The following is a 56,886-nucleotide window of genomic DNA, read 5'->3' as shown; positions in this document are numbered from 1 at the left end:
ACCACGGATACAACGCCCTGCAGGTCGCGAAGCCTGCGGGGCGTTGTCGCTTGGGGCGGTTCACCAGCGCGCCTGCGCAGAGCCCAGGGCCAGCGCAGGGCGGTCCCAGTGCATGGCTGCGCCCTGCACCTGCAGCGGCGGCAGCACCCGCCGGGCCGGGCCCCAGGACGTGGGCTCCAGCGCGTCATTCCAATCATCTTGCTGCTCGGGCGCCAGAGGCTCCACGGGGCCTCTCTCGGCGGGCACCAACCAGTGCGCTGTGCGCGCCAGGGACAGCCGCGCCGTGCAGCCCGCGCCGGTGGCCCTGCGGCGCACCAGCCCGCGCACGGCAGCCGCCGTCATCAGGTAGCCCGTGGCGTGGTCGATGCCCTGCACTGGTAGCGGCACGGGCCGGTCCTGGCCCGAGAGACGCATGCCCGCCTCGGCGATGCCCGTGCTCATCTGCACCAGGCTGTCGAAGCCGCGCCGGCCCTGCCAGGGGCCGCTCCACCCGTAGGCGGTGAGCGACACGTCCACCAGGCCCGGATTGAGTTCGCGCCGCCTTTGCTCGCCCAGCCCCAGCCGCTCCAGCGCGCCGGGCCGCAGGCCATGCACCAGCACATCGGCCTGGCGCAACAAGCCTTCGAATACCAACAAGTCAGAGGCGACCCGCAGGTCCAGCCGCGCACAGCGCTTGCCCAGCACCACCTCGGGCACGGTGACGGGCTCATCCCAACCGGGCGGGTCGATGCGCAGCACATCCGCGCCGAAGCCCGCCATGAAACGCGTGGCCGTGGGGCCAGCAAGGATGCGCGTGAGATCGAGCACCCGCACACCGCGCAGGGGCCGCGCGGGATCGATGCGCCAGTCGGGCTTGGCCACCGGGTTTCCAATACTCCAATGCACCAGGGGTTCGGCCTGCACCGCCAGGCCTTGTGGGTGGGCATTCCAGTCCGCCACGCTGCGTATGGCGGCTGCGCAACCGCCCCGCTCCACCACTGCGGCCTCCAGTGCGTCGGCATCCCAGTCGGCCACGGCGCGCGCAACGACCTCCCTGTCGGCCTCCACACCCAGCACGGCCAAGGCCGCATCGCGGTGGTGCGGCGCATTCGTGTGCAGCCGCACCCAGCCATCGGCCGCGCGGTAGTCCCCGGCCACGGCATCCCATACCGGCGGCAGGGACCAGCCCTGCGGGCGCAGCGACATCCCGAACCAGAAGGAGGCCAGGCGCCGGTCCACCTGTACGGCGGGCCCATCGCTGGCAGCCTGTGCGATGAACTCGGCCACGGCAAGCCCCGCCACACCCACCGAGGCGGTGGCCAGGTCCGTGACCGGAAACACCGAGGGCAGATCGCCCCGGCCTGCGATGGACAGGTGGTTCAGTGACGCTGCCGGGCCATCCAGCGCTGCCCATGCCTCGCAAGCCAGCGCCAAGGCGCCCGTGGGGACTGAAATCGTGTGGGCAGACATAAGGAAAACCTCCTTGAAAGAGCTTCCCAGAATAGGTTGGCACCACTTATTGTCAATATTGATATATATTTTCAACATCATTTTTTTGCAATACGCCGTGTCCAGTTATCTCTCCGCCGCCGAAACCGCAGAACGCCTGGGTGTCTCGCGCGCCACGCTGTACGCCTACGTGAGCCGGGGCATGCTGCATGCCCACCCCGGCCCCGCGCCGCGCGAAAGCCGCTATGCGCTGGCCGACGTGGACATGCTGGCGGGCCAGCGCAAGCGCGGACGCAAGCCGCGCGAGGTGGCCAAGGCCACCTTGAGCTGGGGGCTGCCGGTGCTGGAATCGGCCATCACCTTGATCGAGGATGGCCGGCTGTACCTGCGCGGTGCCAGCATCGAAGGCCTGGCGCAGGCCAGCAGCGTGGAGGCCGTGGCCACCCGGCTCTGGCAGTGCGCGCAATCCGTCGCCTTTGGCCCCGTGGCACCGACCTCCCCTGCCGTGCTGGCGCCCGTGCAGGCCCACATGGCCCGCCAGCGGCCCGAAGAATCGCTGCTGCCCCTGTTCACCCTGGCCTCCGAAGACGCCCCCACCGCCCAGTGGCAGGCCACACCCGAGCGACTGGCCGAAGGCTGCGGTGCGCTGGTGCGCCTGCTGGCCGCCTGCCTGCTGGGCACGGCGCCCAACGCCGACCCCCTCCACCTGCAATGCGCCAGAGCCTGGCAGCTCGATGGCGAAGGCGCTGATCTGGTGCGCATGGCGCTGGTGCTGTGTGCCGACCACGAGCTCAATGCCTCCAGCTTCACTGCGCGCTGCGTGGCCTCCACCGGGGCCAGCCTGCGCGCGGCCGTGGTGGGCGGGCTGGCGGCACTGACCGGCGCACGCCACGGCGGAGCCACGGCCCGGGTGGAGGCCCTATGGGACGAGTTGGGCGATTCTTCGCCCGCCGCAGGCCTGCACCAGCGGCTGGCCCGCGGCGAGGCCCTGCCCGGCTTTGGCCACCACCTGTACCCCGAGGGCGACGTGCGCGCGCGGCTGCTGCTGGCGCGCATCCTGCCCCTGCGGCCCACATGGGCGCCCTGGATCAGCGAAGCCCAGGCCCTGGTGGGCCAACCCCCGTCGCTGGACTTTGCGCTGGTCGCCGTGCGCCGCCACCTGGCCCTGCCGCAGGGTGCCGCCTACGGGCTGTTTGCCCTGGGCCGATCCCTGGGCTGGATCGCGCACGCGCTGGAGCAGCGCAGCGGCGACGGCCTGATACGCCCTCGCGCTGCCTACACGGGCCCACGGCCCTGAGTTTGGAAGTTGGGGCACTCGGGTTATAATGGAGGGCTTTTTCTGCGGAAAGTACGCTGGATGCTCCACGGCGCAAAGGTTGCTCCGGGTCCAGCACGGCTCCCGCACTTGACAAGGATTGATCATGAAAGAAGGCATTCACCCCAACTACCGCGAAGTTCTGTTCGTGGACCTGTCCAACGGTTTCAAGTTCGTCACCCGCTCGTGCGTGAACACCAAGGAAATGGGCAAGACTGAAGACGGCCGTGAACTGCCGCTGTTCAAGCTCGACACCTCCAGCGAATCGCACCCCTTCTACACGGGCACGCAAAAGTCCGTGGACAACATGGGTGGCCGCGTGGAACGTTTCCGCAACCGTTTCGGCAAGACCACTTCGACGAGCGCTGCGCCTGCTGCTGCCGACAAGTAATCTGCACGCAATGCGCCAAGAGGCAGCCCGGGCAACCGTGCTGCCTTTTTTCTTGGGCGCGACGTGCACTGTGACGGGGGTTACCAGATTTACCCTGACCACCAAAGCCTGCTGACGGAACCCGGGCGCTTATCCCTTATTCTTGGCGGCTCCCCAAAGCCACTGACCACCGCGTGAATCCACCGACCCCAGCCATCGTTACCCAGAATGCCGTGCGGCCGCTGCCGCGCTGGGCCCTGATGCTGCTGTGCATTGCCTACGTGGTCCCCGGCTTCGTGGGGCGCGCACCCTGGAAGAGCGCCGACATCACTGCCTATGGCTACATGCTGGAGCTGGCGCAAGGGCGCACCAGCTGGCTCAACCCGCTGCTGGGCGGCATGGCGCCCGAAACCGAAGGCCTGCTGCCCTACTGGCTCGGGGCGCTGGCCATCCAGTGGGCGCCTTCCTGGCTGTCGCCCGAGATGGCGGTGCGCCTTCCGTTTGCCGCCCTGCTGGCGCTCACGCTCATGGCTACCTGGTATGGCGTGTACTACCTGGCGCGCAGCCCGGGTGCCCAGCCCGTGGCCTTTGCCTTCGGCGGCGAGGCCACCCCGCTCGACTACGCGCGTGCCATTGCCGATGGCGCCCTGCTGGCGCTGATCGCCTGCCTGGGCCTTGCCCAGCTCTCGCACGAGGTGACCAGCTACCTGGTGCAGCTCAGTTGCACCTCCTTCCTGTTCTTCGCCTTTGCTGCGCTTCCCTACCACGCCGGCAAGGCGCTGGGCGCCATGCTGGTGGGCGCCTTCGGCCTCACGCTGGCCGGGGCGCCTGCGCTCACGGTGCTGCTGGGTGCCAGCGGCGTGCTGCTGGCCTTGCGCCTGCCCGACAAGGACGAGCGCCAGTGCAAGTCCTGGGCGGTGGCCACGGCGCTGGTCATCGTGGCCGCCGCCGCGCTGGCCTGGCAGCTCGACCTGTGGCGCTGGCGCATCGTGGGCACGGAGGGGGGCGGCAAGGAATGGGCCAGCCTGGCACGCCTCCTGGTCTGGTTCGGCTGGCCCGCCTGGCCCCTGGCACTGTGGACGCTGTGGCGCTGGCGCAAGCAGATCGCCAGCCGCCAGTGGCACCGCCACCTGCTGCTGCCGCTGTGGTTCACGGCCATCTCCATAGGCGCCACCGTCACCACCCAGCCGGCCGACCGCGCGCTGCTGCTGGGCCTGCCCGCGCTGGCAGCGCTGGCGGCGTTTGCCCTGCCCACCCTCAGCCGCAGCATGGGCGCGCTGATCGACTGGTTCACGCTGATCTTCTTCAGCGTCTCGGCGCTGGCCATCTGGGTGATCTGGATCGCCATGCAGACCGGCGTGCCCGCCAAGCCGGCGGCCAACGTGGCCAAGCTGGCGCCCGGTTTCGTGCCCGAGTTTTCGCTGCTGGCCCTGGTGGTGGCGCTGGCGGCCTCGGTGGGCTGGTGCGCGCTGGTGTGGTGGCGCGCCTCGCGCAACCGCGCCCCGATCTGGAAGAGCCTGGTACTGCCCGCCAGCGGCGCCGCGCTGAGCTGGCTGCTGCTCATGAGCCTGTGGCTACCGCTGCTGGACTTCGCGCGCAGCTACGTGCCGCAGATGCGAGCCATCAACGCCGTCGTGGGCGAGAACCCGGGCTGCGTGCAGACTGTGGGCCTGAGCCGCGCCCAGGTGGCCGCCCTGCAGTACCACGCCGGCTTCACGCTGCACCCGGCCAGCCTCGCGGTGACCGGTTGCGCGTGGCTGGTCTCGGACATCGCTTCCTGGCCCGCACCCGCATCCGCGGTGGACGGGCTGCAATGGGAGCGCGTAGCCACCCTGGCACGCCCCACGGACAAGACCGATTTTCTGCTCGTGTTCCGGCGCATCGAAACCGAAACCAACAACTGATGCGCGAGCTGTCGACCATTTCCCGCCACGCCGTGACGGTGCTGGCCGGGCAACTGGCCGTCATGGCCTTCGGCGTCGCCGACACCATCGTCGCGGGCCGCTACAGCGAGGCCTCGCTGGCCGCGCTGTCGGTGGGCTCGGCCATCTTCATCAGCGTCTACGTGGCGCTGATCGGGGTGCTCAGCGCCCTGCTGCCGGTATGGGCCGAGCAGCGCGGCGCAGGGCACCGGCAACAGCTGGGCGCCTCGCTGCGCCAGTCGCTGTACCTGTGTGCCGTGGCCAGCGCCCTGGGCATGGCGGTGCTGCTCTCGCCCGGCGCCGTGCTGCGCTGGACCGAGGTGCCCGATGCGCTGCGCAACGAGGTCGAAAATTACCTGGCCGTGCTCGCGCTGGCACTGCCGCCAGCCCTGCTGTTTCGCATCTACAGCACGCTCAACCAGGCCCTCGGGCGCCCGCAGCTGGTCACCTGGCTGCAGGTGGGCTCGCTGTTCATCAAGGTGCCGCTGTCCATCTGGTTCACCTTTGGCGGCGCGGGCCTGCCCGCGCAGGGCGCCGTGGGCTGCGCCTGGGCCACGCTGGTGGTCAACTGCAGCATGCTCGCGCTGGCGGTCTGGCTGCTGCGCACCCAGTCGCTGTACCAGCCGCTGGCCCTTTGGAAGCCGCTGGAGCGCCCGCACTGGCCCACCATCGCCGGCTTTGCACGCCTGGGCGTGCCGGCGGGCCTGGCGGTGATGGTGGAGGTGACCTCGTTCACGCTGATGGCCCTGTTCATCGCGCGCCAGGGCACGGTGGCCTCGGCCGCGCACCAGATCGCGTCCAACCTCGCAGCCGTGCTGTACATGGTGCCGCTGTCGCTGTCCATTGCCACCAGTGCGCGCGTGAGCTACTGGCTGGGCGCAGGCGAGCCGCAGCGCGCACGCCAGGTGGCACTGCTGGGCGTGCGCCTGGCCTGCGCCATCGGCCTGGGCCTGGCTGCCCTGATGTTCCTGGCGCGCAACCACCTGGGTGCGCTGTACTCATCAAACGCGCAGGTGGTGGCGGTGACGGGCGGGCTGCTGGCCTGGGTGGCCGCCTACCATGTGGCCGACGCGCTGCAGACCCTGTGCGTGTTCGTGCTGCGCTGCTACCGTATCACGGTGGCGCCGCTGGTGGTGTACTGCACGCTGCTGTGGGGCGCCGGCCTGGGCGGCGGCTACCTGCTGGCCTACCAGGGCCTGGGGCCCTGGAGCGCGGTGGCCACGCCGGCCACCTTCTGGGCCGCCAGCGCCGCAGCCCTGGCCGTGACGGCCGCCCTGTTCGCCGCCATGCTCTGGCGCGCGATCAGGCGGCCAGCGCCTGCGGCACTGGCGCGCGCAGCCGGCTGACCGGAAAGGTGACGCAGAAGGTCGAGCCCTTGCCCAGGGCACTCTGGATGCTCAGCGTAGCGCCATGGCGCTGCAGCACATGCTTGACGATGGCCAGGCCCAGGCCCGTGCCACCGGTTTCGCGCGAGCGGCTGCGGTCCACCCGGTAAAAGCGCTCGGTCAGCCGCGGAATGTGCTCGGGCGCGATGCCCGGGCCCGTGTCCTTGACCGAGAACGCGGCCGAGCCATCGTCCTTGCGCACCCAGCTCACCGTGATCGTGCCGCCTGCAGGCGTGTAGCGCACGGCGTTGTTGATGATGTTGGACAGCGCGCTCTGCAGTTCCGCCGGCACACCGGCGATATCTCCCTGGGCCCGCAGCTCCTGCGCCGATGGGAAGATGAGCGTGTGGTGGCGCTGCTGGGTCTGCGTGAGCAGGGCCGACAGGGCACGGCTTTCCTCTTCGCAGCGCTGCACCAGGCCCTGCACGGGCATCCACTCGGCCATGCCGGGCGGCGGGCTGCCCTCCAGCCGGGACAGCGTGAGCAGGTCCTGCACCACGCTCTGCATGCGTGCGGCCTGCTGGGACATCATGCCCAGGTAGCGGGCGCGCTCGTCCTGCGCCAGCGGCAGGGTCTGCAGCGTCTCGACAAAACCCATGAGCACCGTGAGCGGCGTGCGGATCTCGTGCGAAACGTTGGCCACGAAGTCACGGCGCATGGCCTCGGCCTGCTCCAGCGCCGTCACATCGCGCGACAGCAGCAGCGTGCGGCCGTCGCCATAGGGGTGCAGCTGCACCGAGATGCGCACCGGGCGCGACGAGGTGCTGAAGCGCCCTTCCAGCACCACATCGTGCGTGAAATCCTGGGTGGTGTAGTAGGCGGTGAAATCGGGATCGCGCACCAGGTTGCCGATCGACTGCATGACATCGCGCTGCGCGTCGAAGCCGAACTGGCTGGCCGCCATCTGGTTGCACCACTCGATGTGGCCCTGCGCATCCAGCAGCACCACACCGTTGGGCGTGGCCTGCAGCGCGGCCAGTATCTCCTGCAGGCGGTTCTGGCTGCTCTGCACCTCCTGGGCCTGCAGGCGCAGCAGGCGCCGCGACCGGTCGGCTGCCTCGCCCCACATGCCGCGCATGACCGGCGCGTTCGACAGGTCGCCCGTGCGCAGCCAGTGCAGCACGCGCGCGCCGCGCAGCAGGTCCCACACGAACCAGGCCCAGGCCGCTATCGCTGCTCCCAGGGCCGCCCCCCAGGGACCACCCTGCCACCAACCGAGTCCGCCACCGGCGATTTGCCAGAGCAGAAAATACGTGAATCGCCAGAGCATGCGGATTGCAAAGCCTTCTCAGAAAACCGAGGGCGCCACCGTGGCGCCCTGTGACCCGTCAGGCTTGCAGCTGCTGCACCTGGGGTTGCGATTGCGCCGTGAGCCGGTAGCCGGCACCGCGCACCGTTTCCACCATCACCGATGCGGCGCCCAGCGCTTCGCGCAGGCGCTTGACGTGCACGTCCACTGTACGCTCTTCGATGAAGACATGGTCGCCCCAGACCTTGTCCAGCAGCTGCGAGCGGCTGTGAACGCGCTCGGCATGCTTCATGAGGTAATGCAGCAACTTGAACTCGGTGGGGCCGACCTTGAGCTGTTGGCCCTGAAACGTTACCCGGTAGGTGCCCGCATCCAGCGCCAATTCGCCGATGGTCACGCTGTCGCTGACCTGCTCGGGCGCGCGGCGGCGCAGCACGGCACGGATGCGCGCCAGCAGTTCCTGCGTGGAGAACGGCTTGGTGATGTAGTCGTCGGCACCGGCGTCCAGGCCCGCCACCTTGTCCGGCTCGTCGCCGCGGGCCGTGAGCATGAGGATGGGGATGGGCTTGGTGCGCGCATCGGCACGCCACTTGCGCGCCAGCGACAGGCCACTCTGGCCAGGCAGCATCCAGTCGAGCAGGATGACGTCGGGCAGCACGGCATCGAGCTCGCGCTGGGCCGACTCGCCATCTTCGGCCCAGAAGGGCTGGAATCCGTTGTGCCGCAGGTTGACCGCGATCAGCTCGGCGATCGCAGGTTCGTCTTCGACGATCAGAACACGGGGTAGCTTTCTCATACAGCGTTCATGGGCCTACAGTACGGCCGATTCGATCTCATCGAGGGCCGTGTGGCGCACGTCCTTGCCCTTGACCAAGTAGATGATGAGTTCGGCCACATTCTTCGAATGGTCGCCGATGCGCTCGATGGCCTTGGCCAGGAACAAAAGGTCCAGGCTCGGGGAGATGGTGCGGGGGTCTTCCATCATGTAGGTGACCAGCTTGCGCACGAAGCCATCGAACTCCTTGTCGATCAGATCATCCTCCTTGAGGATATCGACAGCCATCTTGGTGTCCAGACGGGCAAACGCATCCAGCGCCTTGCGCAGCAGGCCCGAGGCCAGCTCGGCCGCCACACGCAGGTCGCTCGACGGCAGCGAGCGCGCGGCGCCGCTCTCGATGATGGAGCGCACCATGCGCGCCATCTTGTTGGCCTCATCGCCCATGCGTTCGAGGTTGGCCGTAGCCTTGGAAAACGCGATCAACAGGCGCAGGTCGCGCGCCGTCGGCTGACGGCGCGCGATGATGGAGGACAGCTCCTGATCGATCTCCACCTCCATGGAGTTCACGCGCACTTCGATGGCGGCGACCTGTTCCACGGCCTCCAGGCTGAACTGCGACAGGGCGTACACGGCCTGGCGGATCTGCGACTCCACGAGACCGCCCATTTCCATGACGCGGGCGGAGACGCTGTTGAGTTCGGAGTCGAACTGCGACGAAAGGTGCTTGTCGGGCATTGCTGTCTCCTTAGCCGAAACGGCCGGTAATGTAGTCTTCGGTTTCCTTGCGCTGCGGCTTGAAGAACATCTGTTCCGTCTCGCCGAACTCGACCAGGTCGCCCAGGTACATGTAGGCGGTGTAGTCGCTGCAGCGCGCGGCCTGCTGCATGTTGTGGGTCACGATGACCACGGTGTAGTCGTTCTTGAGCTCGGCGATCAGCTCTTCCACCTTGGCCGTGGAGATCGGGTCCAGTGCCGAGCAGGGCTCGTCCAGCAGCAGCACTTCGGGCTTGATGGCAATGCCGCGGGCAATGCACAGGCGCTGCTGCTGCCCGCCCGAGAGGCTGGAACCGCTCTGGTTGAGCTTGTCCTTGACCTCGTTCCACAGCGCGGCCTTGCGCAGCGCCCATTCCACACGGTCGTCCATGTCGGTGGCGTTCAGGCTCTCGAAGAGCTTCACGCCGAAGGCGATGTTGTCGTAGATCGACATCGGGAACGGCGTGGGCTTCTGGAACACCATACCGACCTTGGCGCGCACCAGGGCCACGTCCTGCTTGCTCTTGAGCAGGTTCTCGCCGTCCAGCACGATCTGGCCTTCAGCGCGCTGCTCGGGGTACAGCTCGAACATGCGGTTGAAGGTGCGCAGCAGCGTGGATTTGCCACAGCCCGAGGGGCCGATGAAGGCCGTGACCTTATGCTCAGGGATGTCGAGGTTGATAGCCTTCAGGGCATGGAACTTGCCGTAGTAGAAGTTCAGGTCGCGCACCGTGATCTTGGACTTGTTGGGCGCGTCGTTCTTGAGAATAGCGGACATGAGGGTGTCTTTCTTGCTGCTGGGGCTTACTTTTGGCGGGTCAGGACCCGCGCCAGGATGTTCAGGCCGAGAACTGCGACGGTGATCAGGAAGACGCCGGCCCAGGCCAGTTGCTGCCAGTTCTCGTAGGGGCTCATGGCGAACTTGAAGATGGTCACCGGCAGGCTGGCCATGGGCTTGGCCAGGTCGCCGTTCCAGAACTGGTTGTTCAGCGCGGTGAACAGCAGCGGGGCGGTTTCACCGGCGATGCGGGCCACGGCCAGCAGCACACCGGTGATCACACCGGCGCGGGCAGCGCGCAGCGTCACCATCAGGATCACCTTCCACTTGGGCGTGCCCAGGGCGTAGGCGGCCTCGCGCAGGCTGGCAGGCACCAGGATGAGCATGTTCTCGGTGGTGCGGATGACCACCGGGATCACGATCAGCGCCAGCGCCAGGATGCCGGCGTAGGCCGAGAAGCTCTTGAAGCGCGCCACCACCACGGCATACACGAACAGGCCGATGACGATGCTGGGTGCCGACAGCAGGATGTCGTTGACGAAGCGCGTGACCGAAGCCAGCAGGCTCTTGGTCTCGTACTCGGCCAGGTAGATTCCGGCCATGATGCCGATGGGCGTGCCCACGAAAGTGGCCAGCACCACCATCACGAACGAGCCGTAGATGGCATTGGAAATGCCGCCCGCTTCGTTCGGCGGTGGCGTCATCTGGGTGAACAGGGCGATGTTCAGGCCCCCCACGCCCAGGCGCACGGTTTCCCACAAAATCCAGACCAGCCAGAACACGCCGAACGCCATGGCGGCGAGCGACAGGACGAGGGCGATCTGGTTGACGCGCTTACGGCTGTTGTAGCGCGCCTGGCGCTGCTGGTCGAGCTCGGCCGCCGAGATCAGGCGCTGCGAGGTGCTTGTGCTGGTGCTCATGTGCGAGCTCCTTCGTTCTTTTGCAGGCGTGACAGCAGGATCTTGGACAGCGTCAGCACCACAAAGGTGATGAAGAACAGGACCAGGCCCAGGTAGATCAGCGAAGCCTGGTGCAGGCCCTCGCCGGCTTCGGCGAACTCGTTGGCCAGCGCCGAAGTGATGCTGTTGGCCGCCTCGAACATCGACAGCGAGGACAGCTGGTTCATGTTGCCAATGACGAAGGTCACGGCCATGGTTTCACCCAGCGCCCGGCCCAGGCCCAGCATGATGCCGCCGAGCACGCCGGTCTTGGTGTAAGGCAGAACGACCTTCCACATCACTTCCCAGGTCGTGGAGCCCAGGCCGTAGGCCGACTCCTTGAGCAGGGCGGGCGTGACTTCGAACACGTCGCGCATCACCGAGGCGATGAACGGAATGATCATGATGGCCAGGATGATGCCGGCCGACAGGATGCCGATGCCCACCGGGGGGCCCGACACGAAGGCACCCAGGTAGGGCACGCCCGCGAACAGCGCCTGAAGCGGCTGCTGCACGTAGGTCGAGAGGATGGGGCCGAACACCATCAGGCCCCACATGCCGTAGACGATGGAGGGCACTGCCGCCAGCAGCTCGATGGCGGTGCCCAGGGGGCGCTTGAGCCATGCTGGCGACAGCTCGGTCAGGAACAGTGCGATGCCGAAGCTGACGGGCACCGCAATGACCAGGGCGATGATGGACGTGGTCACCGTGCCATAGATCATGACCAGGCCGCCGTACTCGTCCTGAACCGGATCCCATACGCTGCTGGTGAGGAAACTCAGGCCGTACTTGGCAATGGAAGGCCAGGCGCCTACGACCAGGGAGCCCAGGATACCGACCAGCAGCAGCAGGGTCAGGATGGCGGCGCCGCGCGCCAGCCAGCCGAACAGCCGGTCGGCCAGCATGCCGGAAATCAGGGGGCGGGAGGGAGGTGGAGGCATGTTTTTGGTGCGCAGAGGGGCCGTCTCAAGGGACGGATTGTCGCGGACCGGCATCGTAGTGGACACGTTGGTAGCCTTGGATTCAGTGAAGTGAAATCGAAAGGCCGGCGTGTCGCCGGCCCCGTGAGATTACTTGAAAGCTACCGCCTTGCCAGAGGTGTCCTTGATGTCACCCCACGACTTGAGGATGATGGCCTTCACGCTGTCGGGCATGGGCACATAGTCCAGGTCTGCAGCGGTCTTGTCGCCCTGGGCATAGGCCCAGTCGAAAAACTTGAGTGCCGTGGTGGCCTGGGCAGGCTTGTCCTGCGATTTCTGCATCAGCACGAAGGTCGCGCCGGTGATGGGCCACGAATCCTTGCCAGGCTGGTTGGTCAGGATCTGGTAGAAGCTCTTGGCCCATTCGGCGCCGGCAGCAGCGGCCTTGAAGGCCGTGTCATCAGGAGAGACGTAGGCGCCATCGGCGTTCTGCATCTGCACATAGGTCATCTTGTTCTGCTTGACGTACGCGTACTCCACGTAACCGATGGAGTTGGGCAGGCGGCCCACAAAAGCGGCCACGCCTTCGTTGCCCTTGCCGCCGGCACCCGTAGGCCAGTTCACGGCCGTGCCTTCACCGACCTTGGACTTCCACTCGGCATTCACCTTGCTCAGGTAGTTCGTGAAGATGAAGCTGGTGCCCGAGCCATCGGCGCGGCGCACGGGGGCAATGGCAGCATCTGGCAGGGCCAGACTGGGGTTCAGCGCCTTGATTGCGGCGTCGTTCCACTTGGTGATCTTGCCCAGGTAGATGTCACCCAGCACTTGGCCACTCAGGCGGATCTGACCGGGAGCGATACCCTTGATGTTGACCACCGGCACCACACCACCGATCACGGTGGGGAACTGCACCAGGCCCTTTTTGGCCAGGTCTTCGTCCTTCAGGGGCGCATCCGAGGCACCGAAGTCGACCGTCTTGGCTTCGATCTGGCGCAGACCGGCACCCGAACCCACCGACTGGTAGTTGATCTTGATGTTGGTGGCCTTGTTGTAGTCAGCCGCCCACTTGGAATACAGAGGCGCCGGAAAGCTGGCACCTGCACCGGTGGCTTCCTGCTGCGCCATGGCTTGAGAGAACGCACCAGCAGCGACGACACCAGCAACAAGGACCCGAATCGCGGACATTTTCATGAAGACACCTCTTGGATGAGTGAGTAGGGATGAGGCGACTCTAGGGTCCGTATATGACATTGTCGTGACACGCAGGCCGGTTGTCACACATCTCTTCTCCATGGAGGACCACCCTCTTGTGTCATCCAGTTGTCACGGGAGCTGCTTAGTCTCCCGCCACCGAGATGAATCGGCTATCTACCTGGAGAATCACATGTTCCGCCGTTACGCACTGCAATCCGCTCTCGCCCTTGCTGCCGCCGCCACCCTGGCCGGCTGCTCCAGCATGGGCTCTGCCCCCGCAACCCTCGACGGCACGATTGCAAAGACGCCTTCGCTGAGCACCTTCAACAAGCTGGCCGTGCAGGCCGGCCTGACCGACACGCTCAAGGCCGCCGGCCCCTACACCGTGTTCGCCCCGTCGGACGACGCCTTCAAGGCCGTGCCCGCCAAGACCCTGGCAGAACTGCAGGCCAATCCCGCCCAGCTCAAGGCCGTGCTCAACCACCACATCGTGGCAGGCCGCGTGACCGCCGCCGAGGCCAAGGCCGGCAATGCCAAGACCCTGAATGGATCGAACGTGGCACTGGCCCGTGCTGGCGCTTTCGTCACCGTGGACGAAGCCATGGTGACCCAGGCCGACGTGATCGCCACCAACGGTGTCGTACACGTGGTCGACACCGTGCTGATGCCCCCCAAGAAGTAACCGGCCAGCCGCACGACATGACCCGCACACCCCGCCCTGGCCAGACCGGCGTTCTGCGCCGCCACTGGCTGCAAGGGGTGGCGGCCATGGGCCTGACAGGCACCGCCGGAGCCCAAGGGACGGAACCATCCGCCAAAAAAGCGGATGCCGACCGCCCCCATGTGGTGGCGCAGGTGGCGGACCTGTCTGCGGACCAGCAGGATGTGAGCCGCGACTTCCTCGTCGGCTCGCGCACCGCATGGCAGGAGATCAACGCCAGGGGCGGCGTGCAGGGCCGCCCCGTGCAGCACCAGACGCTGGAGACCGATGGCACCCCCGCGAGCCTGCAGTCCGCCTGGCAGAGCGCGCAGCGCCAGGCCAGTTGCATCGCCCTGTCGGGCTGCGTGGGCAACACGGCGGCCAGCGGGCTCATCGCCCTGCAGGCCAAGTCGCCCGGCGATGCCGCCCTGCCCTTCGTGGCGCCCTGGCTGCATGACACGGCAGGCATTTCCACGGCCAACGGCGCCAGCGACACCGTGTTCGACGTGTTCGCCGGGCACGAGGCCCAGATCACCCACGCCATCAAGAACCTGGCCAGCATGGGCGTACAGACGGTGGGCGTGGCCTATGCCAGCGCGGCCGTGCGGCGCCAGTCCGAGGCCATGGTGGCCCATGCGGCCCAATCGATGTCGCTCAAGGTGCAGGCCATTTCGCCACCAGGCGGCGCCGCAAAGGCCGGCACGGGAGCGCGCGTGGACCAGACCATCATCCTGTTCATCGGCGGCACGCCCGAGCTTTTTTCGTTCCTGGACCAGCTCGCGCTGCCCCAGGGCCGCCAGTGCTATGTCGTGGCGCTGGCCGACGTGAACCTGCAGGTGCTGGCCCAGATGGGCCCCACGGCCGCCAAGGCCTCGGTCATCGTCACCCAGGCCGTGCCCATGGTGAACGCCAGCCTGCCCGTGGTGCGCAGCTACCGCGACGCCCTGGCGCGCTTCTACGACGAACCCCCCTCCCCCCTGGGCCTGGCCGGCTACATCGCCGCGCGCTACACCGCCGAGGTGATGGGCGGCATCTCCGGCCCGGTCACCCGCGCCAGCATGCTGGCCGCCCTGCAAAAGCGTGCCGCCGTGAACATCGGCGGCTATGCGATCGGCTACCAGGGGCGCCAGCGCACCAATGCCTACGTGACGCAGAGCATGCTCACCACGAACGGGCGCATCATTGGCTGAACTCACTCTTGCGCGCCGGCCCGGGTGCTATGCTGGGCCGAAAGGAAAAACGCGCACCCCGCGCACCACCATGCACAACGGAACACTGCTCGCAGCTGTGGATCTGGGATCCAACAGCTTTCGCCTTGAAATCGGCCGCTACGAGCACGGCCATGTCCAGCGCGTCGAATACCTCAAGGAAACCGTGCGCCAGGGCAACGGCCTCGACGAGAACCGCAACCTCACCCCCGAGGCCATGCAGCGCGGCTGGGATTGCCTGGCCCGCTTCGGCGAGCGCCTGGCGGGCTTTTCGCGCACGCAGGTGCGCGCCGTGGCCACCCAGACGCTGCGCGAGGCACGCAACCGCGAAGAATTCATCGTGCGCGGCAGCCAGGTGCTGGGCTACCCGATCGACGTGGTCTCCGGACCCGAGGAAGCACGGCTGATCTACCAGGGTGTGGCACGCCTGCTGCCCCAGTCCGACGAGCGGCGTCTGGTGGTGGACATCGGCGGGCGCTCCACCGAACTGATCCTGGGCCAGCAGTTCACGCCGCACGCCGTGGCCTCCTTTCGCGTGGGCAGCGTGGCCTGGTCCTCGCGCTATTTTGCCGATGGCCTGTTCACACCCCAGGCTTTCATGGCCGCCGAGATTGCCGCCAAGGCCGTGCTGGACGAAGCCCTGACCAGCTTCCGGCCAGACGGCTGGGACGTGGCTTATGGATCCTCCGGCACTGCCGGTGCCGTCGGAGACATGCTGGCGGCAGCAGGCGGACCCGAAGGCCTAATCACCCGCGAGGGCCTCGATTGGCTGCACGAGCGACTGTTGCGCGCCCAGAGCGCGGACCGCGTGCGCATCGACGGCCTCAAGGACGAGCGCCGCGCCGTGATCGGCGGCGGCATCAGCGTGCTGCGCGCCGTGTTCGACCTGCTGCACATCGAGCAGATGCAGGTGGCCCAGGGCGCGCTGCGCCAGGGCGCGCTGTACGACCTGCTCGACCGCGAGCAGCCCGGCACCGACCTGCGCAGCACCACGGTCAACGGCCTCATGCAGCGCTTTGGCGTGGACATGGAACATGCCGAGCGCGTGGCCCGCATCGCCTGCCAGCTGTTCGACCAGGCGGCCCCTACCGGCAGCGAGCGGGCCTCGCGCAAGCTCGACTGGGCGGCGCGCCTGCACGAGATCGGCTGCCGCATCTCGCACAGCGACTACCACCGCCACGGCGCCTATATCCTGGACAACACCGACGCTGCCGGCTTTGCCATGCCCGAGCTGCACCGCCTGGGCATCCTGGTGCTGGGCCAGCGCGGCAAGGTGCGCAAGCTGGTGGAGGTGGACCTCACCGACGCGGGCTTTGCCCTGCAGCTGCTGTGCCTGCGGCTGGCCGTGGCCCTGTGCCATGCGCGCCGCGACCCGGACACCGAAGGCCTGCAGCTGCAGGTCAAGGGCAACCGCTTTGTGCTGGCGGCGCGCCGCGGCTGGGCAGCCGGCTACCCGCAATCGGCCCACCTGCTGCGCGAGGAAATGCTGGCCTGGCAGAAGACCCCATGGGAGCTGGTGGCAGAGCTGCCGTGACGTGAAAAGAAAAACGGTATAAACTGTTTATACCGTTTTATTTTTTGAAGTCATGACCACCACTGCACCAGCAACCACCCCCATCGTCCCCACCGCAGCAGCCACCCCGGCCGTGGCCTCCGCTGCCAAGGCACCCGCCGCCGTGAAAAGCACCGCCGCTTCCAAGCCCGCCAAGGTAGCCAAGGCACCGAAGAAAGCTGCGGCCACCAAGCCTGCCGCCGCCCCGAAGGCAGCCGCCAAGGCTTCAACAGCCAAGCCTGCAGCCAGCGCAAAGCCGGCAGCCAAGGCAGCCGCCAAGCCCAAGGCTGCAGCGCCCGCCGTGAGCAAGCCTGCAACCAAGCCCGCAGCAGCCGTGGTACCCGCCAAGGAAGTTAAGGCCAAGAAGCCCAAACTCGTGCGCGACAGCTTCACCATCCCCAAGGACGAGTACGCCGTGGTCGAAACGCTCAAGCAGCGCGCCGCCGCCCTGGCCCAGCCCGCCAAGAAGAGCGAACTGCTGCGCGCCGGCCTGAAGCTGCTGACCACCTTGTCGGACACCGCCCTGCGCAGCGCGCTGCAGGCCGTGCCTTCGATCAAGACCGGCCGCCCGAAGGCCGAGGCTCCTGCCGCCAAGAACGGCCGCAAGTAAGAAAGCGGCCCGAGGGCCGCTGCGTGGTAGTAGCTGAAGGTGCCGCCGTCAGTGTCAGACGAACTCCGGCGACTGCACGGCCATCAGCACCGTCTGGCTTTCGTCCATGCGCTGGCGCTGGCGAAGCCACCACACGGCGCCCTTGCGCACCGCGCATTCGGAAGCCTGCATGCCTAGCAACTGCGCAATGGTCTGGCCCAGCACGGGCTGGTGGCCCACGATCAGCACGGCACCGCGCGCCCGCGGCCACTGCGCCAGCTCCAGGAGCTCTTCAGTAGTGCCGCCGGGCAGCAGCTCGGCACGCATCTTGAACTTGCGGCCCAGCGCGTCGGCTGTCTGCTCGGTGCGCCGGGACGGGCTGGCCAGCACGCGCAGGCCTTCGGGCAACTGGCGGTCCAGCCAGGCCGCCATGCGGGCCGCCTGCTTTTCGCCCCGTGGCGTGAGCGCGCGGGTCAGGTCGTCCGAGCCGTCCTGGGCCTCTTCGGCCTCGGCATGGCGCCACAGGATGAGATCCATCATCACGTTCCTTGCTACTCCACCCGCGCCACCGACGCAGGCGGTCCGTAGCGCACCATGAGCGCCGCCTGCGCGCCCTGCCCGTCTTCGGGATGGGGCGCCCGCGCATAGGTGCCGTCGGGGTTGAGCGTCCATGCATCGCGGTCATCGTGCAGGTAGGCCACCAGGCATTCGTCGACGATCTGGCGGCGCAGGCGCGGCTCGGTCACGGGCCAGGCCAGCTCCACGCGGCGCATCATGTTGCGGTTCATCCAGTCGGCACTCGACAGGTACAGGTCTTCCTCAGCGCCAGCGCGGAAGTAGAAGACCCGCGTGTGCTCCAGAAAGCGCCCAATCACCGAGCGCACGCGGATGTTGTCGGTCACGCCAGGCACCTGGGCCGCGAGCATGCAGGCGCCGCGCACGATCAGGTCGATGCTGGCACCGCGCTGGCCCGCCAGGATCAGGGCACGGATCAGCGCCTCGTCCGTCAGCGCGTTCATCTTGGCGACGATGCGCGCATCCTCACCCCGGCTGGCGGCCAGGCCCACCTGCTCGATCTTCTCGATCATGCGGCGCTGCAGGTGAAAAGGCGCAAGCAGCAGCTTGCGCAGCTTGGGAGGTCGGTTCTGGCTGGCCAGGTGGTTGAACACGCCGTCCATGTCGGCCGTGGTGTCCTCGTCGGCCGTGAGATAGCTCAGGTCGGTGTACAGACGCGCCGTGCGCACGTTGTAGTTGCCGGTCGACAGGTGGCCGTAGCGGCGCAACTGGCGCCCCTCGCGGCGCGTCACCAGCAGCATCTTGGCGTGGGTCTTGAGGCCCACCACGCCGTACACCACCTGCGCGCCGATGGACTCGAGCGCCTCGGCCCAGTTGATGTTGGCCTCTTCGTCGAAGCGTGCCTTGAGCTCTACCACCGCCATGACCTCCTTGCCGCGGCGCACGGCCTCGGTGAGCAGGTCCATGAGCTCGGAGTCGGCTCCCGTGCGGTAGATGGTCTGCTTGATGACCAGCACCTGGGGGTCGTTCACCGCCTCGCGCAGAAAGGCCAGCAGCCCGTCGAAGCTCTCGAACGGCTGGTGCATGAGCACGTCGCGCTTTTGCAACTGCTCCATGATCGAGACCCCCGGCACCAATTGGCGTGGCCAGGCCGAGCGCCAGGCGGGGAACAGCAGCGCGGGGTCGTTCACCAGGTCCACCAGCTGCGTCAGCCGCACCAGGTTCACGGGGCCGTGCACGCGGTACAGCGCGGGCTCGGGCAGGTCGAACTGTTCGAGCAGAAAGCGCGAGAGGAACTGCGAGCACCCGGCCGAGACCTCCAGCCGCACGGCCTGGCCGTAGTGGCGGTGCTGCAGGCCCTGGCGCAGGGCGGTGCGCAGGTTGCGCACGTCTTCCTCGTCGAGCGCCAGATCGGAGTGGCGGGTCACGCGGAACTGCGAGAACTCCGTGACCTCGCGCCCGGGAAAAAGGTCCGCCAGGTGCGCCCGGATGATGCTCGACAGGCTCACGAACAGCGATTCGCCCTTGGCGGCCAGGCGCGGCGGCATGCGCACCAGGCGCGGCAGCGCGCGCGGAACCTTGACGATGGCCACCTCGTTCTTGCGGCCAAAGGCATCGTGCCCGTGCAGCCGCACGATGAAGTTGAGCGACTTGTTGGCCACCTGTGGGAACGGGTGGGCGGGATCGAGCCCCACGGGAATCAACAGCGGGCGCACCTCGCGCATGAAGTATTCGTGCACCCAGGTCCGTTGCGCGGACGAGCGGTCCCCGTGCGAGACGATGCGGATGCCGTGCCGCGCGAACTCCGGCACCAGGGAGTCGTTGTACAGCGAGTACTGGCGCGCAACCAGGTCATGGGCCTTGGACGCCAGTGCCACGAAAGAGGCCGCCGTATAGACCCCCTTGCCCTCGCCGCTCTTGGCAGCGGTCAGGTGCGCGGCGGCGCGCACCTCGAAGAACTCATCGAGGTTGGACGAGACGATGCACAGGTAGCGCAGGCGCTCCAGCAGCGGAACGTCGGTGCGCACCGCCCAGTCGAAGACACGCTCATTGAAACCCAGAATGCTGTGGTCCCGGTCCAGGAACATGGGAGCCCCGGGCACGGCAGCAGACACCACCGCTGCGGGCGGGGGCGCGGGCTCGGCTGCCGCAGCGGGGGCGGCATCCTGCCGGTCATCGGGGCTGTCACATTGCGGAATCACGGGTTTTCTGGAGGAGAAGGATGGCATGGACACTCTAAAGCCACGGGAGGCAAGTGCATGCAGTATTTAACGACCAGATGACAGTGATGTGACAGTTTTTGTGACAGAAACCGCATCGTCATCTCCACGGGGGCGGGCTGGCACCAGAAATTGCTGGAAAAGGCGGGCTGCATGCGCCCAGGTGAACTCCAGTGCCCGGTTGCGCGCCTCGTGGCGCGGCACGGCAAGCGCGTTCTGGGCGGCGACCATCAGATCGGTGTCCAGCACGCCGCCGCGTGCCTGCCCACCGGCATGGGCGCCCAGCACCTCCATCGGGCCGTCCTCGAAGTAGGCGGCCACGGGCGTGCCGCAGGCCATGGCCTCCAGCATCACCAGGCCAAAGGTCTCCGAGCGGCTGGGAAACACGAACACGTCGGCCGCCGCGTACACGCCCGCCAGGGTGGCGCGGTCCAGAATGCCCAGCCAGCGCGCCTGCGGGTAGCGCGCCTTGAGCCGCTCTTCCAGCGGGCCCACGCCGCAGATCACCTTGCTGCCCGGCATGTCCAGCTGCAGGAAGGCCTCGATGTTCTTCTCGTACGAGACGCGCCCCACGTACAGGGCCACCGGGTGGGCCAGCGCGCCCACCAGCGGGTGCGGCGTGGCCTCGCCCTGGTAGGGGAAGGCCGTGGTGTCCACCCCGTGCGTCCATTGCCTGAGGTTGCGAAAGCCTCGCCGTTCAAGCATCTTCAAAACCCCCACCGTGGGCACCATCACACCCGACGAGGGGCGGTGAAAATGCCGGAACAGCGCATAGCCCAGCGAGAGCGGAATCCGCAAAGCCGCTTGCAAGATCTCGGGAAAGCGGGTGTGGAAGGCGGTGGTGAAGGCCAGCTTCCTGCGCAGGCAGTAGCGACGCCCGGCCCAGCCGATGGGGCCTTCGGTCGCCAGGTGGATGGCATCGGGCTGCAGTTCGTCCAGGATGCGCCCTATCTCGCGCCCGGGCCGTATGGCCAGGTCGATCCCCGGGTAGCCTGGGCAGGGGCGCGTCTTGAACATGCCCGGCTGGATCACGTGCACCTGGTGCCCGGCACTCTCCATATGGCGCACCAGCTCCACCAGCGTTGTGACCACGCCATTGATCTGCGGGGCCCAGGCATCGGACAACAAGGCGATTTTCATACGGCCATCTCGCTGCTGTGGGTTTGCGTGCTAGTCTGGTGGCCGGGCACGGTATGCCACTGCACCAGCTCCAGGCGGCCATCCATGTGCTCGACCAGCGCGGTGTGGCTTTCCACCCAGTCGCCATCGTTGCAGTACAGGGTGCCGTCGATCTCGCGCATCTCGGCGCGGTGGATATGGCCGCACACCACACCGTCGTGGCCACGGCGGCGGGCCTCGGCGGCCACGGCCACCTCGAAGTCCGTCACGTAGTTCAGCGCCGTCTTGACCTTGCCCTTGAGGTAGGCCGAGAGCGACCAGTACGGCAGCCCCATGCGTGCGCGCAGGGTGTTCAGGTGCCGGTTGAGCTTGAGCGTGAACTCATACAGGTTGTCGCCCACGTAAGCCAGCCACTTGGCACACTGGATCACGCCATCGAAGTAGTCGCCATGCGTCACCCACAGGGTGCGGCCATCGGCCGTGGTGTGCACAGTGTCCTCGGCCACCTCGATGCCGCCGAACGAATGGCCGACGAAGGCGCGGGCGAATTCGTCGTGGTTGCCGGGCACGAACACCACGCGGCAGCCCTTGCGCGCCCGGCGCAGCAGCTTTTGCACCACGTCGTTGTGGGCCTGGGGCCAGAACCAGCGGCGGCGCAGCTGCCAGCCGTCCACGATGTCGCCCACCAGGTACAGGTGGTCGCTCGGGTGGTGCTTGAGAAAGTCGAGCAGGCCTTCGGCCTGGCAGCCGGGCGTGCCCAGGTGCAGGTCGGAGATGAACACCGCGCGCAGGTGGCGGTGGCCCGGTGGATGCGCGTCGTCGGCGTCGGCAGCAGTGTCCTGCCCACCTCCCACGTGCGCAGTCCAGTCGCCGAGCGCGTCGAACGCGGCGCGCATCAGGCCCCCAGGAAATGCTTGCGGTAGCGGGGATGCAGGTCCGCCAGGCGCATCAGCATGGGCAGGTCTGCGGTGTTGAAGTCCGGGTCCCACGCAGGGGCGCCCAGCACCCGCGCACCCAGGCGCAGGTAGCCCTTTATCAGGGCCGGCGGCTCCACGAAGACCGAGCCATCAAGCTTCTCGATGGGCAGCGGCAGGCGCGGCAGCACGTGGTATTCGATGGGGGCCAGGTGCGTCTGGCGCACCTGGTTCCAGATGCTGGCGGCCGCATCGCCGCTGATCACGCCGTTGTGCAGCATGGGGATGCTGGCGCAGCCGATCATGGTGTCGAGCTGGTTGCGCACCATGAAGTCGGCCAGCGCGCTCCACAGCGCCATGATCACGCCGCCATGGCGGTGCTCGGGGTGCACGCAGCTGCGGCCCAGTTCCACCATGCGCGGGCGCAGGGTGCGCAGGCGGGTCAGGTCGAATTCGGTGTCGCTGTAGGTGCTGCCCACGCGGCGTGCCTGGGCGGGGGTCAGAACCCGGTAGGTGCCAATCACCTGCTGGGTGGCCGTGTCCCGCACCAGCAGGTGCTCACAGTAGTCGTCGAACAGGTCCACGTCGTGGCCGTGAACGGGGGTCGTCAATCGAGCGCCCATCTCCTCGGCAAACACGTCGTACCTGAGTTTCTGCGCCTGGCGGACCTCGTCGAGGTGCCGTGCCCACGAGACCTCCACTGCGCCACGCACCGGGGTGCCAGCCACTGCGACGACCGCACCCACTGCAGCGCCAGGGCGGTGGATTGCCCCTCTGGACGGTGCAGCAGGGAGCAGCGGCAGGGCGGGGTTGTGCAAATCGCTCATGGATCAACTCCTTCGTACAGGGCGGCCCCATGGCCGCTGGTGCCCCGGATCACCGGGTGGTGTGCTTCAATGCGATGGAGTTTGAAAGCCGCGGGTGACGCCTGCATGTCCGTGCGATGTCAACGCCGTGACAGAGGGGCGCGGCATGCCGGTGGGTGCCCGAAGCCCCCCTTGCGGCACAGTCAGGGGCCGGTTACCAGGCTGTTACCGCTGTAAGCCTGGGCTGCTACACTTTGGAACATTTTTTTTGGGGCATCGCGCCTCTCCCTCCGGGTCCGGCCGCCATGTCCTTGCTGTCCATTGCCCCAGAACGCCTGCCGTCTGGGGACTCTTCCGACGCGTCTTTGGAGCGCACGCTGCGCGAGCAGCAGATGCTGCTCGAGAGCGCGGGCGTGGGCATCGTGTTCATCCGCCAGCGCGTGGTGGTGCGCTGCAACCAGCGCTATGCCGAGATCTTCGGCTACGAATCGGCGCAGCGCCTGGCGGGCCTGAGCAGCGAGGCCTTCTACCCCGACCGCGATGCCTTCCGTGCACTGGGGCGCGAAGCTTACCCCGCTCTTGCCAAGGGCCAGGCCTACCGCGTGGAGCGCCAGATGCGCCGGCGCAACGGGCGGCTGTTCTGGGGCAGCCTCACGGGCCGGCTGATCAACCCGGCCGACACGAGCGAGGGGTCGATCTGGATTCTCGACGATATCGACGAGCACAAACAGGCCCAGGCCCTGCTGAGCGCTGCCGTGCGCGAAAAGCAGGTGCTGTTCGACCAGGCCATGGTGGGCATCGTGTTCCTGCGCGACCGGCACCTGACCCGCTGCAACCGCCACTTCGAGCACATGCTGGGCTACGGCCCCGGCGAGCTGGCGGGCAGCCCGTCGCGCCGCTGGTATGCCAGCGACGAGGACTGGGAGGAAGTCGGCCACCGCTGCTACCCGGTGCTCGCGGCCGGCCAGTCGTACGAGGGCGAGGTGGTCATGCGCCGCAGGGACGGCACACCGCTCACCTGCGAGGTGCGCGCCAAGTTCATCGACCCCGACGATCCGGACCAGGGATCGATCTGGATCACCATGGACATCTCCGAGCGCAAGCAGGCCCAGGAAGCCCTGGCACGCGTGCACGGGGAACTGGAGCAGCAGGTCCAGGACCGCACGCGCGAACTGCGCGACACGGTGGACAACCTGCACCGCGAGATCAGCGACCGCAAGGCCGACCAGGACCGCATCTACTGGCTGGCCCACTACGACCCGCTGACCGGCCTGCCCAACCGTGCCCTGCTGTCCGAGCGGGCCCAGGAGGCTATCCGCGTGGCGCAGGAGGGCCGTACGCCGCTGGCGCTGATCTTCCTGGACCTGGACCATTTCAAGCACGTCAACGACTCGCTGGGCCACCGCGTGGGCGACGCCCTGCTGGTGGAGATCGCCAAGCGCCTGCGCGCCGTGGTGCGCGACAAGGACACCGTCTCGCGACTGGGCGGCGACGAGTTCATCCTGCTGCTGCCGGGCGCCAACGCCCATGGGGCCGCGCGCGTGGCCGGCAAGCTGCAGGAGGCCTCGCGCCAGCACTACCAGATCGACCACCACGAACTGACCATGGCGCCGTCCATGGGCATCGCCCTGTTCCCGCAGGACGGCAGCGACTTCGACACGCTGACCCAGTCTGCCGACGTGGCCATGTACCGCGCCAAGCTCGACGGGCGCAACACCTTCCGCTTCTTCACACCCGAGATGCAGGCCCAGTCGGTGCGCGCCCTGCAGATCGAGAACGCCCTGCGCCGAGCCCTCGAGCGTGGGCAGCTGCACCTGCACTACCAGCCCCAGATCCACCTGGCCACGGGCAAGGTGCACAGTGTGGAGGCCCTGCTGCGCTGGGACCACCCGCAGATGGGCAGCATCACGCCCACCGAGTTCATCCCCATCGCCGAAGACAGCGGCCAGATCCTGCAGATCGGCGAGTGGGTGCTGCGCACCGCGCTCACGCAACTCAAGGACTGGCACGAGAACGGCTTTCCCGCGCTGACCATGGCGGTCAACCTGTCGGCCATCCAGTTCCGCCAGCCGCAGCTGCCTGAACTGGTGAGCCGCATCCTGACCATCTTCGAGCTGCCCCCCGACTGCCTGGAGCTGGAGCTGACCGAAGGCGTGGCCGTGGACGACCCGCATTCGGCCGTGGCCACCATGGACAGCCTGCACTCGCGCGGGGTGCGCATGTCCATGGACGACTTCGGCACCGGCTATTCGTCACTGAGCCAGCTCAAGCGCTTTCAGATCTTCAAGCTCAAGATCGACCAGTCGTTCGTACGCGACCTGGGCGACGACGGCAACGACCGCGCCATCGTCAGCGCCATCATCCGCATGGCCCAGGCCCTGGGCATGCGCACCACGGCCGAGGGTGTGGAGACACCGGAACAACTGGCCTTCCTGCGCGAGCAGGGCTGCGACGAGGCCCAGGGCTACCTGTTCAGCCGGCCGCTGCCGGCCGACGTGCTGGAACTGTTCCTGCGTCAGTACATGCCCGCGTGAGACGCCCCCTGCGTCGCTTTGCGGCAGGTCAGAATGAAGGGCGCAGACTCCTGGCCGGGTGCAGGTAAGTCCGCATCAACCGCCACGCCGCCACTGCGCGGGCGGCACCCCCATGGCGTGCTGAAAAACGCGCGCAAAGTGCGATGCATCGGAAAAACCGCAGCGCCGCCCGATCTCGGCCACCGCCACATGCGCCAGTTGGGGCCGGCGCAGCAGCTGCGCCGCGCGCACCAGGCGCAACTGGCGCAGCGTGCCCGCAAAGGTGCTGCCCTGCGCCGCAAACGCGCGGTGCAGCGTGCGCAGGGAGACGCCAGCCTCCTGCGCAAGGGCCTGGGCCGAGACACCGGGCTGGTCGATGCGCCCCTGCAGCAGTGCGCACAGGTGGGCATGCAGGCCCTGGCCCGCTGGGGCCGCCGGCGCCGCAGGCGGCTCCAGCGCAGCACACAGCAAGGCACCCAGGTGGTCCGACAGCAGCGCGGGCGGCAAGGCCTGGGCCGAGGCCGGGTCGCGCGCAAGCTGCACGGCCAGGGCTCCGAGACTCTGGCCCCAGCCCTGGTCGCGCCAGGCAACGCGGGGCCCGCGCACCTCGGCCTGCGCCAGCCACTGCCCCACCCAGGCGCGCGGCAGCTGCAGCGAGACGCAGTTCACCCCTTCGGAAAAGTGCAGCTCGTAAGGCCGTGCCGAGTCCACCAGCGCCACGTCGCCCGGGCGCAGGTGGGCCACCTGCCCGTCCTGGCGCACATGCCACGCGCTCTCGGCCTGGGCGATCAGGTAGAACGGCAGGTTACGGCTGCGTGCAATGCCCGCTGGCGTGCGGTACACGTCCTGCGTGGAGGCGCGCACCTGGTTGACCGACAGGGCCTGCACCGCCAGGCTCTGCAGGACCCCGCCAAACACAGGGGCCTCGCGCGAGCTGCAGTCCATCTCCAGAAAGGCTTCGCAGATGGCGCCCACCCAGTAGTCCAGGCGCGCTGCGGGCGCGACCACATCGGTCGTCCACTGGCGCAATGGCAACGGGGCGGAAGCATGGACTGCGGGCATGGCGCCAATCTAACGGCAAGCGCCACGGGCAGGCAACAGGGCTTGCCCGCCCCCGCTACGCCATGAAAAAAGCCCCGGGAGGCAGCCAGGGCTGCGCTCCACGGGGCCTTGGGGCCGTTGCCGGCGCCGGATCAGGCGGCAGCCAACTGCGCGTGCAGCTCCTGCACCGAGTACACGTCCAGGTTGTCCAGGTACTTCATGCCTTCCACGGCCGCTTCGGCGCCGAAGATGGTGGTGAAGGTGGTCACGCGGGCCAGCAGCGACGAGGTGCGGATCGCACGCGAATCGGCGATCGCGTTGCGGCGCTCTTCCACGGTGTTGATGACCATCACGATCTCGTTGTTCTTGATCATGTCCACGATGTGCGGGCGGCCTTCGGTCACCTTGTTGACCACCTTGACCGGCACGCCGGCCGCTTCGATGGCCGCTGCTGTGCCCTTGGTGGCCACGAGCTCGAAGCCCAGGGCCACGAGCTGGCGCGCGATGTCGACGGCGCGCGGCTTGTCGGCATTCTTCACGGTGAGGAACACCTTGCCCGAGGTCGGCAGCTTGGTGCCCGCGCCGAGCTGGCTCTTCACGAAGGCTTCGCCGAAGGTCTTGCCCACGCCCATGACTTCGCCGGTGGACTTCATCTCGGGGCCTAGGATGGTGTCCACGCCGGGGAATTTCACGAAGGGGAACACGGCCTCCTTCACGCTGAAGTACGGCGGCGTCACTTCCTTGGTGATGCCCTGCGAGGCCAGCGTCTGGCCGGCCATGCAGCGCGCGGCCACCTTGGCCAGCTGGATGCCCGTGGCCTTGCTCACGAAGGGCACCGTACGCGAGGCGCGCGGGTTCACTTCGAGCACGTAGATCACGTCCTTGCCATCGACTTCCTGGATGGCGAACTGCACGTTCATCAGGCCCACCACGCTCAGGCCTTCGGCCATGGCGGCGGTCTGGCGCTTGATCTCGTCGATGGTGGGCTGCGACAGGTAGTACGGGGGCAGCGAGCAGGCGGAGTCGCCGCTGTGCACGCCAGCCTGCTCGATGTGCTCCATCACGCCGCCGATGAAGGTGACGCCTGCGGAGTCGCGCACGCAGTCGACATCGCACTCGATGGCGTTGCTCAGGAAGCGGTCCAGCAGCACGGGCGAGTCGTTGCTCACCTTGACGGCTTCGCGCATGTAGCGCTCCAGGTCGCGCTGCTCGTGCACGATTTCCATCGCACGGCCACCCAGCACGTAGCTGGGGCGCACCACCAGGGGGTAGCCCAGGGCAGCGGCCTTTTCCAGGGCTTCGGGTTCGGTCCGCGCCGTGGCGTTGGGCGGCTGGCGCAGGCCCAGTTGACCCAGCAGCTTCTGGAAGCGCTCACGGTCTTCGGCCGCATCGATCATGTCGGGGCTGGTGCCGATGATCGGCACGCCTTCGGCTTCCAGGCCCAGGGCCAGCTTCAGGGGCGTCTGGCCGCCGTACTGCACGATCACGCCGACCGGCTTTTCCTTGTCCACGATCTCCAGCACGTCTTCGAGCGTCACGGGCTCGAAGTACAGGCGGTCGGAGGTGTCGTAGTCGGTGGAGACGGTCTCGGGATTGCAGTTGACCATGATGGTCTCGTAGCCGTCCTCGCGCATCGCCAGAGCCGCGTGCACGCAGCAGTAGTCGAACTCGATGCCCTGGCCGATGCGGTTGGGGCCACCGCCGAGCACCATGATCTTCTTGTTGTTCGTCGGCTCGGCTTCGCACTCGTCCTCGTACGTGGAGTACAGGTAGGCGGTGTTGGTGGCGAACTCGGCGGCGCAGGTGTCCACGCGCTTGTACACGGGGCGCACATTGAGCGCGCGGCGCGCTTCGCGCACGGCCTTCTCGGTGGTCTTGAGCAGCTTGGCCAGGCGGCGGTCGGAGAAGCCCTTTTGCTTGAGCGTGCGCAGCGTGGGCGCGTCCAGCGCCGCCAGGGCGCCCTCGCCCTTTTCAGCAGCCAGCTTGTCGATGTCCAGTTCGATCTTCACGATCTGCTCGATCTGCACCAAGAACCAGCGGTCGATCTTGGTCAGCTCGAACACTTCGTCGACCGACAGGCCCATGGCGAAGGCGTCGCCCACGTACCAGATGCGCTCGGGGCCAGGCTCGCCCAGCTCCTTTTCGAGCACTTCACGGTCCTGGGTCTTCTCGTTCATGCCGTCCACGCCCACTTCCAGGCCGCGCAGGGCCTTCTGGAAGGACTCCTGGAAGGTGCGGCCCATGGCCATGACCTCCCCCACGGATTTCATCTGCGTGGTCAGGCGGCTGTCGGCGGTCGGGAACTTCTCGAACGCGAAACGCGGGATCTTGGTGACCACGTAGTCGATGGACGGTTCGAACGAGGCCGGCGTGACGCCGCCCGTGATCTCGTTGCGCAGCTCGTCGAGCGTGTAGCCCACGGCCAGCTTGGCAGCGACCTTGGCGATGGGGAAACCCGTGGCCTTGGAGGCCAGTGCCGAGGAGCGCGAAACGCGCGGGTTCATCTCGATCACGACCATGCGGCCGTCCTGGGGGTTGATCGAGAACTGCACGTTGGAGCCGCCCGTGTCCACACCGATCTCGCGCAGCACCGCCAGCGAGGCGTTGCGCATGATCTGGTATTCCTTGTCGGTCAGCGTCTGCGCGGGGGCCACGGTGATGGAGTCGCCGGTGTGCACGCCCATCGGGTCCAGGTTCTCGATGGAGCAGATGATGATGCAGTTGTCCGCCTTGTCGCGCACCACTTCCATCTCGTACTCCTTCCAGCCGAGCAGCGACTCTTCGATCAGCAGCTCGTTGGTGGGCGAGGCTTCCAGGCCGCGCTTGCAGATGGTCTCGAACTCTTCGGGGTTGTAGGCGATGCCGCCACCCGTGCCGCCCAGCGTGAAGCTGGGGCGGATCACGGTGGGGAAACCCACCTGCTTTTGCACGCCCCAGGCCTCTTCCATGCTGTGGGCGATGCCAGAGCGCGCCGAGCCCAGGCCGATCTTGGTCATCGCGTCCTTGAACTTCAGGCGGTCTTCGGCCTTGTCGATGGCCTCGGGCGTGGCGCCGATGAGCTCGACCTTGTACTTGTCGAGCACGCCGTGGTGCCACAGGTCCAGGGCGCAGTTGAGCGCCGTCTGGCCACCCATGGTCGGCAGGATGGCGTCGGGGCGCTCCTTGGCGATGATCTTCTCGACCGTCTGCCAGGTGATGGGCTCGATGTAGGTCACGTCGGCCGTGGCCGGGTCGGTCATGATCGTCGCGGGGTTGCTGTTGATCAGGATGACCTTGTAGCCCTCTTCGCGCAGGGCCTTGCAGGCCTGCACGCCGGAGTAGTCGAACTCGCAGGCCTGGCCGATGATGATCGGGCCAGCGCCGATGATGAGGATGCTTTTGATGTCTGTACGTTTTGGCATGTTGCGTCGATCAGTCGATCGTGGGTTCGGCTGCCTGGGGGCTGGTGGGCGCAGTGGCGGGGGCTGCGGCGTCGCGCCGCACCTTCAGCCTGGCGATGAGCGCCTGCGCGCGCTCGGGCGGCAGGTTCTTCTGCATCAGCTGCAGCAGGCCATCGCCCTGCACCAGGGGAAGCAGCACTTCGGTCTCTGCGTCATAAAACGTCACGTCCCACTCGGCCATGGCTTCGGCAAAGGTTTCGTCGTCCCAGGTCTTGCCCTTGGCCACCAGCGTGACCAGCGGCATCGCCTTGTTCTCGACGAAGGCCTTCTTGTAGGGCTTTTGCGACCAGCGTTCGGTAAACCATTCGCGGTGCGGCGACGGCAGGGTCAGCACACGCTTGTGGATGGCTTTTTCGAGCGAGGCGGCGGGGAAGCTGAAGAGTTTCATGGCGCGATTCCTTCGTTGTGCTTACTGGGTGCGCGCGCTGCGCATCGCGTCGGTGAAGCGGTCGAACAGGTAGGCGATGTCGTGCGGGCCGGGCGATGCCTCAGGGTGGCCCTGGAAGCAGAACGCAGGCTTGTCCTTGTGCACCAGGCCCTGCAGCGTGCCGTCGAACAGGCTCACGTGCGTGGCGCGCAGGTTGGCGGGCAGCGAATCCATCTCCACCGCAAAACCGTGGTTCTGGCTGGTGATGCTCACGCGGCCCGTATCCAGGTCCTTCACCGGGTGGTTGGCACCGTGGTGGCTGTGCGTCATCTTGAAGGTCTTGGCGCCAGCGGCCAGGGCCATGATCTGGTGGCCCAGGCAGATGCCGAAGGTGGGCAGACCGCTCTCGACGATGGTGCGCGTGGCCTCGATGGCGTAGTCGCACGGCTGCGGGTCGCCAGGGCCGTTGGAGAGGAACACGCCATCGGGCTTCATGGCCAGCACGTCGGCCGCGGGCGTCTGCGCCGGCACCACGGTGACCTTGCAGCCGCGCTGCGCGAGCATGCGCAGGATGTTCTTCTTCACGCCGTAGTCGTAGGCCACCACATGGAACCGCGGTGCCTCGAGCGTGCCATAGCCCTTGCCCAGCACCCACTCGGTCTCGGTCCACTCGTAGGCAACCTGGGTCGACACCACCTTGGCCAGGTCCAGCCCGGCCATGTTGGGGGCGGCCTTGGCAGCGGCCAGGGCCTGGTCGATCAGCGCCTGCGTCACTTCCTGGCCTTCGGCCAGGCCGACGATGGCGCCGTTCTGGGCGCCCTTTTCGCGCAGCAGGCGGGTGAGCTTGCGGGTGTCGATGTTGGAGATGGCCACGGTGCGCTCACGCACGAGGTACTGGGACAGCGTCTCGGTGGAGCGGAAGTTGCTGGCAATGAGCGGCAGATCCTTGATGATCAGGCCTGCGGCATGGACCTTGTCGGCTTCGATATCCTCGGGGCTGACGCCGTAGTTGCCGATGTGCGGATACGTCAGGGTGACGATCTGCTGGCAGTAGCTCGGGTCGGTAAGGATTTCCTGGTAGCCGGTGATGGAGGTGTTGAACACCACTTCGCCGACGGTGGTGCCGGTGGCACCGATCGAATTGCCGATAAAGACCGTGCCGTCTGCGAGCGCCAGGATGGCGGGCGGGAAGGTTCCCTTGAGAGACAAAAGCACTGGGTTCTCCGAATGGTTACGGTCGCCCGGAGTCGCAGGAAGTGATCCTGGGACTGCTGTTTGTGGGAGGTTTGCTTTGAGTGCGGCCGGGCGACGTGTTTGCGGGAAAGCCTCCAATTGTAGCCTGAGAGGCCCATCTTTCAGTGTCAACCCGGTACATTCCCCTCCACTGCCGCTGCTGAAGTGGTCTGCGGCCACGGCGGCACGATGGCGTGCCCTTTCTCGTTCGCTATTGTTTGTATAGCAATTTGATTGTAACAAGCAGCGACGACTCCCGTGCCTTGTGACGGAGCAGAACCCGCCTTGGAAGGCCACCACCCCACGACAGCGGCGCAACCGAGAAGCTTTTCACGAACCGACACAACTTCTCGCCGCTGCAGGCCGGGCCGGCCAGGGCCCTCCGATAGACTTTGCCGCACCGTAGACACCACAAAGAGAGATGGGATGACCAAGAAGACTTCGATTGCATGGGCATGCGCCCTGTTGTCCACCCTGGCCAGCGCGCAGGACCTGGCGGCCTACCCCCAGGTTTTCTCCGGCCCACAGGGGCTGGAGGTAGTGCTGGCACCGACCACGGACGGCAAGGCCGCGCTGATGCGCGTGAGCGGCTTCAACAGCCCCATCGACAAGGTGATCTTCCTGGGCAAGCAGGAGCAGCGCGGTAGCGGCACTGAGGCCTATGTGACCACGCTCGATGGCCGGGAGTGGGGCTTGGTGCAGAAGCAGACCAACCGCTACGGCAGTGGCGAGCGCTATGTCACCTACCTGCCGGGCCGCCAGGGCGCGGTGGACCTGTCGTTCGACGAGAAGAAGAGCAAGGCCTTGAACGTAGCCGAGCTCAAGAGCGCCTATGCGCGCCAGCAAAAGGACGGCGTGCAGGAAAAACTGGCCCGCTTCGACCGCGACAAGCACCTGGCGTCGGCACAGACGGACCTGGCCAGCACCGACACCTCGGCCAGCTCCGCCTGCGGCAGCCCAGTAAAGACGGCGGTGGACTGGAAGTCCATCGACGACGACAAGCTCAAGAAGCTCAGCATCGCCAGTTTCTGCGGTGAGGTAGCTTCGCAGATGGACAGCATGTGCAAGAGCAATGCGAGCTTCAAGGCCAAGGCCGCTTCGCTGGGCCAGATCCAGTGCCAGTTCGGCGCCGAGATGAAGTTGCGCGTGGAAGGTCAGAAGCTGGTGTTCACCACTCACCAGGATGCTTCCAACCAGGGTGACTTCATCCAGCAGTTTCTGCGGAACCAGTAATACGGCCTTCGCCTTGCGAGGCGGTGGTTCAGCGCCCCGCCTGCAGCGCACGCTGCGCTGCACTCGCATGCAGGCAGATGGCGGCGGCCGCGCCCACATTGAGCGACTCCTCCCCGCCCGGCTGGGCGATGCGGATGTGCTGGCTGGCGCGCTCCTGCAGCACCGCGCTCACGCCCTGCCCTTCGTGCCCCATGACCCAGGCGCAGGGCCAGGGCAGATCGGCGCGGTGCAGGTAGTCGCCCTGGTGCGAGCTGGTGACCAGCATCGGCAGATCCAGATCGGCAAGGTCCTCGGGCGCCAGGCCCTCGACCAGGTCGAGCGCAAAATGTGCGCCCATGCCCGCGCGCAGTACCTTGGGCGACCACAGCGCAGCACTGCCCTTGAGCGCCAGTACCTGCCGAAATCCGAAGGCCGAGGCGCTGCGCAAAATGGAGCCGACGTTGCCCGCATCCTGCACGCGGTCGAGCACCACGGCGGCCACGCCGGGCCGAGGTTCCCGGCCCTCGGGCAGGTCGAGCACGAAGCCCATCTTTGCCGGCGACTCCAGCCCGCTGATGTCGGCAAACAGGGCGTCGGCCAGCACCACGACCTTGGGCGCGGCCTTGCCCCATTCGGGCTGGGCCGTGGGCCACAGCGATTCGGCGAACACCGCCACGGCCGGCGCCACGCCGCGCTCCAGCGCCGCACGGCACAGGTGGTCGCCTTCGAGCCAGACGCGGCCCTGCTTGCGGTAGGCGCCATTGTCCTGCGCCAGGCGGCGCAGGTCCTTGACCCAGGCGTTGTCGCGCGAATGGATGGCAGTGACGGAAGAAGAGGTCATGGAACGGCAGTGCCGCAGCGCGTCACGCGCCGATGCCCTGGGAAACGGAGAGGGATGAGGAGGACTGCACCAGCACCTGGGCCACCGGGGCAAACGAGCGCCGGTGGTGGATGCAGGCGCCATGGGCACGCAGGGCTTCCATGTGCACCACGGTGCCATAGCCCTTGTGGGCCGAAAAGCCGTAGTGCGGAAAATGCTCGTGCACCTCGTTGCACCAGCGGTCGCGGTGGACCTTGGCAAGGATGGAGGCGGCCGAGATGGATTTCACCAGCGCGTCGCCCTTGACGATGGCCTCGGACGGCACATCGAGCCGGGGCAACTGGTTGCCGTCCACCAGCACGCGCACGGGCTTGAGGCGCAGGCCCATCACGGCACGGCGCATGGCCAGCAGCGTGGCCTGCAGGATGTTCAGCTGGTCTATCTCTTCCACGCTGGCCTCGGCAATGGCAAAGCACAGCGCCTTGGCACGGATCTCGTCGAACAGGGCCTCGCGGCGCAGCGCGGTGAGCTTCTTGGAATCGTCCAGCCCGGCAATGGGGCGCAGGTCATCGAGGATGACGGCGGCAGCCACCACAGGCCCGGCCAGCGGGCCGCGGCCGGCCTCGTCCACGCCGGCCACCAGACCGGGCGGATGCCAGTCCAGGCTCACCTGTTCAAACAGCAGCGGTGGTGGCAAGGATTTTCTCGATCGCATCGGCAGCCAGTTGGGAAGTGTCGCGCCGCAGGCTCGCGTGCAGCGCGGAAAAACGCTGTTCCAAAGCCGTGATGGTAGCGGGATGCCGCACTTTTGCATCAAACCATTGCAAGGTGGCGTCGCACAGCGCCTGCGGCGTGGCCGCGCCCTGGATCAGCTCGGGCACCACGAATTCGCCGCACAGGATGTTGGGCAGCCCCACCCAGGGCTGCAGCTGCTTGCGCTTCATGAGCCACCAGCTCAAGGGGTGCATGTGGTAGCCGATGACCATGGGGCGCTTGAACAGCGCTGCCTCCAGCGTGGCCGTGCCGCTGGCGATCAGCGTCACGTCGCAGGCCGCCAGCACGGTGTGCGACTGGCCCGTGACGATCTGCAGCGCATCGGCCAGGCCGTGTGCGCGCGCAGCCTCTTCGATGCGCGGTTGCAGCGCGGGCACGGCAGGCACCACCATGCGCAGGTTCGGGCGCGCCTTGCGCAGCAAGGCGGCCGCCGCGAAGAACGCGGGCGCGATGTACTGCACCTCGGCCGAACGGCTGCCGGGCAGGATGGCCAGCACCTCGTCGGCATCCGACAGGCCCAGGCGAGCGCGCGCAGCACTGCGGTCGGGCACCTCGGGGATCACGCTGGCCAGGGGGTGGCCGACGTAGGTGGCGGCAATGCCGTTCTTGGCCAGCAACTCAGGCTCGAACGGGAAGATGCACAGCACATGGCCCGCACTTCTGCGGATCTTCTCGATGCGGTCGGCACGCCAGGCCCAGATGGAGGGGCACACGAAGTGCACGGTGGGAATACCGGCAGCCCGCAGGTCCGCCTCCAGCCCCAGGTTGAAATCGGGCGCATCCACGCCGATGAAGATGTCGGGCCGGTCGGCCAGCAGGCGGGTGCGCAGCGCTTTGCGGATGCCCAGCAGCTCGCGCAGGCGGCGCAGCACCTCCATGCTGTAGCCGTGCACGGCCAGCTTGTCGCTGGGCCACCAGGCCGCAAAGCCGCGTTTGGCCATCTGCGGCCCGCCGATGCCGTGCGCCGTGGCGGCAGGCCAGCGGGCCTGCACACCGTCGAGCAGCAGGCCGGCCAGCAGGTCGCCCGAGGCCTCGCCTGCGACCATCGCCACGCGGGGCGCCTTGTCCTTCATTCAGCAGTCTCTTGGTGGGGGATCAGCGCGCGATGCCGTGGGCGGCGCTGTCGAGGAAAGCATCCATCAGCGCCACGTCGCCGGCCGCCTCGGGCATGTCACCAGGCAGGGCAAGGATGTGTTTGCGTGCCTCGTCCAGGGTCAGCCCCTGGCGGTACAGCAGCTTGTGCATTTCGCGGATGGCGGCAATGCGCTGGGCCGAAAAATCGCGCCGGCGCAGGCCCACCAGGTTCACGCCGCGCACGGCCAGGGGGTTGCCGTCCACCACCATGTAGGGTGGCACGTCCTTGCTGACGTGGCTGGAGAAACCGACCATGGTGTGCGCGCCGATGCGCATGCGCTGCAGCACGCCCGTGAGGCCGCCCACGGTGGCCCAGTCGCCCACCTCCACGTGGCCGGCCAGCGTGGTGTTGTTGGCCAGGGTGGTCTGGTGGCCGATGGTGCAGTCGTGCGCCACGTGCACGTAGGCCATGATCCAGTTGTCGTCGCCCACCGTGGTCTCGCCGCAGTCCTGCACCGTGCCGGTGTTCAGCGTGCAGAACTCGCGGATGGTGTTGCGGTCGCCGATCACCAGGCGCGTGGCTTCGCCTGCGTACTTCTTGTCCTGCGGGGCCGCGCCCAGCGAGGCGAACTGGAAGATGCGGTTGTCTTGCCCGATGGCGGTGTGGCCCTCGATGACGCAGTGCGCACCCACCGTGGTGCCGGCACCGATCACCACGTTCGGACCGACCACGGCATAGGGCCCCACCTGCACCGAAGGGGCCAGGCGGGCGCCGTCGGCGACGACGGCGGTGGGATGGATATTGCTCACGTTCGACAACCGGCGGAAAAAGGTCAGTTGACGCTGCGCATGGTGCACATGAGTTCAGCCTCGCAGGCCACTTCGTCGCCCACGCTGGCCACGCCCTTGAACTTCCAGATGCCGCCGCGCACGCGGTCGATGGTGATCGACAGGATGAGCTGGTCGCCAGGCTCCACGGGGCGCTTGAAGCGCGCGCCATCGATGCCCACGAAGTAGTAGATGTTGTTCTCGTCAGGCACCTTGCCCATGGCGTCGAACGCCAGCAGCCCGGCGGCCTGGGCCAGGGCTTCGAGGATCAGCACGCCGGGCATCACGGGACGCCCCGGGAAGTGCCCCATGAAGTATGGCTCGTTGAAGGTGACGTTCTTGATCGCCTTGATGCGGGTGTTGCTCTCCAGCTCCAGCACCTTGTCCACCAGCAGGAACGGGTAGCGGTGCGGCAGTTGCTTGAGAATCGCGTGAATATCCATCATCGAGTTGTTCTTCCGTTCATGCTGCCTTGAGAGCCTGCTCGAGCGCCTTGATGCGATCGCGCAAGCTGTGCAGTTGTTTGAGTGTTGCAGCGTTTTTTTCCCACCGCGCATTGTCGTCGATGGGGAACATGCCGGTGTACTGGCCCGGTTGCGTCAGCGAGCGGGTGACCACGGTGGCCGCTGATATGTGCACATTGTCCGCCAGCGTGAGGTGGCCCAGGACAATGGCACCCCCACCCACGGTGCAGTGCGCGCCGATGGTCGCGCTGCCGGCCACGCCGACGCAGCCGGCCATGGCCGAGTGCTTGCCGATGCGCACGTTGTGGCCGATCTGGATCAGATTGTCGAGCTTGACCCCGTCCTCGATGACGGTATCGTCCAGCGCCCCGCGATCAATGCAGGTGTTGGCCCCGATCTCCACATCGTCACCGATGCGCACCGCGCCCAGTTGCTCGATCTTGACCCACTGCCCCTTCTCGGGCGCAAAGCCGAAGCCGTCGGCACCGATCACCACACCCGCGTGGACGATGCAGCGCTCGCCGATGCGGCAGCCTTCACCGACCGTGACGCGGGACTTGAGTACGGTGCCTGCGCCGATGTGCGCACCCCGCTCGACCACGCACAGCGGGCCGATGGTGGCACTGGGATGCACCTGCGCCGACGCATCGACCACAGCGCTGGCATGCACGCCGCCCTGCCCTGCGGGCGCCGTGTGCTGGCGCCACAGCTGCGTGGCGCGGGCGAAGTAGACATAGGGGTTGTCCACCACGATGCAGGCGCCGCGTGCCACGGCGGCATCGCGCATGGCAGGCGCCACAATGACACAGGCCGCCCGGGAGGCGGCCAGTTGCTGCTGGTAGCGGGGGTTGCTCAGGAAGCTGAGGTCGCCCGGCCCCGCAACCTCCAGGGGCGCGATGCGGGAGATGGGGGTGTCACCAGTCCCTCCCTCCAGCGAGCCACCCAGCGCATCGACGATGTGCCTGAGAAGCAAGCTCACGCGCCACCTGCCGGATTGCGCTGCCGGTGCTTACTTGGCGGCAGGCGCGGCATTGAGCGCCTTGATCACCTTGTCGGTGATGTCGTGCTTGGGGTTGATGTACGCGGCTTCCTGCAGGATCACGTCGTACTTCTCGGCCTCGGCCACCTGCTTGACGACCTTGTTGGCACGGTCCACGACGGCGGCAAGTTCTTCGTTGCGGCGGGCGCTCAGGTCTTCCTGGAACTCCCGGCGCTTGCGCTGGAAGTCACGGTCCTGGTCCACCAGCTGGCGCTGGCGGGTATTGCGCTGGCTTTCGGCCAGGGTCGGGGCTTCGCGCTCGAACTTCTCGGAGGCGGTCTTCAGGGAGTTGCCCATGTCCACCAGCTCTTTTTCGCGGCGAGCGAACTCCTGCTCGAGCTTGGCCTGGGACGCCTTGGAGGTGTTGGCTTCGCGGAAGATGCGGTCGATGTTGACCAGGCCAGCCTTGAACGATTCTTGCGCCTGTACGGGCGCGGCCATGGCAAACGTGCCGAACAGCAGGGCCAAGGCGAAATGGCGGGAAAGGGATTTCATTAGAAAGACGTTCCAATCTGGAATTGCAGTTTCTGGATTCTATCGCCAGCAAACTTGCGTACCGGTTGTGCAAAGGCCAGGCGCAGGGGGCCCAGCGGGGAAATCCAGCTCAGGCCCAGCCCCACGGAGGCTCGCATGTCGCTGGCGGTTACTTTTTCATGCTCGCCATACACATTGCCTACATCCATGAAGGTGAAGACGCGCAGCGTACGGTCGTTGCCCGCACCCGGGAAGGGTGCGATCAGCTCGGCATTGAGGGTGACCTTCTTCGGGCCGCCCAGGGAGGAGCCCGTCACGTCGCGCGGGCCCAGGGTGCCCTGGTCGAAACCACGCACCGAACCGAGGCCGCCCGAGTAGAAGTTCTTGAACACCGGGAACGGCCGGCCGTTCATGCCCTTGCCGATGCCCAGTTCGCCATTGAAGGCCAGCGTGAAGCGCTTGTTGAGCGGCACATACTGCTGGTACTGGTAGTTGGCGCGCACGTAGCGGGCATCGCCCGCCACCGACCACTCGGAGTTCACTCGCTGGTAGCGGCCCGAGTTGGGCGCCAGCGCGCTGTCGCGGTCATCGCGCGACCAGCCGATGGTCAGCGGGATCGAGGTGCTCTTGTAGCCGAAGTTGTCGGCATAGGCCAGGTAGGTGGCCGGGATGTTGGTGCCGGGCTTGATGGTGGTCTGCTCCAGGCCGCCACCGAAGAACACCGTGTCCGTTTCGCTGAAGGGCACGCCAAAGCGCATCGAGCCGCCGGTGGTCACCAGCTGGTAGTTGCCGCCCTGGTCCTCGTACGGCTTGTCGGTGCGGTAGTACAGGTCTACGGTGCGCGAGATGCCTTCATCGGTAAAGTACGGGTTGGTGGTGCTGAACACCAGGGTGCGGCGGTACTTGCTGGTATTGACGTCCACACCCAGGTAGTTGCCCGAGCCGAAGAAGTTCTCCTGCTTGATGCCGAAGGACAGGGCCACCTTCTCGGCGCTGGAGAAGCCCACGCCCATCTGCAGCGAGCCCGTGGGCTTTTCGGCCACATTGATCACCAGGTCCACCTGGTCGGGCGAGCCGGGCACTTCCTGCGTCTCGACGTTGACTTCGGTGAAGAAGCCCAGGCGGTCCACGCGGTCGCGCGACAGGCGGATGCGTTCGCCGTCGTACCAGGAGGCTTCGTACTGGCGAAACTCGCGGCGGATCACTTCGTCACGGGTGCGGTTGTTGCCGCTCACGTTGATGCGGCGCACATAGGCGCGGCGCGAGGGCTCGACCTGCAGCACCAGGGCCACACGGTTGTTCTCGCGGTCGATCTCGGGCACGGCCTCCACGCGCGCAAAGGCAAAGCCGAAGCGGCCGAAGTATTCGGAGAAGGCCTTGGTCGTCTCGGTCACCTGGTCAGCGTTGTAGGGCTCGCCCGCACGGATGGTGATCAGCGACTTGAATTCGTCCTCGCGCTCCAGGTAGTTGCCTTCGAGCTTGACGCCCGAGACCACGTAGCGCTCGCCCTCGAACACGTTCACGGTGATCGAGATGCCCTGCTTGTCCGGCGAGATCGCGACCTGGGTCGACTCCACACGGAACTCCAGGTAGCCGCGCTGCAGGTAGTAGGTGCGCAGGGTTTCCAGGTCGGCGTTGAGCTTGGCGCGCGAGTAGCGGTCGGACTTGGTGTACCAGCTGAGCCAGCCGCCCGTGTCCTGGTCGAACAGGCCCTTGAGCGTGGATTCGCTGAAGGCCTTGTTGCCCACCAGGCGCACCTCGTTGATGCGCGCGGGCTCGCCCTCGACCACCGAGAACGTGAGGTTCACGCGGTTGCGCTCGATGGGCGTCACCGTGGTCACCACTTCGGCGCCGTACAGGCTCTTGTTGATGTACTGGCGCTTGAGCTCCTGCTCGGCGCGGTCGGTCAGCGCCTTGTCGTAGGGGCGGCCTTCGGTCAGACCCACTTCGCGCATGCTCTTCTTGAGCGCATCCTTGTCGAACTCGCGGGTGCCCGCGAAATCCACGTCGGCAATGGTGGGACGCTCTTCGACCACCACCACCAGCACGTTGCCCGAGGCTTCCAGGCGCACGTCCTTGAACAGGCCCAGGCCGAACAGCGCGCGGATGGCCGCAGCGCCCTTCTCGTCGTTGTAGTCATCGCCCACACGCAGGGGCATGGATGCGAAGATGGTGCCGGGTTCCACGCGCTGCAGGCCCTCCACGCGGATGTCCTGCACCTTGAAGGGCTCCAGTGCCCACGCCGCGTTGGCGACAAAGACCATGGCTGCAATGGCCGATGCGGTACGCACGCCCAGGCGATTGATTGGATTTTTCATGAATGAAGCTGGAGCCGCTCTTGCAAGGCAAGGGCGGAAAAATGGTTAGCCAAAAAGCCGGGTGATATCGTTGAACAGGGCAATGGACATCATGAGGAGCAGCACTGCGACACCACCGTGCTGCAAGCGCTCCAGCCATGCGTCCGACACTTGCTTGCCCGTTACGCCCTCCCAAAGATAATACATCAGGTGCCCACCGTCCAAAACAGGCAGCGGCAGCAGGTTCAGCACACCCAGGCTCACGCTGATCAGCGCCAGGAACACCAGGTACTGCGTGAGGCCCAGGCTGGCCGAACGGCCGGCATAGTCCGCAATGGTCAAGGGCCCGCTGAGGTTCTTGAGGGACGCCTCGCCGATCACCATGCGGCCCATCATCTTCAGGGTGAGCAGCGAAACGTCCCAGGTCTTGACCACACCGGTCCAGAAACCCTCGATCACGCCGTATTCAACGGTTACAAATTCGGGCGCCGCGCCCACGTAGGCGCCGATGCGGCCCACCGTGGCGCCGAGCTCGGGCTGGGCATCGGGCAGCACCTCCAGCGTGAGCGAATTGCCAGAACGGTTGATCAGCCAGGGCTGCGACAGCGGCTCCGTGCCGCGCATGGACTGGCGGATCAGCTCGCGCAGTTGCTGGCCGTCGACCACCTCGGCAGCGCCGATCTTGAGCACCACGTCGCCTTGCTGCAGGCCAGCGCGTTCTGCCGCGCCCTTGGCCATCACCTCGCCCAGCACCGGGCGGGTCCAGGGGCCGAGGATGCCAATCTTGCGAAACAGCTGGGCATCGGCCTCACGCGAGTCGATTTTCGACATGTCCAGCACCAGCTCGCGGTGCGCGCCGTTCTGTGGCTGCACGTCCAGGCGCACGGATTCGCCCTCCAGCGCGCCACGGGTCAGCAGCCAGCGCAGGTCTTCGAACGAGCGCACGGGCTCCAGCTCGTCCGAGCCCAGGGCGGCGCGCTGCACCAGTTCGCCGCCACGCAGGCCGGCCGCCTGTGCCACCGAGCCGGCCACGGGGCTGGCCAGCACGGCCTTGGGTTCCTCCACGCCGTTCCAGTTGACGATGGAGTACAGCAGCACCGCCAGCAGCAGGTTGGCAATCGGCCCGGCCGCCACAATGGCCGCGCGCGCGCGCAGGGGCTGGGTGTTGAATGCCAGATGCCGCTCTTCGGGCGGCACGGGCGCCTCACGCTCGTCCAGCATGCGCACATAGCCACCCAAGGGGAAGGCGCCGAGCACGAACTCGGTCGGCGAGCCTTTGGGCCGCCAGGTGAACAGCGGCTTGCCAAAGCCCACCGAAAAACGCAGCACCTTGACGCCGCAGGCCACGGCCACGCGGTAGTGGCCGTACTCGTGGACGGCAATCAGCAGTCCCAGGGCAACGACAAAGGCAACAAGGGTCAGCAACATGGAAGGCTCCGTGGGTCAACAGGGACAGCAGCGGCGGCCATCGAATGGGATCGGTCAGGCGGCCAGCAGGCCGGCGGCCTGCTCTGCCGCCCTGCGCGACTGGGCGTCCAGATCGAGCAGCGCTGCCAGCGAATCCGGCTTGGAGGGGGAAACCGCGTCCAAAGTTGCAAGATTGACGGCATGGATATGGTCGAAACGCAATCTACCCGACAGAAACCGGCCTACGGCCACCTCGTTGGCGGCATTGAGCACGGCTGTCGTGCCCTCGGCGGCCTTGAGCGCCTGCCAGGACAGATGCAGGCCGGGGAAGCGGATGGCGTCCGCATCCTCGAAGGCCAGCGCGCTCAGCGCCGAAAAATCGAGCCGGCTGGCGCCGCTGGCAATGCGCTCGGGCCAGGCCAGGCCCACGGCGATAGGCACGCGCATGTCGGGCGTGCCCAACTGGGCCAGGATGGACGAATCCTTGAACTGCACCATCGAGTGGATGATCTGCTGCGGGTGGATCACCACCTTGATCTGGTCGGGCGCCAAATCGAACAGCCAGCGCGCCTCGATCACTTCGAGGGCCTTGTTCATCATGGTGGCCGAATCGACCGAGATCTTGCGCCCCATGGAGAAATTGGGGTGGGCGCAGGCCTGGTCGGGCGTGATCTGCGAGAGCGTGGCCGGGTCGCGCTGGCGGAAAGGCCCGCCGGACGCGGTCAGCAAAATGCTGTCCACCCGGTCCGGCCAGGTGGCAGGATCTTCGGGCAGGCACTGGAAGATGGCAGAGTGCTCGCTGTCGATGGGCAGCAGGGTGGCGCCGCCCTCCTTCACGGTCTGCATGAACAGGCCGCCGCCCACCACCAGGGCCTCCTTGTTGGCCAGCAGCAGACGCTTGCCCGCGCGTGCAGCGGCCAGGCAGGGCGCCAGTCCGGCCGCACCCACGATGGCGGCCATGACCGCATCCACGTCGGGGTGCGAGGCAATGGCTTCGAGCGCATCGGCCTCGTACAGCACACGGGTGGCCAGGCCATTCTGGCGCAGCTTGTCCTCCAGCTCACGGGCATGGGGTGCGCTGGCCATCACCGCAAAGCGGGGAGTGAACTGCGCGCACTGCGCCAGCATCAGGTCAACCTGCGTGGCCGCGCTCAGTGCAAAGATCTCGAAGCGTTCAGAGTGGCGCGCCGCCACGTCCAGGGTGCTGGTCCCGATGGAGCCGGTGGAGCCGAGAACGGTAAGCCGTTGTTTCATATAGGGGTCGTCAGGCTCGTGAGCATCATGGCCAAGGGAAGGGTGGGCAGCAGCGCATCCACGCGGTCGAGCACGCCGCCGTGGCCGGGCAGCAGGCCACTGCTGTCCTTGACGCCGGCGCTGCGCTTGATGAGCGATTCCACCAGGTCGCCGGAAACGCTCATCGCCGTCATGAACAGGGCCGCCACCACCAGCAGCCACCAGCCCTGGCGGGCCATGCGGCTGTAGAAACTGAGCACTTCGGCCTGCCAGTGGGCATCGGCCGCCACCCAGGCGAACGAAAGAACCAGCACGCCCGCCAGGCCGCCCCACACGCCTTCCCAGCTCTTGCCGGGGCTGATGGCGGGGGCCAGCTTGTTCTTCGTGAAGCGCAGGCCGAAGGCGCGGCCCGCAAAATAGGCAAAGATGTCGGCCACCCAGACGAGGACCAGCACCGACAGCAGGAAGTTGATGCCCACGTGGCGCGCCTGCACCACCGCCAGCCAGGCCAGCCACAGGGCCAGAACGCCGGCAATCAGGCGCACGGCCGCCGGGATGCGTGGCCAGCCGGGCACGCCAGCGCGCAGCAGCCAGGCGGTGCCCAGCACCCACAGGGCCCCGCCCACGATCCACAGCACCGTCAGCGGCTGGGTGAGCCAGCCCAGCGCCCACGAGCCCATGCACAGCGCCACGCAGGCAGCCCCCACGGCAAGCGAGCCCGCCTGGCCAAAGCCGCACAGCCGGCCCCACTCCCACGCGCCAGCGGCCATGAGCACCAGCACCACTACGGTAAAAGGCAGGGGCGAGCCGTAGAACAGCGCTGGCAACAGGATGGCCAGAAGGACAAGGGCAGTGATGACGCGCTGTTGGAGCATGGGGCCTTTTCAGCCCGGCATCGGATCGGGATGCGCGGACAGGGTGATCTGTTCTGAGGTTTTGCCGAAGCGGCGCTCCCGCGCACTGTAAGCCGCAATGGCTTCGTCGAGTGCGGATTCGTCGAAATCCGGCCACAACCGGTCACTGAAGACCAGCTCCGAATACGCGATCTGCCACAGCAGGAAGTTGCTGATGCGCATCTCGCCACCGGTGCGCACGACAAGGTCCGGGTCGGGCACGTGAGACATGCCCATGGCCGCATTCAGGCTGGCTTCGGTGATCGGCTCGCCCTTGGCAGCCAGGGCCGCCGCTGCCTGGGCAATGTCCCAGCGCCCGCCATAGTTGAAGCAGACGTTGAGCACCAGGCGCGTGTTGTGGGCCGTGGCAGCCTCGGCCTGGGCCAGGCCATCCTGCACCTTGGGCGACAGGCCCGTGCGCTCGCCCACGAAGTACAGGCGCACGCCGTCCTTCATGAGCTGGGGCACCTCGCGCGCCAGCGCCATGGCCAGCAGCTCCATGAGGCCGGAGACCTCATCGGCCGGCCGGTTCCAGTTTTCGGACGAGAAGGCGAAGACGGTGAGCACACCCACGCCGCGCTGCACGCAGGCGCGTGCGCAGCGGCGCAATGAATCAACCCCTTGCTTGTGGCCAGCCAGACGCGGCAGGAAGCGGCGCGTGGCCCAGCGGCCGTTGCCATCCATGACGATGGCGATGTGGTGTGGCACCACCGGAGATACTGGCATGCGAATGTTCGAGCCTCTGGCTCAAACCGCCATGATTTCCTGTTCCTTGGCCGCCACCAGCGCATCGATCTCCAGGATGTGGCGGTCGGTGAACTTTTGCACGTCGGCTTCGGCGCGCTTTTGGTCGTCTTCGGAAGCCAGCTTGTCCTTGACCAGCTTCTTGACCGCCTCGTTGGCGTCACGGCGCAGGTTGCGCACGGCGATCTTGGCGCTCTCGCCTTCGGTGCGGGCCAGCTTGGTCATTTCCTTGCGGCGCTCTTCGCTCATCGGCGGCATGGGCACGCGGATCAGGTCGCCCATGGAAGCGGGGTTCAGGCCCAGGTCGCTTTCGCGGATGGCCTTTTCGATCTTGGCGCCCATGCCCTTTTCCCAGGGCTGCACGCTGATGGTGCGCGAGTCGATCAGCGCCACGTTGGCCACCTGGGAGAGGGGCACGAAGGAGCCGTAGTACTCGACCTGCACGGAGTCAAGCAGCGAGGGGTTGGCGCGACCCGTGCGGATCTTCTGCAGGTTGTTCTTGAAGGCCGAGATGGACTGGTCCATCTTGGTTTCAGCGTTTTTCTTGATGTCGGCAATCGTCATGTTTTTCTCCTCGGGGCAGACCAGAGACGGGCAGGCGCGCAGCCCACCCGTGCATCGTCATCAGGCGTAAACCAGCGTACCCTCGTCCTCGCCCATCACCACGCGCTTGAGCGCGCCGTGCTTGATGATCGAGAACACCCGCACCGGCAGCTTCTGGTCGCGGCACAGGGCAAAGGCGGTCGCATCCATGATGCCCAGGTTGCGGGACATGGCCTCGTCGAAGCTGAGCTTCGTGTAGCGCGTGGCCGTGGGATCCTTCTGGGGGTCGGCAGTATAAACGCCGTCCACCTTGGTGGCCTTGAGCACCAGCTCGGCGCCGATCTCGGCACCGCGCAGGGCCGCAGCCGTGTCGGTGGTGAAGAAGGGGTTGCCCGTGCCGGCCGCGAAGACTACCACCTTGCCCTCTTCAAGGTACTGCAGCGCCTTGGGCCGCACGTAGGGCTCGACCACCTGCTCGATGGCAATGGCGGACATCACGCGGGCGATCAGGCCCTGCTTGTCCATGGCATCGGCCAGGGCCAGCGCATTCATCACGGTGGCCAGCATGCCCATGTAGTCGGCGGTGGCCCGGTCCATGCCGACCGAGCCGCCCGCGACGCCACGGAAAATGTTGCCCCCACCGATCACCACCGCCACCTGCACACCCAGGCGGGTGACTTCGGCGATCTCCTCCACCATGCGCACGATGGTGGCGCGGTTGATGCCGAAGGCGTCATCCCCCATCAGCGCCTCACCAGACAGCTTGAGCAGGATGCGCTTGTGGGCTGGTGCAGCGTTGGACATGGGAAACTTCTCCGGTAGGTGGTGCAGGGCTTGGGTGGGGTTGTTGCAGGGAGCGATCAGGCAGCGGCCTTGGCGGCAGCCACCTGGGCGGCCACTTCGGCGGCGAAGTCGTCAACCTTCTTCTCGATGCCTTCGCCCACCACGTACAGGGTGAAGCCCTTGACGGTGGTGTTGGTGGCCTTGAGCATCTGCTCGACGGTCTGCTTGCCGTCTGCAGCCTTCACGAAGACCTGGTTGAACAGAGACACTTCCTTGAGGAATTTCTGCACGCCGCCTTCGATGCGCTTGGCGACGATTTCGTCGGACTGCACGGGCTTGCCTTCGGCTTCGGCCTTGGCCTTGTCTTCAGCCGCCTTGGCAGCAGCCACCGAGCGCTCTTTCTCGATCAGGTCGGCAGGCACGTCGGCGCTGGTCAGGGCCACGGGCTTCATGGCGGCGATGTGCATGGCCACGTCCTTGGCGGCCACTTCGTCGCCCTCGAACTCGACGACCACGCCGATGCGCGTGCCGTGCAGGTACGAGGCCAGCTTGCTGGTGCCGTTGAACTGCTTGAAGCGGCGGAACGACATGTTCTCGCCGATCTTGCCGATCAGGCCCTTGCGCACGTCTTCCAGCGTGGGGCCGAAGCTGTCTTGCTCGTAGGCAAGAGCACCCAGGGCCGCCACGTCGGCGGGGTTGTGCTTGGCGATCAGCTCGGCAGCAGCATTGGCCAGTGCGATGAAGCTGTCGTTCTTGCTCACGAAGTCGGTTTCGCTGTTCACTTCGACCAAGGCGCCGTTGGTGCCATTGATGAAGCTGGCGACCACGCCTTCGGCGGTGATGCGCGAAGCGGCCTTGCCAGCCTTGGTGCCCAGCTTGACGCGCAGCAGCTCTTCGGCCTTGGCCATGTCGCCGTCAGCTTCGGTCAGCGCCTTCTTGCATTCCATCATCGGTGCATCGGTCTTGCCACGCAGTTCGGCGACCATGCTTGCGGTAATTGCAGCCATCTTTATTCCTTCGGTGTTCGGTTCAATCGATTCAGATTCGGGCTAAAAAAAAGGGGGCTAACCAGGAGCCCCGCTTTTGTTCGCGACGGATCGCGCAGCCGGGCTATCAGGCGGCGGCTTCTTGCACTTCCACGAATTCGTCGCTGCTCTCGGACGTAGCGGCCTTCACCACTTCGTTCACGGCATTGGCACGGCCTTCGATGATCGCGTCGGCGATACCGCGGGCGTACAGCATCACGGCCTTGGCCGAGTCGTCGTTGCCGGGGATCACGTAGTCGATGCCTTCGGGCGAGTGGTTGGTGTCAACCACGCCGATCAGCGGGATACCGAGCTTCTTGGCTTCGGCAACGGCGATCTTGTGGAAGCCCACGTCGATGATGAAGATGGCGTCTGGCAGTGCAGCCATGTCCTGGATGCCGCCGATGTCCTTTTCGAGCTTCTCGATCTCACGGGTGAACGTGAGCTGTTCCTTCTTGCTCAGGCTGTCCAGGCCGGTTTCCAGCTGGGCCTTCATGTCCTTGAGGCGCTTGATCGAGGTCTTCACGGTCTTGAAGTTCGTCAGCATGCCGCCCAGCCAGCGCTGGTCAACGAAAGGAACACCGGCGCGCAGGGCTTCGGTGGACAGGATTTCGCGGGCCTGGCGCTTCGTGCCGACCATCAGGATCGTGCCGCGGTTGGCAGCCAGTTGCTTGGCGAACTTCTGTGCTTCCTGGAACAGTGGCAGCGACTTTTCCAGGTTGATGATGTGGATCTTGTTGCGATGGCCGAAGATGTAGGGGGCCATCTTGGGGTTCCAGAAGCGGGTTTGGTGACCGAAGTGGACACCGGCTTCCAGCATTTCGCGCATGGTAACGGACATAAGAATACTCCAAAGGTTAGGTCTAAAATCAGCCCCAATATTTGCAACGCCGTGTTTCCCACGACCGCTGCAACACCTTGACAGGGCTGGTTTGCGATTGGTTTTGCTACAAGCCCCACGCACAAAGCGCTACTGCTCCCAGCAAAACCCAAGGATTCTAGCACACCCATGCTCCCAGACCTTCTTGCCACCCGCTCGGCCCTGCGGGCCGGCACCAGCACCCCGGCCGCCGAACTCGAACGCTGCATCGCGGCAGCAAAGGCGCCGGCCAATACCCACAGCTTCCTGCAAACCCTCTTCGATACCGCACGCACCGCCGTGGTGCAGCCGGACATGGCGCAAAGGCCCCTGGCCGGGCTGGCGGTTTCGGTCAAGGACCTGTTCGACATCGCCGGCCAGCCCACGGCAGCCGGCTCCACGGCACTCGCCGACAGCCCCCCGGCGCAGCAGGACAGCCCGGCCGTGGCACGGCTGCGCGCCGCCGGCGCGAGCCTCATCGGCCGCACGAACATGGTCGAATTCGCCTTTTCCGGCGTGGGGGTGAACCCCCACTTCGGCACCCCGGCCGCCTGGGATGCGCGCTTTGGCGCGCTGCCCGGCGAGGCGCGCGTGCCAGGCGGATCCTCCTCAGGCGCGGCCGTCTCGGTGGCCACCGGCGCAGCCTTCGTGGGCCTGGGCTCGGATACGGGCGGATCCATCCGCATCCCGGCCGCGCTCAACGGCATCGTGGGTTTCAAGAACACGCAGCGCCTGGTGCCCACCTCGGGCGCCGTGCCGCTGTCCACCACGCTGGACACGGCCTGCGCCCTGACGCGCAGCGTGGGCGATGCCATCGCGGTGCACGAACTGCTGTCGGCCACGCGCGTCACGCGCAGCCCCGCCCCACTGGCCGGCTACCGCCTGGCCGTGCCCACCACCCTGTTCCTGGACGGCCTGGACGCCACGGTGGCCCAGGCCTTCGAGCGCACACTCGCCACCCTGCGCCGTGCGGGCGCGCGCATCAGCACCATCACCCTGCCCGAGTCGGCCCAGCAGCCCGCGTACGGCTTCTCGCCGCCCGAGGCGTATGCCTGGCACCGCGAGTTGCTGGCCGCCAAGGGGGGCCAGTACGACCCCCGGGTGCGCGCCCGCATCGAAAAAGGCGCCACGCTCACGGCCTGGGAATACCTGGCCCTCATCGACGCCCGCCGCAACTGGCAACGGAGCATGCACGCCGCCATCGATGGCTACGACGCCCTGCTCTCGCCCACCGTGCCAATCACTGCCCCCACCATCGCCAGCGTGGCCCCGGGCACAGAGCGCGACGAAGAGTTCTTTCGCGTGAACACCCTGCTGCTGCGCAACACCAGCCTGGTGAACCTGCTGGACGGCTGCGCCCTGTCGCTGCCCTGCCACGTTCGGGGGGAACTCCCGGTCGGCCTGATGGTCTGGCATGGGGCGCTGCGCGACGACGGGGTACTCAACGCCGGTCTGCGCATTGAAGCAGCATTGCAAGAAAAATAACAATTGCCGCTTGCTGCAAAGCAGCAAACGCAACCCATACTCCCCATTCATGAAGATTGCCATCGTGGGCGCCGGCATCATCGGCGTCACCACCGCATACGAACTGGCCCGCGACGGCCATGAGGTCACCGTGTTCGAGCAGCGCAACGCCGCCGCCGAAGATGCCAGCTTTGCCACTGCCGGCCTGCTGGCCCCCCTGCTGACGACGCCCTGGTCGCTGCCGGGCATGGCCCCGGCCGCGCGGCTCATGGGCGCGCAATCCACCGTGCGCCTGGCCCAGGGCTTCGGCCGCGCCGACGTGTCCTGGCTGTGGCACTGGAAGCGCCTGGCAAAGCGCGGCCCCGGCCCGGCCACCGCACTTGAGCGCCTGGCCCAGTACAGCCTGGCACGCACGCTGGAGATCGCCACCGAACACGAGCTCGACTTCGAAGCCAGCCCCGGCCGCCTGCTGCTGCTGCGCACCGAACAGGACCGCGCCCACCTGCAACCCTCCTTGCAGTGCCTGCGCGACGCGGGCGTGGCCGTGCAGGAGATCGATGCCGCCGCCGCCCAGAAGCTCGAACCCGGGCTGTCGCCCGAAACACCGCTGGCCGGTGCCATCTCGCTGCCCGGCGCTGCTGCAGGCAACTGCCGGCTGTTCGCGCAACTGCTGCGCCAGGGTACGCAGGCAGGGGGCGTGCAGTTTGCCTTTGGCACGCGCGTGGAGCGCCTGGCGACCAACCCCGTGGGCGTAGCGGTGCAGGGCGAAGCCACGCCGCGCCGTTTCGACGCCGTGGTGCTGTGCGCCGGCATGGCCTCGGCCGCCCTGCTGCCGGCCCTCGGCCTGCCGCTGCCGATGACGGCCGTGTACGGCTACTCCGTCAGCGCGCCGCTGCGCGAAGACACCCACGCCCCGCAGGCCAGCGTGGTCGACGTGCAGCAGCAGATCAGCATCACCCGCCTGGGGCTGCGCGTGCGCGTGGCTGGCGGGGCCGAGCTGGGCAGCGCCGACGCAGAGCACCACGCCCCCACCGTCGCGCGACTGTACCGCACGCTCAACGACTGGTTTCCCGGCGGCGCACAGCTCTCGGGCGGCGTGCAGACCTGGCGCGGCGCGCGCACCCTGCTGCCCGATGGCGCACCCGTGATTGGCGCCAGCGGCATACCCGGCCTGTGGCTCAACACCGGCCACGGCACGGGCGGCTTTGCCCTGGCCAGCGGCAGCGCGCGCGCCATCGCCGACCTGGTGGCCCAGCGCAGCCCCGAGATCAACCTCGACGGACTGGGCTTGCGGCGGTTTTGAGCCTGCGGGAAGCAGGTCGGCGCACAATGCAGCGGCCACATTGCCCGCCTGCCATGCACCGCATCACCCCCCATCAGCCCCACGCCCTGCACCACACTGCCGCCACGCGCCGCATCGAGCGCGCGGCCGCTGACAGCCTGCCGCCCCACACGCTGATGCAGCGCGCCGGCCAGGCCGTGGCGCAGCTGGCCCAGGCCCTGGCGCCCCATGCGCGCACGGTGTGGATTGCCTGCGGCGCGGGCAACAACGGCGGAGACGGACTGGAGGCCGCCATGCACCTGCGGCGCAGCGGCCGCCGCGTGGTGGTGACCTGGCTGGGCACGCCCGAGACCGCCCCGCCCGACGCGCGCCAGTCGTGGGAGCGCGCCCTGGCCGCAGACGTGGAATGGGCCGACACCGCCCCCGACACCCTGACCGAGGCAGACCTGTGCATCGACGCCCTGCTCGGCATCGGCATCACCGCACCCACCCACGGCAGCGCAGCGCGCCCGCCCAACGAACGCCTGCAGGCCTGCCTGCGGCAGCTGAAGGCCAGCCCCGCCCCGGTACTGTCGGTGGACCTGCCCTCGGGCCTGGATGCGGACACCGGCCAGTTCGGCGCAGGCCTGGCACCCGAAGCACTCCTGCACCATGCCGCCTCACCACGGCATACGCTGAGCCTGCTCACACTCAAGCCCGGGCTGTTCACCGCCGCCGGGCGCGATGCGGCAGGCAGCGTGTGGCTCGACGACCTGGGTGTGGCACCCGGGCACGAGCCACCCAATGCCTGGCTCTGCGGCCCGCCACCGCCCGAGCCACGCCAGCACGCCAGCCACAAGGGCAGTCATGGCGACGTGGCCGTGATCGGCGGCGAAGGCCTGGCCCAGCGCGGCATGGGCATGGCCGGTGCAGCCCTGCTGGCCGCGTCAGCCGCACTGCACCAGGGGGCGGGCCGCGTGCTGGTGGCCCCGCTGGATGCCGGCCATCTGGAGGTGGACACGGGCCAGCCGGAGCTGATGCTGCGCCGCTTCGGCGCGCTGGACCTCGCGGCACTCACCGTGGTGTGCGGCTGCGGCGGCGGCGAGGCCGTCGCCAGCGTGCTGCGCGAGGTGATCACGCACGCCGCACGCCTGGTGCTGGACGCCGACGCCCTGAACGCCATCGCCCTCGATGCCGCTCTGCACGCGCTGGTGGTGGCGCGCGGCCAGCACGGCCAGCCCACCGTGCTCACACCGCACCCCCTGGAGGCCGCCCGCCTGCTCGGCCTCACCACAGCCGAAGTGCAGGCCGACCGGCTGAATGCCGCCCAGCAACTGGCCGCACAGTTCAACTGCGTGGCCGTGCTCAAGGGTTCTGGCACGGTGATCAGCGCGGCCGACCGCGTACCGGCCATCAACCCCACGGGCAATGGCCTGCTGGCCACCGCCGGCACCGGCGACGTGCTGGCCGGCATGGTGGGCGCACGCCTGGCTGCCGGCGCCAGCGCGCTGCGCGCCGCGAGCGAGGCCGTCTACGCCCATGGCCTGGCTGCGGACCACTGGCCCGAGGGCCTGGCCCTGACGGCCAGCGCACTGGCACGGCGGATCGGCCGCTGACCACCACTACGGCACCAGCACCACCTCCTTCAGGGGCTTGAGCACGCTCGACGGCGTCATGCCGAAGGTCTGGCGGAACATGCGGCTGAAATGCGCCGAGTCGGAAAACGCGCCATGCAGGGCCGCGTCCGTCAGGCGCGGGCTGGTCGCGAGCCCCGCCATGGACAGGCGCACCTGCGACCACACCCGGTAGCTGCGCAGGCTGACGCCCATCTCTGCGCGGAACAGGTGGTTGAAGCGCGATGACGACAGCTGCACGCCCGCCGCCAGTCCGTCGCGCAAAAGCCGCTGATCCCCCGGGGTGCGCAAGGCCTGCAGGCTGCGCAGCACGCGCGCATCGAGCGGCGCCGCCGGCGCCCACGGCAGCCGTAGCAGGGCATGCAGGTCGAAGTGGCGCAGGTACCCATCCATGGCGCTGCGCGCACCCACAGGGATGGCCACATCCAGGATCACGGACCCTCGCTGATCGAACTGGCGGCGCAGGCCACGCGCCTCGCGCGAGTCGGGCTCCAGGTACATCAGCGCCACCTGCTCGCCGCGGGGGTCCAGCAGATGCTCCACCCCCGCATCGACCAGCGCGCTGTGGCAGGACTCGACGACGCCAGGCCCCAAGTGCAGCGCAAAGCGGCCCGAGAGGCCCACCAGCAGCACCGGCGCCGCATGGCAATGCCAGCCCGTGGGCGGCAGGTCGCCGACATACAGGGCCCGGTCCGGGCCCAAGGTCAAGGTGTTGTGCGCTGGCATAGCCCAAACATGCAAGTTTTCAAACGGCACTCCCGGTAGTCTTCAACGGCAATCCATCCCACAACGGAGACCTGCTCTTGAAGCGCATCCTCATTTCTACCGCAGCGGCACTGGCACTGGCCACCACCGCGCTCTACTACGGCACCCCCACCCTGTTCAAGCAGCCGCTGCTGGACCTCAATCGCCAGCTCTCGGGCCTCTCGGCCAAGACCGTCCGCATCGCGGGGCACGAGGTGCACTACCTGGACAGCGGCCCAACCGAGCCCGGCACTGCACAAGGCCACGACGGCCTGCCCATCATCCTGCTGCATGGCATTTTTGCAGAGAAGGACCACTGGGCAGACTTTGCGCGCCCGATCACCGCCACGCGCCGCGTGATCGCCCCCGACCTGCCAGGCTTTGGCGAAAGCACGCGCGACGAGGCCCAGCCCTATGATTACGCAGCCCACACCAGGCGCCTGCGCGAGCTGATGGATGCCTGGGGCATAGCCAAGGCCCACCTGGCGGGCAACTCGATGGGCGGCACCATTGCCGCGCTGCTGGCGCTGGAACACCCGGACCGCGTGGCCAGCGTGGCCTTTGTCGGCGCACCGCACGGGCTGCGCTCGACTCGGGCGAGCCGCATGGACCGGCTCATCGATGCCGGGCAGCGCCCGCTGGTAGCGCACGATGCGGCAGCATTCGAGGCCATGATGGCGCTGGTGTTCGAAAAGCGCCCCTTCCTGCCCTACCCCATCCTGCACGCCAGCGGGCAGGACGCGCTGCGCAACGCGGCATCCAACACACGGCTGTGGGACGCCCAGCTCAAGGACCGGTACTTGCTGGAGCAACGGCTGGCGACCGGCCTGCCGCAGCCCACGCTGGCCCTCTGGGGCGAGCAGGACCGGGTGTTCGACATCTCGGGCAGCCAGGCGCTGCACACCCTGCTGCCGGGCGCGCACATCGAGCGCCTGGCCGGCATCGGCCACCTACCCATGATGGAGGCCCCCGCCAACTCAGCGCAGCGCTACCTCGCCTTCCTGCAACAAGCACAACGGCCAGGCCCCACGGGCCAGCCCCAGGCCGCCGCCCGCCCATGAAAAATGGCGGCCCGCGCCTGCGCGGGCCGCCATGGTCCAGTGACCTGGATCAGCTGCGGCGCGGCTTGCGGCCCTTGCTGGTCTTGCCGCCGGGCTTGCCGTTGCCGGCCGCCTTCTTCACCGACGCCTTGAGCTCCTGAATGGGCGAGCGCGCAGCGCGCTCGCGCGTGAGCGATGCCATCTCGGTGGCCGAGGGATCGGCGGCCTTCGCCTTGGGCCGGCCACCGCTGCTGGAGCGACCACTGCTGCCGCCCTTGCGCGGGCCCTTGCCGGAACCACCGGGGCCGTCCTGCGACACGCCCTTGTCCTTGAGCGCGCGGCCCACCAGTTCCTCGCCCTCGCGCACCAGACGGAAATCGATCTTGCGGCCATCGAGGTCCACACGGCTGACCTGCACACGCACCCGCGCGCCGATGGCGTAGCGGATGCCGGTGCGCTCGCCACGCAGCTCCTGGCGCGCCTCGTCGAACTTGTAATACTCGCCACCGAGCTCGGTGATGTGCACCAGGCCTTCGACGTACATGGCGTCCAGCGTCACGAAGATGCCGAAGCTCGTCGCCGCACTGACCACGCCGCTGTACTCCTCGCCCAGATGCTCGCGCATGTACTTGCACTTGAGCCAGGCTTCCACGTCGCGGCTGGCCTCGTCGGCACGGCGTTCGTTGGCGCTGCAGTGCAGGCCAGCAGCCTCCCAGGCCTGGACTTCGCGGCTTGGCGGCTTGACGTCCTTGCGCGGCTTGGTGCCGGGCGCCGCCACGCGGGACGCCAGGCGCTTGGCCAGCTTGGCATGGGCCTCGCCCGGCGTGGGCAGCGAGGGCAGCTTGTACTGCGTCTTGGCCAGGATGGCCTTGATCACGCGGTGCACCAGCAGATCGGGGTAGCGCCGGATGGGGCTGGTGAAGTGGGTATACGCCTCGAACGCCAGGCCGAAGTGGCCGCTGTTGACGGGGGTGTAGATGGCCTGCTGCATGGAGCGCAGCAGCATGGTGTGGATCTGCTGGGCGTCGGGCCGGTCCTTGGTGGCCTCGGCGATGGCCTGGAATTCCGAGGGCTTGGGATCGTCGCCGATGGTCATGCCCACGGCCATGGCCTTGAGGTAGTTGCGCAGGATCTCCTGCTTCTCGGGCGTGGGGCCTTCGTGCACGCGGAACAGGCCGGGCTGGCCGCCCTGGGCGATGAAGTCGGCGCTGCAGACGTTGGCGGCCAGCATGGCCTCCTCGATGAGCTTGTGCGCATCGTTGCGGGTGCGCGGCACAATCTTCTCGATGCGGCCGTTCTCGTCGCAGATGATCTGCGTCTCGGTGGTCTCGAAGTCCACCGCGCCGCGCTGGCGGCGCGCAATCAGCAACGCACGGTACACGTCGTGCAGGTTCAGCAGGTCCGGAATGCGTTCCTTGCGCTTGCTGGCCTCGGGCCCGCGCGTGTTGGCCAGGATGGCTGCCACCTCGGTGTACGTGAAGCGCGCATGGCTGTGCATCACCGCCGGGTAGAACTGGTAGGCATGCACCTCGCCCTTGGCGTTGACCAGCATGTCGCAGACCATGCACAGGCGCTCGACATCGGGGTTGAGCGAGCACAGGCCGTTGGAGAGCTTCTCCGGCAGCATGGGGATCACGCGGCGCGGGAAGTACACGCTGGTGGCGCGGTCGTAGGCATCGATGTCGATGGCGCTGCCGGTCTCCACATAGTTGCTCACATCGGCAATGGCCACCAAAAGGCGCCAGCCCTTGCCGCGGCCCACGCGCGCGGGCTCGCAGTACACGGCATCGTCGAAGTCGCGCGCGTCTTCGCCGTCGATGGTGACCAGGGGCACGTCGGTCAGGTCCACGCGGCGCTTCTTGTCCTGCGGGCGCACCTTGTCGGGCAGCTCCTTGGCCTGCGCCAGGCACTCGGCCGAGAACTCGTGCGGCACGCCGTACTTGCGCACGGCGATCTCGATCTCCATGCCCGGGTCGTCGACCTCGCCGAGCACTTCGGTGATGCGGCCCACGGGCTGGCCAAACAGGGCCGGCGGCTCGGTGAGTTCGACCACGACCACCTGGCCGGGCTTGGCGGCGCCAGTGGCGCCCTTGGGGATCAGCACGTCCTGGCCATAGCGCTTGTCTTCGGGCGCCACCAGCCACACGCCGCTCTCCTGCAGCAGCCGGCCGATGATGGGCTGCGGCGGGCGTTCGATGATCTCGACCACGCGGCCTTCGGGACGGCCGCGGCGGTCCTGGCGCACGATGCGCACGCGCACACGGTCCTTGTGCAGCACGGCGCGCATTTCATTGGGGGGGATATAGATGTCCCCTTCGCCATCGTCACGGATGACAAAACCATGGCCATCACGGTGCCCCTGTACGCTTCCTTCAATTTCGTCAGACAAATGCGCGGACTGCGCGCCGGGGGTGGTTTTCTTGATATACAATCTGAGTCTTTCCTGAAATGCCCAGGTGGCGGAATTGGTAGACGCACTAGTTTCAGGTACTAGCGAGTAACATCGTGGAGGTTCGAGTCCTCTCCTGGGCACCAAGTTTAACGAGAACCAGTGATGGTTTTCAAAATATCGAAGCCGCTGTACCCACAGCGGCTTTTTTATTTGTCGGTACCGCCCCGCCCCATGGCCGCGACACCCGGCAGAACCAAGGCCCAAGGCGCAGCACACACAGACAGGCAGCACCCATGGGCATGGTTGCCTGCCCTATACCCGTCGACAGCCTGCGGACATGCCGGGCGCAGACATCGAACGATGGCCCGGGAAAAAGTGCTCGCCGCACACAATTTTCAAAAAAGTTGGCAACTTCGCTGGCGACCCCAAAAAACGTTCTATAATTCAAAGCTGATCTGAAAGCCCAGGTGGCGGAATTGGTAGACGCACTAGTTTCAGGTACTAGCGAGTAACATCGTGGAGGTTCGAGTCCTCTCCTGGGCACCAAACAAAGAAAAAGCCGTTGCATTCGCAACGGCTTTTTTGTTTTTGCGGCTGCACTTGCAGCAGCCCCCCCCCCCCCCCCCCCCCCCCCC

General features: G+C 67.2%; 49 protein-coding genes and 2 tRNA genes. 16 read left to right on the top strand and 35 right to left on the bottom strand.

Annotated features, from left to right (window positions below):
- Positions 1–60: 60 nt before the first annotated feature.
- A complete protein-coding gene (locus tag QYL93_RS27435; RefSeq protein ID WP_305746642.1) occupies positions 61–1,449 on the bottom strand; it encodes a CoA transferase in 1,389 nt (462 codons plus the stop codon).
- Between the two features lie 97 nt (positions 1,450–1,546).
- Here QYL93_RS27435 and QYL93_RS27430 point away from each other — a divergent pair, with 97 nt between their 5' ends.
- From QYL93_RS27430 to QYL93_RS27415, 4 genes are all read left to right on the top strand, one after another.
- Positions 1,547–2,725, top strand: a complete 1,179-nt coding sequence (locus tag QYL93_RS27430) for a citrate synthase family protein (protein ID WP_305746641.1) — start codon at positions 1,547–1,549, stop codon at positions 2,723–2,725.
- 124 nt (positions 2,726–2,849) lie between these two features.
- The gene (locus QYL93_RS27425) at positions 2,850–3,134 is read left to right on the top strand and encodes a type B 50S ribosomal protein L31 (protein WP_305746640.1); all 285 of its coding nucleotides are present in this window, start codon (positions 2,850–2,852) and stop codon (positions 3,132–3,134) included.
- A gap of 173 nt (positions 3,135–3,307) precedes the next feature.
- Positions 3,308–5,017 (top strand): hypothetical protein, encoded by a 1,710-nt coding sequence (locus QYL93_RS27420; RefSeq protein WP_305746639.1) that lies wholly within the window; start codon positions 3,308–3,310, stop codon positions 5,015–5,017.
- Positions 5,017–6,381 carry an MATE family efflux transporter gene (locus QYL93_RS27415; RefSeq protein WP_305746638.1) on the top strand — a complete coding sequence of 455 codons (1,365 nt, stop codon included), beginning with the start codon at positions 5,017–5,019 and terminating at the stop codon, positions 6,379–6,381. The genes QYL93_RS27420 and QYL93_RS27415 overlap by 1 nt, the downstream gene beginning before the upstream one ends.
- Here QYL93_RS27415 and phoR read toward each other — a convergent pair.
- The 7 genes from phoR to pstS form a co-directional block, all read right to left on the bottom strand.
- Positions 6,338–7,690 carry a phosphate regulon sensor histidine kinase PhoR gene (phoR, locus tag QYL93_RS27410; protein ID WP_305746637.1) on the bottom strand — a complete coding sequence of 451 codons (1,353 nt, stop codon included), beginning with the start codon at positions 7,688–7,690 and terminating at the stop codon, positions 6,338–6,340. The genes QYL93_RS27415 and phoR overlap by 44 nt on opposite strands.
- 58 nt (positions 7,691–7,748) lie before the next feature.
- On the bottom strand, positions 7,749–8,465 hold the full coding sequence (gene phoB / locus QYL93_RS27405) for a phosphate regulon transcriptional regulator PhoB (protein WP_057205663.1): 717 nt from the start codon (positions 8,463–8,465) through the stop codon (positions 7,749–7,751).
- Positions 8,466–8,480: 15 nt separating this feature from the next.
- The gene (phoU, locus tag QYL93_RS27400; RefSeq protein ID WP_305746636.1) at positions 8,481–9,182 is read right to left on the bottom strand and encodes a phosphate signaling complex protein PhoU; all 702 of its coding nucleotides are present in this window, start codon (positions 9,180–9,182) and stop codon (positions 8,481–8,483) included.
- 10 nt (positions 9,183–9,192) lie between these two features.
- Positions 9,193–9,978, bottom strand: a complete 786-nt coding sequence (pstB, locus tag QYL93_RS27395) for a phosphate ABC transporter ATP-binding protein PstB (protein ID WP_305746635.1) — start codon at positions 9,976–9,978, stop codon at positions 9,193–9,195.
- A 26-nt stretch (positions 9,979–10,004) separates the two neighbouring features.
- A complete protein-coding gene (gene pstA, locus QYL93_RS27390; protein WP_305746634.1) occupies positions 10,005–10,898 on the bottom strand; it encodes a phosphate ABC transporter permease PstA in 894 nt (297 codons plus the stop codon).
- A complete protein-coding gene (gene pstC, locus QYL93_RS27385; RefSeq protein WP_370877048.1) occupies positions 10,895–11,911 on the bottom strand; it encodes a phosphate ABC transporter permease subunit PstC in 1,017 nt (338 codons plus the stop codon). The genes pstA and pstC overlap by 4 nt, the downstream gene beginning before the upstream one ends.
- A gap of 75 nt (positions 11,912–11,986) precedes the next feature.
- Positions 11,987–13,027, bottom strand: coding sequence for a phosphate ABC transporter substrate-binding protein PstS (pstS, locus tag QYL93_RS27380; protein WP_179681296.1), 1,041 nt, complete (start codon positions 13,025–13,027; stop codon positions 11,987–11,989).
- A 193-nt stretch (positions 13,028–13,220) separates the two neighbouring features.
- On the opposite strand from pstS, the gene QYL93_RS27375 reads away from it, so the two are divergent.
- The 4 genes from QYL93_RS27375 (at position 13,221) to QYL93_RS27360 (ending at position 17,100) form a co-directional block, all read left to right on the top strand.
- Positions 13,221–13,712 carry a fasciclin domain-containing protein gene (locus tag QYL93_RS27375; protein WP_305746633.1) on the top strand — a complete coding sequence of 164 codons (492 nt, stop codon included), beginning with the start codon at positions 13,221–13,223 and terminating at the stop codon, positions 13,710–13,712.
- Positions 13,713–13,729: 17 nt separating this feature from the next.
- Positions 13,730–14,920, top strand: a complete 1,191-nt coding sequence (locus QYL93_RS27370; RefSeq protein ID WP_305746632.1) for an ABC transporter substrate-binding protein — start codon at positions 13,730–13,732, stop codon at positions 14,918–14,920.
- A gap of 70 nt (positions 14,921–14,990) precedes the next feature.
- Complete coding sequence (locus QYL93_RS27365; RefSeq protein WP_305746631.1) at positions 14,991–16,472, top strand: Ppx/GppA phosphatase family protein; 1,482 nt, start codon at positions 14,991–14,993, stop codon at positions 16,470–16,472.
- A 52-nt stretch (positions 16,473–16,524) separates the two neighbouring features.
- Positions 16,525–17,100 (top strand): hypothetical protein, encoded by a 576-nt coding sequence (locus QYL93_RS27360; protein ID WP_305746630.1) that lies wholly within the window; start codon positions 16,525–16,527, stop codon positions 17,098–17,100.
- A gap of 54 nt (positions 17,101–17,154) precedes the next feature.
- On the opposite strand, the gene QYL93_RS27355 is transcribed toward QYL93_RS27360, so the two are convergent.
- The 5 genes from QYL93_RS27355 to QYL93_RS27335 form a co-directional block, all read right to left on the bottom strand.
- The gene (locus QYL93_RS27355) at positions 17,155–17,619 is read right to left on the bottom strand and encodes a histidine phosphatase family protein (protein WP_305746629.1); all 465 of its coding nucleotides are present in this window, start codon (positions 17,617–17,619) and stop codon (positions 17,155–17,157) included.
- A gap of 11 nt (positions 17,620–17,630) precedes the next feature.
- Complete coding sequence (gene ppk1 / locus QYL93_RS27350) at positions 17,631–19,682, bottom strand: polyphosphate kinase 1 (protein ID WP_305746658.1); 2,052 nt, start codon at positions 19,680–19,682, stop codon at positions 17,631–17,633.
- Positions 19,683–19,862: 180 nt separating this feature from the next.
- The gene (locus tag QYL93_RS27345) at positions 19,863–20,954 is read right to left on the bottom strand and encodes a glycosyltransferase family 1 protein (protein ID WP_305746628.1); all 1,092 of its coding nucleotides are present in this window, start codon (positions 20,952–20,954) and stop codon (positions 19,863–19,865) included.
- The gene (locus QYL93_RS27340) at positions 20,951–21,829 is read right to left on the bottom strand and encodes a UDP-2,3-diacylglucosamine diphosphatase (protein WP_305746627.1); all 879 of its coding nucleotides are present in this window, start codon (positions 21,827–21,829) and stop codon (positions 20,951–20,953) included. Before QYL93_RS27340 ends, QYL93_RS27345 begins: the two co-directional genes overlap by 4 nt.
- Complete coding sequence (locus QYL93_RS27335; RefSeq protein ID WP_305746626.1) at positions 21,829–22,674, bottom strand: GNAT family N-acetyltransferase; 846 nt, start codon at positions 22,672–22,674, stop codon at positions 21,829–21,831. Before QYL93_RS27335 ends, QYL93_RS27340 begins: the two co-directional genes overlap by 1 nt.
- A 284-nt stretch (positions 22,675–22,958) precedes the next feature.
- Between QYL93_RS27335 and QYL93_RS27330 the strand changes: the two genes are divergently transcribed.
- A complete protein-coding gene (locus tag QYL93_RS27330) occupies positions 22,959–25,187 on the top strand; it encodes an EAL domain-containing protein (protein WP_305746625.1) in 2,229 nt (742 codons plus the stop codon).
- A 75-nt stretch (positions 25,188–25,262) separates the two neighbouring features.
- Here QYL93_RS27330 and QYL93_RS27325 read toward each other — a convergent pair whose 3' ends face one another.
- From QYL93_RS27325 to carA, 4 genes are all read right to left on the bottom strand, one after another.
- The gene (locus QYL93_RS27325) at positions 25,263–26,228 is read right to left on the bottom strand and encodes a helix-turn-helix domain-containing protein (RefSeq protein ID WP_305746624.1); all 966 of its coding nucleotides are present in this window, start codon (positions 26,226–26,228) and stop codon (positions 25,263–25,265) included.
- 131 nt (positions 26,229–26,359) lie between these two features.
- Positions 26,360–29,608, bottom strand: coding sequence for a carbamoyl-phosphate synthase large subunit (carB, locus tag QYL93_RS27320; RefSeq protein WP_057205633.1), 3,249 nt, complete (start codon positions 29,606–29,608; stop codon positions 26,360–26,362).
- A 10-nt stretch (positions 29,609–29,618) separates the two neighbouring features.
- On the bottom strand, positions 29,619–30,035 hold the full coding sequence (locus QYL93_RS27315; protein WP_057205632.1) for a hypothetical protein: 417 nt from the start codon (positions 30,033–30,035) through the stop codon (positions 29,619–29,621).
- A gap of 21 nt (positions 30,036–30,056) precedes the next feature.
- Positions 30,057–31,229, bottom strand: a complete 1,173-nt coding sequence (gene carA, locus QYL93_RS27310; RefSeq protein ID WP_305746623.1) for a glutamine-hydrolyzing carbamoyl-phosphate synthase small subunit — start codon at positions 31,227–31,229, stop codon at positions 30,057–30,059.
- A 444-nt stretch (positions 31,230–31,673) separates the two neighbouring features.
- Between carA and QYL93_RS27305 the strand changes: the two genes are divergently transcribed.
- On the top strand, positions 31,674–32,480 hold the full coding sequence (locus QYL93_RS27305; protein WP_305746622.1) for a hypothetical protein: 807 nt from the start codon (positions 31,674–31,676) through the stop codon (positions 32,478–32,480).
- Between the two features lie 28 nt (positions 32,481–32,508).
- On the opposite strand, the gene QYL93_RS27300 is transcribed toward QYL93_RS27305, so the two are convergent.
- From QYL93_RS27300 to rpsB, 16 genes are all read right to left on the bottom strand, one after another.
- Positions 32,509–33,300: an RNA methyltransferase gene (locus QYL93_RS27300; RefSeq protein WP_305746621.1), complete on the bottom strand. Its 792-nt coding sequence runs from the start codon at positions 33,298–33,300 to the stop codon at positions 32,509–32,511.
- 22 nt (positions 33,301–33,322) lie between these two features.
- Entirely contained in the window at positions 33,323–33,994 is a 672-nt protein-coding gene (rnhB, locus tag QYL93_RS27295; RefSeq protein WP_305746620.1) for a ribonuclease HII, read from the bottom strand.
- Entirely contained in the window at positions 33,954–35,126 is a 1,173-nt protein-coding gene (gene lpxB, locus QYL93_RS27290; RefSeq protein ID WP_305746619.1) for a lipid-A-disaccharide synthase, read from the bottom strand. Before lpxB ends, rnhB begins: the two co-directional genes overlap by 41 nt.
- Positions 35,127–35,148: 22 nt before the next feature.
- Positions 35,149–35,946, bottom strand: coding sequence for an acyl-ACP--UDP-N-acetylglucosamine O-acyltransferase (gene lpxA / locus QYL93_RS27285; protein WP_305746618.1), 798 nt, complete (start codon positions 35,944–35,946; stop codon positions 35,149–35,151).
- A 14-nt stretch (positions 35,947–35,960) separates the two neighbouring features.
- Positions 35,961–36,401 (bottom strand): 3-hydroxyacyl-ACP dehydratase FabZ, encoded by a 441-nt coding sequence (fabZ, locus tag QYL93_RS27280; protein WP_305746617.1) that lies wholly within the window; start codon positions 36,399–36,401, stop codon positions 35,961–35,963.
- 16 nt (positions 36,402–36,417) lie between these two features.
- Entirely contained in the window at positions 36,418–37,398 is a 981-nt protein-coding gene (gene lpxD / locus QYL93_RS27275; RefSeq protein WP_305746616.1) for a UDP-3-O-(3-hydroxymyristoyl)glucosamine N-acyltransferase, read from the bottom strand.
- Between the two features lie 30 nt (positions 37,399–37,428).
- Positions 37,429–37,953 (bottom strand): OmpH family outer membrane protein, encoded by a 525-nt coding sequence (locus QYL93_RS27270; RefSeq protein WP_179681313.1) that lies wholly within the window; start codon positions 37,951–37,953, stop codon positions 37,429–37,431.
- On the bottom strand, positions 37,953–40,250 hold the full coding sequence (bamA, locus tag QYL93_RS27265; RefSeq protein WP_057205615.1) for an outer membrane protein assembly factor BamA: 2,298 nt from the start codon (positions 40,248–40,250) through the stop codon (positions 37,953–37,955). Before bamA ends, QYL93_RS27270 begins: the two co-directional genes overlap by 1 nt.
- Positions 40,251–40,295: 45 nt before the next feature.
- Positions 40,296–41,657: an RIP metalloprotease RseP gene (gene rseP / locus QYL93_RS27260; protein ID WP_305746615.1), complete on the bottom strand. Its 1,362-nt coding sequence runs from the start codon at positions 41,655–41,657 to the stop codon at positions 40,296–40,298.
- 54 nt (positions 41,658–41,711) lie between these two features.
- Positions 41,712–42,890, bottom strand: coding sequence for a 1-deoxy-D-xylulose-5-phosphate reductoisomerase (gene ispC, locus QYL93_RS27255; protein ID WP_305746614.1), 1,179 nt, complete (start codon positions 42,888–42,890; stop codon positions 41,712–41,714).
- Entirely contained in the window at positions 42,887–43,744 is an 858-nt protein-coding gene (locus tag QYL93_RS27250; protein ID WP_305746613.1) for a phosphatidate cytidylyltransferase, read from the bottom strand. The genes ispC and QYL93_RS27250 overlap by 4 nt, the downstream gene beginning before the upstream one ends.
- Before the next feature lie 9 nt (positions 43,745–43,753).
- A complete protein-coding gene (uppS, locus tag QYL93_RS27245; RefSeq protein WP_305746612.1) occupies positions 43,754–44,488 on the bottom strand; it encodes a polyprenyl diphosphate synthase in 735 nt (244 codons plus the stop codon).
- Between the two features lie 21 nt (positions 44,489–44,509).
- A complete protein-coding gene (gene frr / locus QYL93_RS27240; protein ID WP_057205606.1) occupies positions 44,510–45,070 on the bottom strand; it encodes a ribosome recycling factor in 561 nt (186 codons plus the stop codon).
- A 60-nt stretch (positions 45,071–45,130) separates the two neighbouring features.
- A complete protein-coding gene (gene pyrH / locus QYL93_RS27235) occupies positions 45,131–45,853 on the bottom strand; it encodes a UMP kinase (RefSeq protein WP_007852283.1) in 723 nt (240 codons plus the stop codon).
- A 56-nt stretch (positions 45,854–45,909) separates the two neighbouring features.
- The gene (tsf, locus tag QYL93_RS27230) at positions 45,910–46,839 is read right to left on the bottom strand and encodes a translation elongation factor Ts (protein WP_305746611.1); all 930 of its coding nucleotides are present in this window, start codon (positions 46,837–46,839) and stop codon (positions 45,910–45,912) included.
- A gap of 106 nt (positions 46,840–46,945) precedes the next feature.
- Positions 46,946–47,698, bottom strand: coding sequence for a 30S ribosomal protein S2 (gene rpsB / locus QYL93_RS27225; protein ID WP_057205602.1), 753 nt, complete (start codon positions 47,696–47,698; stop codon positions 46,946–46,948).
- 168 nt (positions 47,699–47,866) lie between these two features.
- Between rpsB and QYL93_RS27220 the strand changes: the two genes are divergently transcribed.
- From QYL93_RS27220 to QYL93_RS27210, 3 genes are read left to right on the top strand one after another with little or no spacing between them, the layout of a single operon-like run.
- Positions 47,867–49,201, top strand: a complete 1,335-nt coding sequence (locus tag QYL93_RS27220) for an amidase (protein WP_305746610.1) — start codon at positions 47,867–47,869, stop codon at positions 49,199–49,201.
- Between the two features lie 49 nt (positions 49,202–49,250).
- Positions 49,251–50,483 carry an FAD-dependent oxidoreductase gene (locus QYL93_RS27215; protein WP_305746609.1) on the top strand — a complete coding sequence of 411 codons (1,233 nt, stop codon included), beginning with the start codon at positions 49,251–49,253 and terminating at the stop codon, positions 50,481–50,483.
- A 53-nt stretch (positions 50,484–50,536) separates the two neighbouring features.
- The gene (locus QYL93_RS27210; protein ID WP_305746608.1) at positions 50,537–52,057 is read left to right on the top strand and encodes an NAD(P)H-hydrate dehydratase; all 1,521 of its coding nucleotides are present in this window, start codon (positions 50,537–50,539) and stop codon (positions 52,055–52,057) included.
- A 6-nt stretch (positions 52,058–52,063) separates the two neighbouring features.
- Here QYL93_RS27210 and QYL93_RS27205 read toward each other — a convergent pair whose 3' ends face one another.
- A complete protein-coding gene (locus QYL93_RS27205; RefSeq protein WP_305746607.1) occupies positions 52,064–52,801 on the bottom strand; it encodes an AraC family transcriptional regulator in 738 nt (245 codons plus the stop codon).
- Positions 52,802–52,878: 77 nt separating this feature from the next.
- Here QYL93_RS27205 and QYL93_RS27200 point away from each other — a divergent pair, with 77 nt between their 5' ends.
- Positions 52,879–53,880, top strand: coding sequence for an alpha/beta fold hydrolase (locus tag QYL93_RS27200; protein ID WP_305746606.1), 1,002 nt, complete (start codon positions 52,879–52,881; stop codon positions 53,878–53,880).
- A gap of 49 nt (positions 53,881–53,929) precedes the next feature.
- Here QYL93_RS27200 and rnr read toward each other — a convergent pair whose 3' ends face one another.
- The gene (gene rnr / locus QYL93_RS27195; RefSeq protein ID WP_305746605.1) at positions 53,930–56,290 is read right to left on the bottom strand and encodes a ribonuclease R; all 2,361 of its coding nucleotides are present in this window, start codon (positions 56,288–56,290) and stop codon (positions 53,930–53,932) included.
- 19 nt (positions 56,291–56,309) lie between these two features.
- Here rnr and QYL93_RS27190 point away from each other — a divergent pair.
- Positions 56,310–56,394 (top strand) — tRNA-Leu (locus tag QYL93_RS27190).
- Positions 56,395–56,712: 318 nt separating this feature from the next.
- Positions 56,713–56,797: transfer RNA gene (locus tag QYL93_RS27185), tRNA-Leu, on the top strand.
- Positions 56,798–56,886: the final 89 nt, after the last annotated feature.

The sequence above is a fragment of the Acidovorax sp. A1169 genome (assembly GCF_030704685.1).
Lineage (GTDB): Bacteria > Pseudomonadota > Gammaproteobacteria > Burkholderiales > Burkholderiaceae_C > Acidovorax.
The sequence above is the reverse complement of the archived record's forward strand: the minus strand, read 5'-3'. Positions and strand labels throughout refer to the sequence as shown.

Excerpts from the sequence above, each read along its gene's own strand:
- QYL93_RS27360 (WP_305746630.1), top strand. The coding sequence starts at position 16,525 with ATGACCACCACTGCACCAGCAACCACCCCCATCGTCCCCACCGCAGCA.
- QYL93_RS27270 (WP_179681313.1), bottom strand. The coding sequence starts at position 37,953 with ATGAAATCCCTTTCCCGCCATTTCGCCTTGGCCCTGCTGTTCGGCACG.
- QYL93_RS27425 (WP_305746640.1), top strand. The coding sequence starts at position 2,850 with ATGAAAGAAGGCATTCACCCCAACTACCGCGAAGTTCTGTTCGTGGAC.
- QYL93_RS27215 (WP_305746609.1), top strand. The coding sequence starts at position 49,251 with ATGAAGATTGCCATCGTGGGCGCCGGCATCATCGGCGTCACCACCGCA.
- pstB (WP_305746635.1), bottom strand. The coding sequence starts at position 9,978 with ATGTCCGCTATTCTCAAGAACGACGCGCCCAACAAGTCCAAGATCACG.
- phoB (WP_057205663.1), bottom strand. The coding sequence starts at position 8,465 with ATGAGAAAGCTACCCCGTGTTCTGATCGTCGAAGACGAACCTGCGATC.
- rseP (WP_305746615.1), bottom strand. The coding sequence starts at position 41,657 with ATGTTGCTGACCCTTGTTGCCTTTGTCGTTGCCCTGGGACTGCTGATT.
- pstS (WP_179681296.1), bottom strand. The coding sequence starts at position 13,027 with ATGAAAATGTCCGCGATTCGGGTCCTTGTTGCTGGTGTCGTCGCTGCT.
- QYL93_RS27220 (WP_305746610.1), top strand. The coding sequence starts at position 47,867 with ATGCTCCCAGACCTTCTTGCCACCCGCTCGGCCCTGCGGGCCGGCACC.
- QYL93_RS27325 (WP_305746624.1), bottom strand. The coding sequence starts at position 26,228 with ATGCCCGCAGTCCATGCTTCCGCCCCGTTGCCATTGCGCCAGTGGACG.
- phoU (WP_305746636.1), bottom strand. The coding sequence starts at position 9,182 with ATGCCCGACAAGCACCTTTCGTCGCAGTTCGACTCCGAACTCAACAGC.
- frr (WP_057205606.1), bottom strand. The coding sequence starts at position 45,070 with ATGACGATTGCCGACATCAAGAAAAACGCTGAAACCAAGATGGACCAG.
- QYL93_RS27330 (WP_305746625.1), top strand. The coding sequence starts at position 22,959 with ATGTCCTTGCTGTCCATTGCCCCAGAACGCCTGCCGTCTGGGGACTCT.
- QYL93_RS27345 (WP_305746628.1), bottom strand. The coding sequence starts at position 20,954 with ATGAAAATCGCCTTGTTGTCCGATGCCTGGGCCCCGCAGATCAATGGC.
- lpxB (WP_305746619.1), bottom strand. The coding sequence starts at position 35,126 with ATGAAGGACAAGGCGCCCCGCGTGGCGATGGTCGCAGGCGAGGCCTCG.
- QYL93_RS27315 (WP_057205632.1), bottom strand. The coding sequence starts at position 30,035 with ATGAAACTCTTCAGCTTCCCCGCCGCCTCGCTCGAAAAAGCCATCCAC.
- ispC (WP_305746614.1), bottom strand. The coding sequence starts at position 42,890 with ATGAAACAACGGCTTACCGTTCTCGGCTCCACCGGCTCCATCGGGACC.
- QYL93_RS27300 (WP_305746621.1), bottom strand. The coding sequence starts at position 33,300 with ATGACCTCTTCTTCCGTCACTGCCATCCATTCGCGCGACAACGCCTGG.
- phoR (WP_305746637.1), bottom strand. The coding sequence starts at position 7,690 with ATGCTCTGGCGATTCACGTATTTTCTGCTCTGGCAAATCGCCGGTGGC.
- tsf (WP_305746611.1), bottom strand. The coding sequence starts at position 46,839 with ATGGCTGCAATTACCGCAAGCATGGTCGCCGAACTGCGTGGCAAGACC.
- bamA (WP_057205615.1), bottom strand. The coding sequence starts at position 40,250 with ATGAAAAATCCAATCAATCGCCTGGGCGTGCGTACCGCATCGGCCATT.
- pyrH (WP_007852283.1), bottom strand. The coding sequence starts at position 45,853 with ATGTCCAACGCTGCACCAGCCCACAAGCGCATCCTGCTCAAGCTGTCT.
- fabZ (WP_305746617.1), bottom strand. The coding sequence starts at position 36,401 with ATGATGGATATTCACGCGATTCTCAAGCAACTGCCGCACCGCTACCCG.
- ppk1 (WP_305746658.1), bottom strand. The coding sequence starts at position 19,682 with ATGTTCCTGGACCGGGACCACAGCATTCTGGGTTTCAATGAGCGTGTC.
- QYL93_RS27305 (WP_305746622.1), top strand. The coding sequence starts at position 31,674 with ATGACCAAGAAGACTTCGATTGCATGGGCATGCGCCCTGTTGTCCACC.
- QYL93_RS27335 (WP_305746626.1), bottom strand. The coding sequence starts at position 22,674 with ATGAGCGATTTGCACAACCCCGCCCTGCCGCTGCTCCCTGCTGCACCG.
- QYL93_RS27375 (WP_305746633.1), top strand. The coding sequence starts at position 13,221 with ATGTTCCGCCGTTACGCACTGCAATCCGCTCTCGCCCTTGCTGCCGCC.
- uppS (WP_305746612.1), bottom strand. The coding sequence starts at position 44,488 with ATGCCAGTATCTCCGGTGGTGCCACACCACATCGCCATCGTCATGGAT.
- QYL93_RS27355 (WP_305746629.1), bottom strand. The coding sequence starts at position 17,619 with ATGATGGATCTCATCCTGTGGCGCCATGCCGAGGCCGAAGAGGCCCAG.
- rpsB (WP_057205602.1), bottom strand. The coding sequence starts at position 47,698 with ATGTCCGTTACCATGCGCGAAATGCTGGAAGCCGGTGTCCACTTCGGT.
- pstA (WP_305746634.1), bottom strand. The coding sequence starts at position 10,898 with ATGAGCACCAGCACAAGCACCTCGCAGCGCCTGATCTCGGCGGCCGAG.
- QYL93_RS27205 (WP_305746607.1), bottom strand. The coding sequence starts at position 52,801 with ATGCCAGCGCACAACACCTTGACCTTGGGCCCGGACCGGGCCCTGTAT.
- QYL93_RS27370 (WP_305746632.1), top strand. The coding sequence starts at position 13,730 with ATGACCCGCACACCCCGCCCTGGCCAGACCGGCGTTCTGCGCCGCCAC.
- QYL93_RS27210 (WP_305746608.1), top strand. The coding sequence starts at position 50,537 with ATGCACCGCATCACCCCCCATCAGCCCCACGCCCTGCACCACACTGCC.
- rnhB (WP_305746620.1), bottom strand. The coding sequence starts at position 33,994 with ATGCGATCGAGAAAATCCTTGCCACCACCGCTGCTGTTTGAACAGGTG.
- QYL93_RS27415 (WP_305746638.1), top strand. The coding sequence starts at position 5,017 with ATGCGCGAGCTGTCGACCATTTCCCGCCACGCCGTGACGGTGCTGGCC.
- carB (WP_057205633.1), bottom strand. The coding sequence starts at position 29,608 with ATGCCAAAACGTACAGACATCAAAAGCATCCTCATCATCGGCGCTGGC.
- QYL93_RS27365 (WP_305746631.1), top strand. The coding sequence starts at position 14,991 with ATGCACAACGGAACACTGCTCGCAGCTGTGGATCTGGGATCCAACAGC.
- QYL93_RS27250 (WP_305746613.1), bottom strand. The coding sequence starts at position 43,744 with ATGCTCCAACAGCGCGTCATCACTGCCCTTGTCCTTCTGGCCATCCTG.
- pstC (WP_370877048.1), bottom strand. The coding sequence starts at position 11,911 with ATGCCGGTCCGCGACAATCCGTCCCTTGAGACGGCCCCTCTGCGCACC.
- QYL93_RS27340 (WP_305746627.1), bottom strand. The coding sequence starts at position 21,829 with ATGCGCGCCGCGTTCGACGCGCTCGGCGACTGGACTGCGCACGTGGGA.
- QYL93_RS27435 (WP_305746642.1), bottom strand. The coding sequence starts at position 1,449 with ATGTCTGCCCACACGATTTCAGTCCCCACGGGCGCCTTGGCGCTGGCT.